This is a genomic window from Methylobacterium sp. UNCCL125 (assembly GCF_900116795.1).
Taxonomy (GTDB): domain Bacteria; phylum Pseudomonadota; class Alphaproteobacteria; order Rhizobiales; family Beijerinckiaceae; genus Methylobacterium; species Methylobacterium fujisawaense.
Genome location: NZ_FPBW01000024.1, coordinates 56493 through 114163, shown reverse-complemented (window position 1 = coordinate 114163; position 57671 = coordinate 56493). Strand labels below are relative to the sequence as shown.

General features: G+C 70.3%; 51 protein-coding genes and 1 pseudogene (1 of these 52 only partly in view). 30 read left to right on the top strand and 22 right to left on the bottom strand.

Annotation, left to right across the window (positions count from 1 at the left end):
• The 13 genes from BM396_RS23135 to dxr form a co-directional block, all read left to right on the top strand.
• Positions 1-487, top strand: partial view of a pyridoxine 5'-phosphate synthase gene (locus tag BM396_RS23135; RefSeq protein WP_043382776.1) — the 3' portion only. The gene continues 263 nt to the left of window position 1, outside the view; the window shows 487 of its 750 coding nt (coding positions 264-750); its start codon lies beyond the left edge, outside the window; the stop codon is at positions 485-487.
• Complete coding sequence (gene acpS / locus BM396_RS23130; RefSeq protein ID WP_043382779.1) at positions 484-894, top strand: holo-ACP synthase; 411 nt, start codon at positions 484-486, stop codon at positions 892-894. The genes BM396_RS23135 and acpS overlap by 4 nt, the downstream gene beginning before the upstream one ends.
• Before the next feature lie 191 nt (positions 895-1085).
• Positions 1086-1871, top strand: coding sequence for a signal peptidase I (gene lepB, locus BM396_RS23125; protein ID WP_091955302.1), 786 nt, complete (start codon positions 1086-1088; stop codon positions 1869-1871).
• A complete protein-coding gene (rnc, locus tag BM396_RS23120) occupies positions 1868-2647 on the top strand; it encodes a ribonuclease III (RefSeq protein WP_081948668.1) in 780 nt (259 codons plus the stop codon). Before lepB ends, rnc begins: the two co-directional genes overlap by 4 nt.
• Before the next feature lie 47 nt (positions 2648-2694).
• Positions 2695-3642 carry a GTPase Era gene (gene era / locus BM396_RS23115; RefSeq protein ID WP_085987654.1) on the top strand — a complete coding sequence of 316 codons (948 nt, stop codon included), beginning with the start codon at positions 2695-2697 and terminating at the stop codon, positions 3640-3642.
• Positions 3643-3791: 149 nt separating this feature from the next.
• Positions 3792-4697 carry a class I SAM-dependent methyltransferase gene (locus BM396_RS23110; protein WP_043351191.1) on the top strand — a complete coding sequence of 302 codons (906 nt, stop codon included), beginning with the start codon at positions 3792-3794 and terminating at the stop codon, positions 4695-4697.
• A complete protein-coding gene (locus BM396_RS23105; protein WP_043382785.1) occupies positions 4694-5434 on the top strand; it encodes a pseudouridine synthase in 741 nt (246 codons plus the stop codon). Before BM396_RS23110 ends, BM396_RS23105 begins: the two co-directional genes overlap by 4 nt.
• A 265-nt stretch (positions 5435-5699) precedes the next feature.
• A complete protein-coding gene (locus BM396_RS23100) occupies positions 5700-6767 on the top strand; it encodes a 30S ribosomal protein S2 (protein WP_012320390.1) in 1068 nt (355 codons plus the stop codon).
• Between the two features lie 118 nt (positions 6768-6885).
• A complete protein-coding gene (gene tsf, locus BM396_RS23095) occupies positions 6886-7812 on the top strand; it encodes a translation elongation factor Ts (RefSeq protein ID WP_043382788.1) in 927 nt (308 codons plus the stop codon).
• A gap of 457 nt (positions 7813-8269) precedes the next feature.
• Positions 8270-8992: a UMP kinase gene (gene pyrH / locus BM396_RS23090; protein ID WP_043351203.1), complete on the top strand. Its 723-nt coding sequence runs from the start codon at positions 8270-8272 to the stop codon at positions 8990-8992.
• A gap of 115 nt (positions 8993-9107) precedes the next feature.
• A complete protein-coding gene (frr, locus tag BM396_RS23085; RefSeq protein WP_043351205.1) occupies positions 9108-9671 on the top strand; it encodes a ribosome recycling factor in 564 nt (187 codons plus the stop codon).
• A 20-nt stretch (positions 9672-9691) separates the two neighbouring features.
• Positions 9692-10549 carry a phosphatidate cytidylyltransferase gene (locus BM396_RS23080; protein WP_043382792.1) on the top strand — a complete coding sequence of 286 codons (858 nt, stop codon included), beginning with the start codon at positions 9692-9694 and terminating at the stop codon, positions 10547-10549.
• 19 nt (positions 10550-10568) lie between these two features.
• Complete coding sequence (gene dxr, locus BM396_RS23075; protein ID WP_043351207.1) at positions 10569-11747, top strand: 1-deoxy-D-xylulose-5-phosphate reductoisomerase; 1179 nt, start codon at positions 10569-10571, stop codon at positions 11745-11747.
• A 9-nt stretch (positions 11748-11756) separates the two neighbouring features.
• Here the strand turns inward: dxr and BM396_RS23070 are convergent, their stop codons facing one another.
• Positions 11757-12395, bottom strand: a complete 639-nt coding sequence (locus BM396_RS23070) for a TetR/AcrR family transcriptional regulator (RefSeq protein ID WP_043382795.1) — start codon at positions 12393-12395, stop codon at positions 11757-11759.
• Positions 12396-12533: 138 nt separating this feature from the next.
• On the opposite strand from BM396_RS23070, the gene BM396_RS23065 reads away from it, so the two are divergent.
• The 9 genes from BM396_RS23065 (at position 12534) to lpxB (ending at position 24269) form a co-directional block, all read left to right on the top strand.
• The gene (locus BM396_RS23065; RefSeq protein WP_043382798.1) at positions 12534-13775 is read left to right on the top strand and encodes an HlyD family secretion protein; all 1242 of its coding nucleotides are present in this window, start codon (positions 12534-12536) and stop codon (positions 13773-13775) included.
• Positions 13776-13783: 8 nt separating this feature from the next.
• Positions 13784-15394: a DHA2 family efflux MFS transporter permease subunit gene (locus BM396_RS23060; RefSeq protein WP_043382801.1), complete on the top strand. Its 1611-nt coding sequence runs from the start codon at positions 13784-13786 to the stop codon at positions 15392-15394.
• A 166-nt stretch (positions 15395-15560) separates the two neighbouring features.
• Positions 15561-16715, top strand: a complete 1155-nt coding sequence (locus BM396_RS23055; protein WP_043351211.1) for a M50 family metallopeptidase — start codon at positions 15561-15563, stop codon at positions 16713-16715.
• Between the two features lie 420 nt (positions 16716-17135).
• The gene (gene bamA, locus BM396_RS23050; protein ID WP_043351213.1) at positions 17136-19706 is read left to right on the top strand and encodes an outer membrane protein assembly factor BamA; all 2571 of its coding nucleotides are present in this window, start codon (positions 17136-17138) and stop codon (positions 19704-19706) included.
• A 50-nt stretch (positions 19707-19756) separates the two neighbouring features.
• A complete protein-coding gene (gene lpxD, locus BM396_RS23045) occupies positions 19757-20818 on the top strand; it encodes a UDP-3-O-(3-hydroxymyristoyl)glucosamine N-acyltransferase (protein ID WP_043382804.1) in 1062 nt (353 codons plus the stop codon).
• Between the two features lie 109 nt (positions 20819-20927).
• Entirely contained in the window at positions 20928-21404 is a 477-nt protein-coding gene (fabZ, locus tag BM396_RS23040; protein ID WP_043351216.1) for a 3-hydroxyacyl-ACP dehydratase FabZ, read from the top strand.
• Positions 21401-22219: an acyl-ACP--UDP-N-acetylglucosamine O-acyltransferase gene (lpxA, locus tag BM396_RS23035; RefSeq protein ID WP_043351218.1), complete on the top strand. Its 819-nt coding sequence runs from the start codon at positions 21401-21403 to the stop codon at positions 22217-22219. Before fabZ ends, lpxA begins: the two co-directional genes overlap by 4 nt.
• 11 nt (positions 22220-22230) lie before the next feature.
• Entirely contained in the window at positions 22231-23094 is an 864-nt protein-coding gene (gene lpxI / locus BM396_RS23030) for an LpxI family protein (RefSeq protein ID WP_043382807.1), read from the top strand.
• Positions 23091-24269 carry a lipid-A-disaccharide synthase gene (lpxB, locus tag BM396_RS23025; RefSeq protein WP_043382810.1) on the top strand — a complete coding sequence of 393 codons (1179 nt, stop codon included), beginning with the start codon at positions 23091-23093 and terminating at the stop codon, positions 24267-24269. Before lpxI ends, lpxB begins: the two co-directional genes overlap by 4 nt.
• A gap of 9 nt (positions 24270-24278) precedes the next feature.
• Here the strand turns inward: lpxB and BM396_RS23020 are convergent, their stop codons facing one another.
• Entirely contained in the window at positions 24279-24965 is a 687-nt protein-coding gene (locus BM396_RS23020) for a hypothetical protein (protein ID WP_043382813.1), read from the bottom strand.
• 22 nt (positions 24966-24987) lie between these two features.
• Positions 24988-25620, bottom strand: coding sequence for a 2OG-Fe(II) oxygenase (locus tag BM396_RS23015; RefSeq protein WP_043382815.1), 633 nt, complete (start codon positions 25618-25620; stop codon positions 24988-24990).
• Positions 25621-25910: 290 nt separating this feature from the next.
• Between BM396_RS23015 and BM396_RS23010 the strand changes: the two genes are divergently transcribed.
• Both BM396_RS23010 and BM396_RS23005 read left to right on the top strand, forming a co-directional pair.
• Entirely contained in the window at positions 25911-26228 is a 318-nt protein-coding gene (locus BM396_RS23010) for a hypothetical protein (RefSeq protein WP_043351228.1), read from the top strand.
• A gap of 149 nt (positions 26229-26377) precedes the next feature.
• Positions 26378-28489, top strand: coding sequence for an ABC transporter ATP-binding protein/permease (locus BM396_RS23005; RefSeq protein WP_043382818.1), 2112 nt, complete (start codon positions 26378-26380; stop codon positions 28487-28489).
• Positions 28490-28694: 205 nt separating this feature from the next.
• Here BM396_RS23005 and eda read toward each other — a convergent pair whose 3' ends face one another.
• The 3 genes from eda to BM396_RS22990 form a co-directional block, all read right to left on the bottom strand.
• Positions 28695-29330 (bottom strand): bifunctional 4-hydroxy-2-oxoglutarate aldolase/2-dehydro-3-deoxy-phosphogluconate aldolase, encoded by a 636-nt coding sequence (gene eda, locus BM396_RS23000; protein WP_170867496.1) that lies wholly within the window; start codon positions 29328-29330, stop codon positions 28695-28697.
• A 22-nt stretch (positions 29331-29352) separates the two neighbouring features.
• Positions 29353-31179, bottom strand: a complete 1827-nt coding sequence (edd, locus tag BM396_RS22995) for a phosphogluconate dehydratase (RefSeq protein ID WP_043382820.1) — start codon at positions 31177-31179, stop codon at positions 29353-29355.
• A gap of 339 nt (positions 31180-31518) precedes the next feature.
• The gene (locus BM396_RS22990) at positions 31519-32640 is read right to left on the bottom strand and encodes a type II asparaginase (RefSeq protein ID WP_043382823.1); all 1122 of its coding nucleotides are present in this window, start codon (positions 32638-32640) and stop codon (positions 31519-31521) included.
• A gap of 170 nt (positions 32641-32810) precedes the next feature.
• Between BM396_RS22990 and BM396_RS22985 the strand changes: the two genes are divergently transcribed.
• The gene (locus tag BM396_RS22985) at positions 32811-33029 is read left to right on the top strand and encodes a hypothetical protein (RefSeq protein ID WP_043382826.1); all 219 of its coding nucleotides are present in this window, start codon (positions 32811-32813) and stop codon (positions 33027-33029) included.
• 103 nt (positions 33030-33132) lie between these two features.
• On the opposite strand, the gene BM396_RS22980 is transcribed toward BM396_RS22985, so the two are convergent.
• From BM396_RS22980 to BM396_RS22945, 8 genes and pseudogenes are all read right to left on the bottom strand, one after another.
• Complete coding sequence (locus BM396_RS22980) at positions 33133-34452, bottom strand: MFS transporter (RefSeq protein ID WP_043382829.1); 1320 nt, start codon at positions 34450-34452, stop codon at positions 33133-33135.
• Between the two features lie 147 nt (positions 34453-34599).
• Positions 34600-36000: a sigma-54-dependent transcriptional regulator gene (locus BM396_RS22975; RefSeq protein WP_043382832.1), complete on the bottom strand. Its 1401-nt coding sequence runs from the start codon at positions 35998-36000 to the stop codon at positions 34600-34602.
• Positions 35985-37448, bottom strand: coding sequence for a sensor histidine kinase (locus BM396_RS22970; RefSeq protein WP_043382836.1), 1464 nt, complete (start codon positions 37446-37448; stop codon positions 35985-35987). Before BM396_RS22970 ends, BM396_RS22975 begins: the two co-directional genes overlap by 16 nt.
• A 236-nt stretch (positions 37449-37684) precedes the next feature.
• On the bottom strand, positions 37685-37888 hold the full coding sequence (locus BM396_RS22965; RefSeq protein ID WP_043382839.1) for a hypothetical protein: 204 nt from the start codon (positions 37886-37888) through the stop codon (positions 37685-37687).
• A gap of 137 nt (positions 37889-38025) precedes the next feature.
• A complete protein-coding gene (locus BM396_RS22960) occupies positions 38026-38379 on the bottom strand; it encodes a hypothetical protein (protein ID WP_051976074.1) in 354 nt (117 codons plus the stop codon).
• 72 nt (positions 38380-38451) lie between these two features.
• Complete coding sequence (locus BM396_RS22955; protein ID WP_043382842.1) at positions 38452-39237, bottom strand: YfdX family protein; 786 nt, start codon at positions 39235-39237, stop codon at positions 38452-38454.
• Positions 39238-39435: 198 nt separating this feature from the next.
• Complete coding sequence (locus tag BM396_RS22950; RefSeq protein WP_043382846.1) at positions 39436-39759, bottom strand: low molecular weight protein tyrosine phosphatase family protein; 324 nt, start codon at positions 39757-39759, stop codon at positions 39436-39438.
• Positions 39756-40726, bottom strand: a pseudogene (locus tag BM396_RS22945) (ATP-binding cassette domain-containing protein). The gene BM396_RS22950 and the pseudogene BM396_RS22945 overlap by 4 nt, the downstream one beginning before the upstream one ends.
• Before the next feature lie 508 nt (positions 40727-41234).
• Between BM396_RS22945 and BM396_RS22940 the strand changes: the two are divergent.
• Positions 41235-41576 (top strand): Hpt domain-containing protein, encoded by a 342-nt coding sequence (locus BM396_RS22940; RefSeq protein WP_043354763.1) that lies wholly within the window; start codon positions 41235-41237, stop codon positions 41574-41576.
• Between the two features lie 21 nt (positions 41577-41597).
• Here the strand turns inward: BM396_RS22940 and BM396_RS22935 are convergent, their stop codons facing one another.
• The 5 genes from BM396_RS22935 to BM396_RS22915 all read right to left on the bottom strand — a co-directional run bounded on the left by BM396_RS22935 (position 41598) and on the right by BM396_RS22915 (position 48611).
• Entirely contained in the window at positions 41598-42839 is a 1242-nt protein-coding gene (locus tag BM396_RS22935; protein ID WP_043382849.1) for a sensor histidine kinase, read from the bottom strand.
• Between the two features lie 265 nt (positions 42840-43104).
• Positions 43105-44736: an ABC1 kinase family protein gene (locus BM396_RS22930; protein ID WP_043382852.1), complete on the bottom strand. Its 1632-nt coding sequence runs from the start codon at positions 44734-44736 to the stop codon at positions 43105-43107.
• A 545-nt stretch (positions 44737-45281) separates the two neighbouring features.
• Complete coding sequence (locus BM396_RS22925) at positions 45282-45983, bottom strand: substrate-binding domain-containing protein (RefSeq protein WP_043354784.1); 702 nt, start codon at positions 45981-45983, stop codon at positions 45282-45284.
• A gap of 134 nt (positions 45984-46117) precedes the next feature.
• Positions 46118-46948, bottom strand: a complete 831-nt coding sequence (locus BM396_RS22920) for an NAD-dependent epimerase/dehydratase family protein (protein ID WP_043382854.1) — start codon at positions 46946-46948, stop codon at positions 46118-46120.
• Positions 46949-47303: 355 nt separating this feature from the next.
• Complete coding sequence (locus BM396_RS22915) at positions 47304-48611, bottom strand: alpha-hydroxy acid oxidase (RefSeq protein ID WP_043382857.1); 1308 nt, start codon at positions 48609-48611, stop codon at positions 47304-47306.
• Between the two features lie 223 nt (positions 48612-48834).
• Here BM396_RS22915 and BM396_RS22910 point away from each other — a divergent pair, with 223 nt between their 5' ends.
• The 3 genes from BM396_RS22910 (at position 48835) to BM396_RS22900 (ending at position 51434) form a co-directional block, all read left to right on the top strand.
• Positions 48835-49875: a LacI family DNA-binding transcriptional regulator gene (locus BM396_RS22910; RefSeq protein ID WP_043382860.1), complete on the top strand. Its 1041-nt coding sequence runs from the start codon at positions 48835-48837 to the stop codon at positions 49873-49875.
• Between the two features lie 86 nt (positions 49876-49961).
• Entirely contained in the window at positions 49962-50633 is a 672-nt protein-coding gene (locus BM396_RS22905; RefSeq protein ID WP_043354776.1) for an aspartate/glutamate racemase family protein, read from the top strand.
• A 3-nt stretch (positions 50634-50636) separates the two neighbouring features.
• On the top strand, positions 50637-51434 hold the full coding sequence (locus tag BM396_RS22900; RefSeq protein WP_051976075.1) for a hydroxypyruvate isomerase family protein: 798 nt from the start codon (positions 50637-50639) through the stop codon (positions 51432-51434).
• 16 nt (positions 51435-51450) lie between these two features.
• Here the strand turns inward: BM396_RS22900 and BM396_RS22895 are convergent, their stop codons facing one another.
• The 3 genes from BM396_RS22895 to BM396_RS22885 all read right to left on the bottom strand — a co-directional run bounded on the left by BM396_RS22895 (position 51451) and on the right by BM396_RS22885 (position 56319).
• Positions 51451-53454, bottom strand: coding sequence for a TonB-dependent siderophore receptor (locus BM396_RS22895; RefSeq protein WP_081948669.1), 2004 nt, complete (start codon positions 53452-53454; stop codon positions 51451-51453).
• 617 nt (positions 53455-54071) lie between these two features.
• Positions 54072-55109 (bottom strand): hydroxyacid dehydrogenase, encoded by a 1038-nt coding sequence (locus BM396_RS22890; RefSeq protein WP_043382863.1) that lies wholly within the window; start codon positions 55107-55109, stop codon positions 54072-54074.
• A 4-nt stretch (positions 55110-55113) separates the two neighbouring features.
• Complete coding sequence (locus BM396_RS22885) at positions 55114-56319, bottom strand: amino acid aminotransferase (protein ID WP_043382866.1); 1206 nt, start codon at positions 56317-56319, stop codon at positions 55114-55116.
• A 202-nt stretch (positions 56320-56521) separates the two neighbouring features.
• Here BM396_RS22885 and BM396_RS22880 point away from each other — a divergent pair, with 202 nt between their 5' ends.
• Positions 56522-57658: a branched-chain amino acid ABC transporter substrate-binding protein gene (locus BM396_RS22880; RefSeq protein ID WP_043382868.1), complete on the top strand. Its 1137-nt coding sequence runs from the start codon at positions 56522-56524 to the stop codon at positions 57656-57658.
• Positions 57659-57671 lie beyond the last annotated feature (13 nt).

Sequence of the window (57671 nt, the reverse complement as noted above, 5' to 3'; positions counted from 1 at the left end):
GCGGCCCCATGCCGCCTGCCTCGTCCCGGAGAAGCGCGAGGAGCGCACCACCGAGGGCGGGCTCGACATCGTCGGCGGCCGGGAGCACCTCGCGCCGCGCATCCGGACCCTCGCGGAAGCCGGTATCCGCGTCTCGCTGTTCGTCGAGCCGGAGCCCGCGGTGATGGACGCCGCCCATGCCCTGGGGGCGCCGGTGGTCGAGTTGCACACCGGCAGCTACTGCGAGGCCGCCCTTGAGGACGATGACGGCCGCACGGCCCACGAACTCGCCCGCCTCCGGCGCGCAGCCGAGCACGGGGCCGGCCTCGGCTTGGAGATCCATGCGGGTCACGGGCTGACCCTCGGCAGCGTCGGGCCGGTGGCGGCGCTGCCGCAGATCCGGGAGCTCAATATCGGCCATTCGCTGATCGCCGACGCGATCTTCGTGGGGCTCGACCAAGCGGTGCGCGACATGCGGGCCGCCATGGATCGGGCCCGGCTCGCATGATCGTCGGGATTGGGTCGGATCTCTGCGACATCCGTCGGATCGCCCGGACCCTGGAGCGGCACGGCGCGCGCTTCACCCACCGGGTCTTCACCGAGGGCGAGCGGGCCCGCTGCGACCGGCGGGCCGCCCGTGCCGAGGGCTACGCCCGGCGCTTCGCCGCCAAGGAGGCCTGCGCCAAGGCGCTGGGGACGGGTTTCAGCGCCGGCGTGTTCTGGCGCGACATGGAGGTGGTGAACCTGCCCTCCGGACAGCCGACCCTCCGGCTGGCGGGCGGTGCGGCCGCGCGGCTCGCGGACCTTCTGCCGGCCGGACACGCGGCGCGCCTGCATGTGAGCCTCACGGACGATCCACCGATGGCACAAGCCTTCGTGATCATTGAAGCCCTGCCGGTCTCTGTCGCCGGTTGAGGCGGCCATCGCGGATTAGCCGGCCCCGGTCGCGCGTTGCGGGGGGCTCGCGCATGGTCTAGACCGCCGCTCACAGCGGACACGATTGCGGCGCATTCCTCGGGCCAACCGCACATCAGCAAGCCGCGCGCGGCGGGGCTGCGCCCCGCTGGCGGCAGGTGACGAACCTCAACCAAAGACGGAACGCGCGCGTGGATTACGACGGCAAGCCGCTCAGGAAACCCGCCGAGACCGGCACCTGGGCCAGCATCCGCGAGACGCTGAAGGTCGGCATCCAGGCGCTGCTGATCGCCCTGGTGGTGCGGACGCTGCTGTTCCAGCCGTTCAACATCCCCTCAGGGTCGCTGGTGCCGACCCTGCTGATCGGCGATTACCTGTTCGTATCGAAATATTCCTACGGCTACTCCAAGTACTCGCTGCCGCTGTCGGAATACATTCCGATTCAGGCCGAGGGCCGGATCTGGGGCGCCGATCCGAAGCGCGGCGACATCGCGGTGTTCAAGCTGCCCAAGGACAATTCGACCGACTACATCAAGCGCGTGATCGGCCTGCCGGGCGACAAGATCCAGATGATCGACGGCGTGCTCAACATCAACGGCAAGGCGGTCAAGCGCGAGCGGATCGCCGATTACGAGACGACCGATCCCTACGGGCAGCCCACCAAGGTGCCGCAATATATGGAGACCCTGCCCAATGGCGTGGCCCACCGGGTGATCGAGCGCGACGGCGACAATGGTTTCTGGGACAAGACCGAGCTGTACACGGTCCCGCCCGGTCACTTTTTCATGATGGGCGACAACCGCGACAACTCCACCGATTCGCGCGACCTCGCCAATGTCGGCTACGTGCCCTTCGCCAATCTGGTCGGGCGCGCCGAGATGATCTTCTTCTCGATCGACGAGGGGACCCCGGCGTGGCAGGTCTGGAACTGGCCGGCCCACGTGCGCTGGTCGCGCCTGTTCACGACGATCCATTGACCGGTCCGGACTTGGACGACGCCGCGCAGCCCCGGGCCAACGCCCGATCCCGTCGGGCCCACAAGCCGCGGCCGCCCCTGAGCGCGCTCGAGGAGCGGATCGGGCACAGCTTCGCCGATCAGGACCTGCTCACCCGTGCCCTGACCCATACCAGCAAATCCAGCGGTCGGGGCGGCAGCTACCAGCGCCTGGAATTCCTCGGCGACCGGGTGCTCGGGCTCGCGGTCGCCGATCGCCTTTACGGCGCCTTTCCGGAGGCCGACGAGGGCGATCTCTCCCGGCGGCTCGCCGCTCTGGTCCGGCGTGAGACCTGCGCGGTTGTGGCCGCGTCCTGGGAGGTCGGACCGCACCTGATCCTCGGCCAGGGCGAGGTGATGGGTGGCGGCCGGCGCAATCAGACGATCCTCGCCGACGTCTGCGAGGCGATCCTGGGGGCGATCTACCTCGACGCCGGCTTCGACGCCGCCCGGGCGGTGGTCGAGGCGCATTTCCGCCCGGGCGAGCCGACGGCTGCGGCACGGGGCCGTGACGCCAAATCGGCCTTGCAAGAATGGGCCATGGGCCGCAGCCTGCCGATCCCCACCTATGCGGTGGTCGAACGCACGGGTCCCGACCACGCGCCCCGGTTCCGCATCGCCGTCCAGGTCGAGGGCCTCGAGCCCGGTCTCGGCGACGGCACCTCGAAGCGGATCGCCGAGCAGGCCGCCGCCCGGGCGCTGATGGAGCGAGAGGGAATCGGAGCCTCCGCGGATGCGGGGCCGACGGAGACAGCATGAACACGCACGAACCGGACGATCACGACGCGCAGGACGGCCCCGGCGCCATGCCGGGCCAGGAGCCCGCGCGCGATCCGTCCATGCTCCCGGGCACGCCCGCCGACGCCCGGGCCGGCTTCGTCGCGCTGATCGGCGTGCCGAATGCCGGCAAGTCGACCCTGCTCAACAACCTCGTCGGCACCAAGGTCTCGATCGTCTCCCGGAAGGTGCAGACGACCCGGGCGCTGGTGCGGGGCATCCTCATCGAGGGCTCGGCCCAGGTCGTGCTCGTCGACACCCCCGGCATCTTCGCGCCCAAGCGCCGCCTCGACCGGGCGATGGTGCATTCGGCCTGGAGCGGCGCCGCCGATGCCGACGCGGTCTGCCTGCTGGTCGATGCGCGCAAGGGCGTCGATGCGGAGGTGGAGGCCGTGCTCGGGCGGCTCGGCGAGGTGAAGCGCGAGAAGCTGCTGATCCTCAACAAGATCGACCTGATCCCGCGCGAGCGCCTGCTCGACCTCGCCGCCAAGCTCAACGCCGCGGCGCCCTTCGCCGAGACCTTCATGATCTCGGCGCTGAACGGCGACGGCGTGGACGATCTGCGCCGCGCCCTCGCGGCCCGGATGCCGCCGGGCCCCTGGCTCTATCCGGAGGATCAGGTCTCGGACGCGCCGCTGCGCATGCTCGCCGCCGAGATCACCCGCGAGAAGATCTACGACCGGCTTCACGAGGAACTGCCCTATCGCTCGACGGTGGAAACCGACCAGTGGCAGATCCGGCCCGACGGGTCGGTTCGGATCGAGCAGACGATCTTCGTCGAGCGGGAGAGCCAGCGCTCCATCGTGCTCGGCAAGGGCGGCCAGACCATCCGGTCGATCGGGCAGGCGGCCCGCGTCGAGATCGCCGAGGCGGCCGACGCCAAGGTCCACCTGTTCCTGCACGTGAAGGTGCGGGAGAACTGGGCCGACGATCCGGCCCGCTACCGCGAGATGGGCCTCGAATTCCCGCGCGGCTGACGACGGGGCCGCGCCCGGGAGGCTGGGCTTCCCGGCCGGTTCCGGTATAAACGCGGTGTTCCCCCGGATGAACCGAGTCGGGCGCGGGCTTGCCCCGCTCCGCCGCGGATTCGCGTTCCGGCGTTGGCTCTCCAGATCCCGAACCGTTCATGCGCCATGCCGTCTACGGCCTGCCGCCGGCCGACCTCGCTGAGGTTCCCGGCGACGCCGTCCAGCTTTCCCCCATGATCCCCGGCGCCGCACGGCTGGAGGATCTGTCCGAGAACAGCCTCGACGCGGCCACGGTGCTCGCGCCGCCCGGAACGGTCGAGCGGCGCTACGTGCTGGCCCAGGTGCTGCGCGCCCTCGGGCCGGGCGGGCGCATGGTCGCCCTGGCCCCGAAAGACCGGGGCGGCACCCGTCTCGCCAAGGAACTCACGACCTTCGGCTGCGCCGCCGCAGACCAGCCGCGCCGGCATCACCGGATCTGCACGGCGGAGCGCCCGACAGAGCCGGCTGGCCTCGCCGAGGCGATCGACGAGGGCGGTCCGCGCCATGTCGACAACCTCGCCCTGTGCACGCAGCCCGGAATCTTCTCGTGGGACCGGCTGGATGCCGGCACGGCGCTGCTCCTGGCGAATCTGCCGGCCTTCAAGGGCCGCGGCGCCGATTTCGGCTGCGGCCTCGGGATCCTGTCCCGAGCGGTGCTGGGATCGGACGCGGTCACCGCCCTGACGCTGGTGGAGATCGACCGCCGGGCCGTCGAGATGGCCCGGCGCAACGTCGCCGACCCGCGGGCCACGATCCACTGGGCGGATGTCCGGACGCCCGGCGTGGTACCGGACCAGCTCGACTTCATCGTCACCAATCCGCCGTTTCACGAGGCCGGAACCGAGGACCCGTCCCTCGGCCGCGCATTCATCGCCCGGGCATCCGAGGTTCTGCGGCCGGGCGGCACGCTCTGGCTCGTGGCCAACGCGCATCTGCCTTACGAGGCGCCCCTGCGCGCGGCGTTCCGGAGCGTCTCCGTTGCCGTGCAGGCGAACGGCTTCCGCGTCTACGAGGCGCGCCGGTGAGCGCAGCCAAGTCTGTCCGGCTCGACAAGCTCCTCGCCAATCTCGGCTACGGCTCGCGCCGCGAGATCCAGACCCTCGCCCGCGCCGGCGCGATCCGCCTCGATGGCGCGGATCTGGTCGATGCCGGCGACCGGATCGCCCTCGACCCGGATCTGCCGGACCGGCTGACGATCGACGGCGCGCCCGTCGATCCGCTGCCCGGCCTGTGTCTGATGCTGCACAAGCCGCTCGGCGTGACCTGCTCGCACAAGGAGGCCGGTCCGCTGGTCTACGGGCTTCTGCCGGAGCGCTGGCGCCGCCGTGACCCGCCGCTCTCGACCGTCGGGCGGCTCGACAAGGAGACTTCGGGCCTCCTGCTGCTGACCGACGATGGCGCTCTGCTGCACCGGATCATCAGCCCGAAGGCGCAGGTGGCCAAGCGCTACCGCGTCACCCTCGACCGGCCGCTGACCGGCGGGGAGGCGGCGGTCTTCGCCGCCGGCACGCTGATGCTCGAGGGTGAGGACCGCCCGCTGCTGCCGGTGCACCTCGACGTCGCCGATGCCAAGCATTGCGCGGTGACGCTGACGGAGGGCCGCTACCATCAGGTCCGCCGGATGTTCGCCGCCATCGGCAACCACGTCACGGCCCTGCACCGGGATCGGGTCGGCGGCCTCGACCTGCCGGCGGATCTGGCGGCGGGGGATTACCGGGTGATGACCGCCGGGGACGTGGCGGCGGTGTTTGCGGCTGCGTGAGCCGTCCCGTGTTCGAGGGCGACCAGCGCGGCGACCGGGCAAGATTGACGCAAGATTGACGATTGCGCCGACGACGGCCGGGGCCTGGATGCCGATCGCGCGGGCGCCGTTCCGCGCCTTGCCTTCGCACCCGGCCTCTGCTAAGCGCCGGCCCATCCCACACGCGGAGCCGGCCTCATGCCTGAATGAGGCGTTTCCGGTGGTCGTCCGAGATCTCGGCCGGCCGCATCCCTCCGCGGCGGATATAACCGGAGAGTACACAGACATGGCCGTCGATTTCTCTATGCGTCAGCTCCTCGAGGCGGGGGCGCATTTCGGTCACCAGGCGCACCGCTGGAACCCGAAGATGCAGCCCTACATCTTCGGAACGCGCAACAACATCCACATCATCGATCTGGCCCAGACCGTGCCGGCGATGCACCAGGCGCTGCAGGCGGTGAGCGACACCGTCGCCAAGGGCGGCCGCGTGCTGTTCGTCGGCACCAAGCGCCAGGCGGCCGACACGATCGCCGAGGCGGCCAAGCGCTCGGCCCAGTACTATGTCAACTCCCGCTGGCTGGGCGGCATGCTCACCAACTGGAAGACGATCTCGGGTTCGATCTCGCGCCTGCGCAAGGTCACCGAGACGCTGGAGACCGGCGGCCCGGGCCTGACCAAGAAGGAGCGCCTGATGCTCTCCCGTGAGAAGGAGAAGCTCGAGAAGGCGCTCGGCGGCATCAAGGACATGGGCGGCGTCCCCGACCTGCTGTTCGTGATCGACACCAACAAGGAGCAGCTTGCGATCAAGGAGGCGAACCGCCTCGGCATCCCGGTGGCCGCCATCGTCGACACGAACTGCAACCCGGACGGCATCAGCTACATCGTCCCGGCCAACGACGATGCGGGCCGCGCCATCGCGCTCTACTGCGACCTGATCGCCAAGGCCGCCATCGACGGCATCTCGCGCGCCCAGGGCTCGTCGGGCATGGATCTCGGCGCCTCCGAGGAGCCGATGGCCGAGGAGCTGCCCGCCAACGACGACGCGGCCGTCACGGTGGAGTCCGACGCCCTCGACCCGGCCGACGTGGCGATGCTCGCCGAGTCGACCGAGCATTTCGAGCTGCTCGCCGCCCCGCGCGGCGCGCCGGACGACCTGACCAAGCTCAACGGCGCCGGACCGCAGATCGTCCAGAAGCTGAACGACGCCGGCATCTACCACTACTGGCAGCTCGCCGCGATGACCCCCGAGGACGTTGCCAAGGTCGACGCCGACCTGAAGCTCAACGGCCGCATCGACCGCGATTCGTGGGTCTCGCAGGCCCGTGGCTTCGTCGAGGCCGCCGCCGCAGCCTGATCCATCGGGACTCCGCGGCGGCACCGTCATCGGGCCGTCGCGGTTCCAGGCATACCGGGCCCGGCCGCTCACCCGCGCGCCGGGCCTCTCGCATCCAGACCACACGAAAGGGACCGCCATGGCCAACATCACCGCCGCGATGGTGAAGGAGCTCCGGGAGAAGACCGGCGCCGGCATGATGGACTGCAAGGGCGCGCTCAACGAGACGCAGGGCGACATCGAGGCCGCCGTCGACTGGCTGCGCAAGAAGGGTCTCGCCAAGGCCGCCAAGAAGGCCGGCCGCGTCGCCGCCGAGGGCCTCGTGGCCGTCGAGTCCGCCGGCCACCACGCCGCCGTGGTCGAGGTGAACTCCGAGACCGACTTCGTCGCCCGCAACGACGCCTTCCAGGCCTTCGTCCGCGAGGCTGCCAAGATCGCGCTCAACACCGACGGCACGCTGGAAGGCCTCCAGGCCGCCCATTTCCCGGGCGCCACCGAGACCGTCTCCGAGAAGCTGCAGAACCTGATCGCCACGATCGGCGAGAACATGAACCTGCGGCGCGTGGCCAAGCTCGAGGTCAAGAAGGGCGTGATCGCCTCCTACGTGCACAACCAGATCTCCGAGGGGCTCGGCAAGATCGGCGTGCTCGTGGCTCTCGAGTCCGAGGGCGACGTCGAGGCGCTCTCGGCCCTCGGCCGCCAGATCGCCATGCATGTCGCGGCGACCAACCCGGTGGCGCTCGACGCCTCGGGCGTCGACACCGCCACGGTGGAGCGCGAGTCGAACATCCTGCGCGAGAAGAACGCCGGCAAGCCGGACCACGTCCTCGCCAAGATCATCGAGAGCGGCCTGAAGAGCTACTACAAGGAGGTCACCCTCCTGGAGCAGCCCTTCGTGCACGACGGCTCGAAGACGGTGAGCCAGGTTCTCAAGGAGGCCGGCTCGAAGGTCGGCGGTCCGGTCACCCTGACGGGCTTCGTGCGCTACGCCCTCGGCGAGGGCATCGAGAAGGAAGAGGGGCCGGACTTCGCCACCGAGGTCGCCCAGCAGGCCGGCCGCGCCTGATCATCGTCCGCGATCGCCCGGCGCGCCGGGCCGCAGAGAGACGAGCCCCGTCCGGCGCGAGCCGGGCGGGGCTTCGCATTTTCGGGCGCGCCAAAGCGTTCCACGCCGGACCGTGTTGCGGCGCACACGTCGTTTCGCGGCGCTGCGCTATGTCGTGCCCATGCCTTTGAAACCCTTCTCCTACCTGATGATCGGCGTGTTCGCCTCAGGTCTCGTTATGACCGTTCTCGGCGCCGTCGGCGTCCTGACCGGCAGCTGAAAATCGGGCGCCGGCCTGATCCACGATCAGGCCGGCGCCTCGCCCGTTGACGGATGGTCCTCCCGGGATTGGGCCATCTCTCCCGTATGATTCGACCGATGTGCCCCGCCGGATCGGCCCGAACCCCTCGACGGAACTCCCGCGCCTGACGTAGAAGCCTCCCGGTTTGCGCGACGCGGGATGGAGCCGGGAAACCCGATGCCGGATACGACGCCGTTTCGCCGGATATTGCTGAAGCTATCGGGCGAGGCTCTTGCAGCCCCTGACGGGTACTGGTTGCATCCGCCGACCCTGGCCGGGCTCGCCGAGGACATCGCCCGCACCATCGAGGCCGGTGCCGAGATCGCCATCGTGGTCGGCGGCGGCAACATGATCCGCGGAGCGCGGATCTCGGCGGCCGGCTGGATCGACCGGGCCACCGGGGATTCGCTGGGGATGATGGCCACCGTCATGAATTCCCTGGCTATCGAGACCGCCCTGAACGCCGCGGGCGTCCAGGCCCGCACCATGTCGGCGGTGTCGATGCCGACCATCTGCGAGACCTACGCCCGCCAGCCGGCCTTGCACCACCTCGACAAGGGGCAGGTGGTCGTCCTCGCGGGCGGCACCGGGAACCCGTTCTTCACCACCGACACCGCCGCCGTCCTGCGCGCCGCCGAATTGCGCTGCGACGCGGTTCTGAAGGCGACGCAGGTCGACGGCGTTTACACGGCCGATCCCAAGAAGGATCCGAGCGCGACCCGCTACGACCGCATCACCCATGACGAGGCCATCGCCCGCGATCTCAAGGTGATGGACACGGCGGCCTTCGCGCTGGCCCGGGAGAGCCGGCTGTCGATCCTCGTCGGATCGCTCCATCCGCCGAGCTCGATTGCCGGCATCCTGTCGGGCGAGGCCCCCTCGACCCTCGTGGCGCCCTGACGACGCGGCGGTGATGCCGCCGCGACCGTTTGCGGCCCTGAAAAAATTCGTCCATTGAGGCCGCGATTGCCCGCGCCGGGCTCAAGATACCGTCAGACGTCTCGGGACGACCACCATGGCCACACCGGAATTCGATCTCAACGACCTCAAGCGCCGGATGCAGGGCGCCGTGTCCTCGCTCTCGAAGGATCTCGGCTCGCTGCGCACCGGGCGCGCCACGCCGTCGCTCCTGGATCCGATCCAGGTGGATGCCTACGGATCGATGATGCCGATGGCGCAGGTCGCCACCGTCAGCGTGCCGGAGCCCCGGCTCCTGTCGATCTCGGTCTGGGACCGCAGCATGGTCACCGCCGTCGAGAAGGCGATCCGCGAATCCGATCTCGGACTCAACCCGCAGACCGAGGGGCAGACCATCCGGCTCCGCATCCCCGAGATGAACGAGCAGCGCCGCAAGGAGATGGTCAAGGTCGCCCACAAGTACACCGAGGAGGCCCGCGTCGCCGTGCGCCACGTCCGCCGGGACGGCCTCGATCATCTGAAGAAGCTCCTGAAGGACAGCGCCATCTCGGAGGACGACGAGAAGCGCCAGGCCGCCGACGTGCAGAAGGCGACCGACCAGTTCATCGCTGAGATCGACGGCGTGCTGGCCTCCAAGGAGAAGGAAATCATGCAGGTCTGAGGCGAAGGGACGGGTCGCGCGTGACCGCCGCCGCCGCACCGGCCGCGCGTCCCTCGGGACGGCGCGAGCTGTGGCTGCGCGTCGCCTCGGGCCTCGTGCTCGGAGCCGGCGTGCTGGCCGCACTCGTCTATGGGGGCTGGCCCTTCGCGGGGATCTGGCTCGCCGCCGGCTTCATCGGATTCGGCGAGTGGATGGTGATGAGCCGCACCGAGCCCCGCGAGGTTCTGATCGCACTGGGCGCTGCGACGCTGGGCGCCCTGCTGCTCTGCCAGCGCGGCGGTGCCCCGACACCGGCCTGCATCGCAGTCCTTGTACTCGGCGCCGCGGCCTGCGCCACGGTGGCGCGGACGCCCGGGGGCCGGTTCCGCGCGTTCGCCGGTGTGCTCGGCGCGGCGGCGATCGCGGCGGTGCCCGTGGCCCTGCGCGACGATCCCGCCATCGGTCTCGTCGGTCCGGCCTGGATGTTCGCGGTGGTCTGGTCCACCGACATCGCCGCCTATTTCGCCGGCCGGAAGATCGGCGGCCCGAAGCTGATGCCCCGGGTCTCGCCCAACAAGACGTGGTCGGGGGCCCTCGGCGGCCTCGTCGGCGCGGTCGCGGCCGGGACGCTGGTCCCGGTGGTCGCCGACCTTGCCGGGATGCCTCTGCCCAGTGCCGCCTCCCTGCCGGTTGTGGCAGGCGTCAGCGCGCTCGCCTCCGTCCTGAGTCAGGCGGGGGACCTGATCGAATCCGGTCTCAAGCGCCATTACGGCGTGAAGGATTCCGGAAAGATCATCCCGGGCCATGGCGGCGTCATGGACCGGCTCGACGGATTCTTCGCGGTCGCCGTGCTGGCGGCCCTCTATCTCGCCCTGCGCGGGGGCGGTCTGATCGCGTGACGATGAGGGAGTTGAACCCGTGACCCAGGTCGTCACCGTCTTCGGCGCCACCGGCTCGATCGGCCGTTCCACCGCCGACCTCCTCGCCCAGCATGCCGACCGGTTCCGGGCCGGCGCCCTGGTGGGGGGCAAGGATCCCGTCGCCCTGGCCAAGGTCGCGCGGGAGCTGAATGCGTCCTTCGCGGCACTGGCCGATGAATCCGCCGGCCCGGCCCTCGCCGAGGCCCTGTCGGGCTCCGGCATCCCGAGCGGGGCGGGGGAGGCGGCCGTCATGGAGGCGGCTGCCCGCGACGCCGACATCGTCGTGGCGGCGGTGAGCGGGGCGGCGGGGCTGAAATCGACCCACGCCGCCCTTCGGCTGGGCCGCAAGGTCGCGCTCGCCAACAAGGAAAGCCTCGTCTGCGCCGGCGACGCCTTCATGCGCGACGCTGCCCGCTACGGCGCCACGATCCTGCCGATGGATTCCGAGCACGACGCCCTGAGCCAGGCGCTGGCCGGCCGGCCGCTCGCCGACGTCCGCACCATGATGATCACGGCCTCGGGCGGCCCGTTCCGGACCTGGACCCGCGAGCGCATCGCCGCCGCCTCCGCGGCCGAGGCGGCCGCTCATCCGACCTGGTCGATGGGCATGAAGATCAACATCGATTCGGCGAGCCTGATGAACAAGGGCCTCGAACTGATCGAGGCGCACCATCTGTTCGGGATCGAGCCCGAGCGCCTGGACGTCGTGGTGCATCCGCAATCGGTGATCCACGGCCTGGTCTACTGGCTCGACGGGGCGGTGACCGCCGAGCTGGCGCTGCCCGACATGCGCGTGCCGATCTCGCACTGCCTCGGGCTCGGGGACCGGCTCACCATCGAGCGCGGTCGGCCCCTCGACCTCGTGACGCTGGGTTCGCTCACCTTCGAGGCGGCGGACGAGGCGCGTTTCCCCTGCCTGCGGATCGCCCGGGCGGCGCTGGCCGCCGGCGGCGCGGCGCCGACCGTGATGAACGCGGCCAACGAGATCGCGGTGGCGGCCTTCATTGCCGGCCGGATCGGCTTCTACGGGATCAGCGATCTGGTCGAGCGCGCCTGCACGCACTTCGCCGGCTCGTACCGCACCGCACCGGCCGACGTGGACGAGGCGCTCGCCATCGACGCCCACGTCCGGATCTGGAGCGCCGAGGCCCTGCCGGAGCTGCGCGCCGCCGGCTGAACCCCCGCCTCAGCGCGCCGGGCCGTAGCCGGCCAGGAACACCCGCACCGCCTCGTCGATCTGATGGCGCATCTCGGCCTCGCCGGCGATGCCGCCTGCCGCGAACAGCAGGCGCGTCAGCAGACCGGCCTGGCAGAGGTGCAGGAAGTGCCGGGCTGCGAGTTCGGTGTCGGCGATGCTCAGGCGTCCCGCCTGGACCTGCGCGTCGAGATAGCGGGAGAGACGGTCGACGCCGCAGGCCGGACCGGCTTGATAGTAGACCTGCCCGAAGCGGGGAAACTTCTCGCTCGCACCGATCACCATGCGGACCAGCGAGACATGTTCCGGCCGACACATCTCGGTCAGGAAGCTTACCCCCAGCCGCGTGAGCACGCCCGGCACGTCGGGATCATCCGCATCGAGTGTGAACAGGGCTTCGGCGAGGCTGGCCTTCTCCTGCGTCGTCAGCGCCTCGAACAGCGCCTCCTTGCTCTCGAAATAGACGTAGAGCGTGCCCTTCGAGACGCCGGCCGCGCGGGCGATCTCGCCCATGCTGGCACCGTCGAATCCCGCCGACAGGAAAACAATCCGCGCACCCTCGAGGATCTGCTGCCGCTTGTCGCCCTCGTGCTGGGCCTGACCTCGCTCCAGAACCGCACCCTGAGCCATCGTCCCGCTCCGCGCCCGTGGCGCCGCCACGCTTGACCGAACCGTTCGGTCAACATAATCTGCGGCTTCTGCGGAGGCACGTCAAGCCGTGCCTCGTGATTGACCGAACCGTTCGGTCATTGAGGTCGAGGCGCTGATATGTCCCTTCGCGAGGACGCGGATCGGCTCAATTCCGGTGTCGAGGCCGGAATCGAGGCCAGAGACGAGGAGCGCGCGGAGCATCCTGCGCAGGCCTCAGTCACGGCACCTCTGCCGAAGCCCGTGCCGGACGAGGCGGTCCCGGCGCGCAAGCGTCCCGTCAGGCGGCTCCTCCTGCTCGGCCTCCTGACGGCCGCCCTTGGCGGCGGCGCCTATGAAGGGTGGCAGTGGTGGACCGTCGGGCGGTTCTTCGTCTCGACCGACGATGCCTACGTCCAGGCCGACATCTCCGTCCTCGCGGCCAAGATCCCGGGCTACCTCCAGTCGGTCCCGGTGGTGAACGGCCTCGCGGTGAAGAAGGGCGACGTCATCGCCCAGCTCGACGACGGCGATTATCGCCTCGCGCTCCAGGCCGCGCAGGACAAGCTCGCCACGCAGGAGAGCACCATCGCGCGGATCGCCCGGCAAGCCGAGGCGGCCCAGGCGCAGGTCGCCCAAGCCGCCGCGCAGCTCGACGCGAGCCGCGCCGACGCCGTTCGCGCCCAGGCCGATTTCACCCGGTCGATGCAGATGCAGGCGGATTACGTCGCCAAGTCGCGCATCGACCAGACGCGCGCCGACCGCGACCGCACCGAGGCCTCCGTCAAGGCCATGGAGGCCGGCCTCGTCGCGGCCCGCGCCAATGTCGACGTCCTCCAGGCGCAGAAGCGCGAGGCGGAGAGCCTCGCGGCGGAACTCCGCACCGCCGTCGACCGGGCCCGCCGCGACCTCGACTTCACGGTGATCCGCGCGCCCTTCGACGGGGTCGTCGGCAACAAGGCCGTGGAGGCCGGCGCCTATGTCGGGCCCGGCACGCGGATCGCCGCGCTCGTCCCGCTCCAGAGCGTCCGGATCGACGCGAACTTCAAGGAGACCCAGGTCGAGCGCATGCGTCCCGGCCAGCCCGTGACCGTCACGGTCGACGCCTATCCGGACCGCGAGATCCACGCCGTGGTGGAATCGTTCTCGCCGGCCTCCGGCTCGGTGTTCAGCCTGCTGCCGCCCGACAACGCCACGGGCAACTTCACCAAGATCGTTCAGCGCCTGCCCGTCCGGGTGCGCGTGCCCGAGGAGGTCGCCCGCGAGGGCCTGCTGCGGCCGGGCCTGTCGGCGGTGGTGCGGGTCGATACCCGCATCGGCGCGGATCGCTCCGTCCTCGACCGCGCCTCCGCGCCGCGGCCGGTCAACACCGCGAGCCGCTGAGACCCGCGATGGCCGCCAGTGCCGCCACCTCCGCGGGCGATGCCGCCGCCCCGACGCGCGGCGTGACGGCCCGCGCCGCCGAGCCGCCCCTCGACCGCCGCCGCATGGTGGCGTTCGTCTGCATGGTCTTCGGGATGTTCATGGCGATCCTGGACATCCAGATCGTCTCGGCCTCCCTGAACGAGATCCAGGCCGGCCTCTCGGCCTCCGGCGACGAGATCCCCTGGGTCCAGACCAGCTACCTGATCGCCGAGGTCATCTCGATCCCGCTCTCCGGCACCCTGTCGCGGGTGCTCTCGACGCGCTGGATGTTCGCCATCTCGGCGGGCGGCTTCACCCTGATGAGCCTGATGTGCGCCACCTCCTCGTCGATCGGCGAGATGATCGTCTGGCGGGCGCTCCAGGGCTTCATCGGCGGCGGCATGATCCCCACCGTGTTCGCGGCGGCCTTCACGATCTTCCCGCCCTCGAAGCGGACCATCGTGTCGCCGATGATCGGGCTCGTGGCGACGCTGGCGCCGACGATCGGCCCGACGGTGGGCGGCTATCTCACCGATCTCATGTCGTGGCACTGGCTGTTCCTGATCAACGTCGTGCCGGGCATCTTCGTGACCGTCTCGACCTGGATCCTGGTCGATTTCGACGAGCCCAATTACGGCCTGATCAAATCGTTCGACTGGGCCGGTCTCGCCTTCATGGCCGGCTTCCTCGGCTGCCTGGAATACGTGCTGGAGGAGGGGCCGAACCACGATTGGTTGCAGGACGAGGCGGTGTTCGCCTGCGCGGTCATCTGCGGGACGTCGGCGTTGCTGTTCTTCTGGCGGGTCTTCACGGCGAAGCAGCCGATCGTCGATCTGAGGGCCTTCTCGGACCGGAACTTCGCCAGCGGGTGCGTGGCGAGCTTCGTGCTGGGCATCGGGCTCTACGGGCTGACCTACATCTATCCGGTCTATCTGGCCCGGGTGCGCGGCTACTCGGCGCTGATGATCGGCGAGACGATGTTCGTCTCAGGCCTATGCATGTTCGCCACCGCCCCCATCGCCGGCCGGCTTTCGGGCAAGGTCGATCCCCGCATCATGATGGGCATCGGCTTCGTCGGCTTCGCCTGCGGCACGTGGATCGTCACCGGCCTGACCAAGGACTGGGACTTCTACGAGCTGCTCCTGCCCCAGATCCTGCGTGGCTGCTCACTGATGCTGTGCATGATCCCGATCAACAACATCGCGCTCGGAACGCTGCCGCCGGCGCGGATGAAGAACGCGTCGGGGCTGTTCAACCTGACCCGTAACCTCGGTGGCGCGGTCGGCCTCGCGCTAATCAACACGATCCTCAACGACCGATGGGACCTCCATCTCGCACGGCTGCACGAGCGCTTCACCTGGGCGAACACGGCTGCCCTGGAGCGCCTCGACACGATGCAGCGCGGCTTCGAGGCCTATGGAAGCGCCGCGTCGGGCATGGCGCTGAAGGCGATGACCAACACCGTGCGGATCCAGGGCCTGGTCATGGCCTTCGAGGATGTATTCCTGGCGCTGACGGTCCTGTTCCTGGTGATGGCCTGCGCCGTTCCCATGATCCGGCGGCCCCAGGCCGGTGCGGGCGGCGGGGCCGGCCACTGACGGGCTGCCCCGATCCCGGGCGGTCGGCGGGTGCGGAATCGGACCGCGCGTGCGACCTTCCGCAGCCGCCCCGCAGGATTGCGTTGGCGGTCGGCCCCGCCGATCTGCTAGACAGGGCGGATGGCCGGCCCGAGAAGCCGGCGCCGAGACGGCCAGGATACGGCGTATGGACTTCCTCAACGCGATGGGCGGAACCGCCGGCGGCTTCTTCGGCGCAGTGATTCCGTTCCTATTCGTGCTCACCGTCGTGGTGTTCGTGCACGAGATGGGCCACTTCCTGGTCGGGCGCTGGTGCGGGGTCGGGGTTCACGCCTTCTCGCTCGGCTTCGGCCCCGAGCTGTTCGGCTTCAACGACCGCCGCGGCACCCGCTGGAAGCTCTGCGCCATCCCCCTCGGCGGCTACGTGAAGTTCCACGGCGACGTGAACGGCGCCAGCATGCCCGATCCCGAGGCCGTCGCCCGGATGAGCCCGCAGGAGCGGGCGATCAGCTTCCCGACCCAGCCCGTGTCCAAGCGCGCGGCGATCGTCGCCGCCGGCCCTGTGGCGAACTTCATCCTGGCGATCCTGCTCTTCGCCGGCGCGATCTGGCTGGGCGGCCGCTACGAGTTGCCCGCCCGGGTCTCGTCGGTGGAGCCGAACAGCGTCGCCGCCCAGGCCGGCTTCCAGCCCGGCGACGTGATCACCGCCATCGACGGCGAGAAGATCGGCGACTTCAACGCCATGTACCGCACGGTGACCGGCAGCGCCGGGACGCCGCTGACCTTCACGGTGGAGCGCAACGACCAGCCCATCACGATCCAGGCGACGCCCGCCACCTTCGAGGAGAAGACGCCGTTCGGCCGCCACCGGATCGGCCGGCTCGGCATCCGGTCGCCCGCGGGCTCGGAGGCCCGCCTCGTGACTTACGGGGCGCTCGATTCGCTCAATCTCGGCGTGAAGGAGACCTACTTCGTCGTCGAGCGCACCTTCTCGTATCTCGGCAAGCTCGTCACCGGCCGGGAATCCGCCGACCAGCTCTCGGGTCCGATCGGCATCGCCCGCGTCTCCGGCGAGGTCGCCAAGACCGGCGGCGTCGGCGGTCTGGTCGGGCTCATCGCGCTGCTCTCCGTCTCGATCGGCCTGCTCAACCTGTTCCCCGTGCCGTTGCTCGATGGCGGACACCTGCTGTTCTACGCCTTCGAGGTGGTGCGCGGCCGTCCGCTCAGCGAGCGGGCCCAGGAGATCGGATTCCGTATCGGTCTCGCCCTGGTGCTGATGCTGATGCTGTTCGCCGCCTGGAACGACATCCTCAATCTCGGCGCCTCCTGGCGGAACACCTGATTGGGGGCCGGCGGGATCCTGTGATTCCGCCGGATCTCCACCGGAAAGGCTGCCCCAATCCCGCCGCGGTCTCGCCCGGACGCCGCCCGGATGGCACCGCTCCGACGGGGTGAAACCGGGTTAAGATCCTGTTCACGGGATCGCGATCGGGTCTGAAAACCTCCGACAGTCCAGACATTTACGTGGCGTTCACCACGATCTGCGGTTTGTCTTCATGCTGACCGCACCGTTAAGTGGCGCGAAGGCCACGACCCCCCAAAATCCCCTGACGATGGCCTCCCGCGCGTTTGCTTGGCTGGGGAATCCCGGTAAGAGCTACGCTTGGACCGAAGCCACGCTTGGACCAGGTGACGGGACGGCCGATCAACGGTCGCCTGTGACGGGCTAACCCCCGCGACCAGAACAGAAACGGGCGATTGCATGATGTCGTTGACGGGGAAGCCCCGACGTAAGTCGGTGCGGAAAACCATCGTCCTAGTCACTGCGGGTCTTGGCGTTGTCCTGAGCGGGGCCGCCCAGGCGCAGCAGATCGTCGTCCAGGGCAACCAGCGCGTCGATGCCGACACGATCCGGTCCTACGTGACCGGGACGGCGTCCGGCTCCGCCGAGGAGGCCCGCCGCAACCTGCTCGCGAGCGGGATGTTCTCCGACGTGAAGGTCGCCCAGTCGGGTGGCCGCACGGTGGTGACGGTCCGCGAGAACAACCTGATCAACCGCGTTGTCTTCGAGGGCAACAAGAAGGTCGAGAAGGCGACCCTTGAGGGGATCGTCGAGGCCAAGGCCCGCGGCCCGTACAGCGAGGCGATCATTAACGCCGACCTCGCCCGCATCCGCGACGTCTACAAGCGCTTCGGGCGCGGCACCGCCAAGGTGACCTACCGGACGGTCGACCTGCCCAACGGCCGCGTCGACGTGATCTACCAGATCGACGAGGGCGATAAGACCGGCATCCTCTCGATCAACTTCGTCGGCAACAACGCCTACTCGGAGCGGACGCTGAAGGGGCTGATGAGCTCCTCGGAGATGAACTTCCTGTCGTTCATCAAGACCTCCGACGTCTACGATCCCGACCGCATCACCAACGACCTCGACCAAGTCCGCCGCTACTACCTGAAGAACGGCTACGCCGACTTCCAGGTGGTCAGCGCCGACGCGCGCTACGTCGAGGGCGACAAGTCCGGCTACGTCATCACCATCACGGTGAACGAGGGCGAGCAGTACAAGGTCGGCGCGGTCCAGGTGGATTCGCGCCTGCCGGGCCTCGACACCACGAAGCTCGACACCGACATCGCCACCTCCGTGGGCGACATCTACAACGCCGACGACGTCGAGAAGACGCTCAACAACGTCACCCGCGAGGTCAACCGCGCCGGCTACCCCTTCGCGCAGGTCCGCCCGACCGGGCAGCGCGATCCGGCCAGCCATCAGGTCTCCCTGGGCTTCGTGGTCGAGGACGGCCCGCACGTCTACGTCGAGCGCATCAACATCCGCGGCAACACCCGGACCCGCGACTACGTCATCCGTCGCGAGCTCGATATCGCCGAGGGCGACGCCTACAACCGCGTGCTGACCGACCGCGCCGAGCGGCGCCTGAACGGTCTCGGCTTCTTCAAGAAGGTCCGCTTCTCCAACGAGCCGGGCTCGGCCCCGGACCGCGTGGTCATCAACATCGACGTTGAGGATCAGCCCACGGGTTCGTTCTCGGTGGCGGGCGGCTACTCCACCCAGGACGGCATCATCGGCGAGGTCTCGGTCTCCGAGTCGAACTTCCTCGGCCGCGGCCAGTACGTCCGCTTGGCCGGTACGGGTGGCCAGTACTCGCGCGGCGTCGACTTCTCGTTTACCGAGCCGTACTTCCTCGGCTACCGGCTGGCAGCGGGCTTCGACGCCTTCTACAAGTACTCCGACCTGACCCGATACTCGCGCTACGAGACCACGGTGTATGGCGGCCAGCTCCGCCTCGGCCTGCCGATCACCGAGGAGTTCGGCATCACGCTGCGCTACTCGCTGTACAATACCGAGCTGAAGGTCCCGAACACCCTCAAGCGGCCGTACAACGACTGCTCGATCCCGATCCCGGGCTACACCGCCACCTACGCGGCGGGCACGATCGACCCGAATACGGGCCGGAACATCGGCGGCCAGGCGATCTACCCGAACTGCGCGTATGACGGCGAAGCCTCGATCGCCATCAAGGGTTCGCAGGGCAACACGCTGACCTCGCTGGCCGGCCTGACGCTCGCCTACTCGACCCTCGACGTGATCGGCGCGCCCCGCAACGGCCTCTACGCCGAGCTGAAGCCCGACGTCGCCGGCCTGGGTGGCGACTCCAAGTTCTTCCGCGTGACGGCCGATGCGCGGTACTACAAGGAGATCTTCGAGGACGTCGTCGGCTTCATCCGCTTCCAGGGCGGCCACATCTCGTCGCTCAACAACGACCCGCTGCGGGTGACCGACCAGTTCTTCCTCGGCCCGTCGCTGGTCCGCGGCTTCGCACCGAACGGCATCGGTCCGCGCGACGTCGGCATCGCCGATGCCCGCTCGAACGCGATCGGCGGTTCGACCTACGTCGGCGGTACCCTCGAAGTTCAGTTCCCGCTGCCCCTCATTCCGCGGGATCTGGGCCTGAAGGGCGCGCTCTTCGCCGATGCCGGCACGCTGTTCGGTTATCACGGCCAGCGGAACTTCAACGTGAACGGCGACGCCTTCATCAACGGCATCTCGCCGACGACCGGGAAGTGCAACTTCAACGCCTTCACGATCGGCGTGGAGCCGGAATGCGTGAACGTTCGCGACACGGCGGCGATCCGTTCCTCGATCGGCGCGTCCATCCTGTGGAACTCGCCGCTCGGCCCGATCCGGTTCGACTACGCCTACGCTCTGTCGAAGGATGAGGGTCAGAAGGTGTTCGTCCCGATCCTCGGCAAGTTCGGCCATATCGGCGCGGATCAGGTCCAGGCGTTCCGCTTCTCCGGCGGCTCGCGCTTCTGATAAAAATTGCGCGCGCCGGCCGGATTGTCCCGGCCGGCGCGTTATCGAGCATGTCAGATCCCATCTTCTTCACCGCCGCCGCCGATGGCCTCACCCTGGCCGAGATCGCGGCAGCCGCCGGCGCCAGCCTTCCCGACGGAGCGGATCCGGAACGCCGGTTCAGCGGCGCGGCCTCCCTGGAGAGCGCCGGTCCGGAACACCTCGCCTACATGGACAATGCCCGCTACGGCGACGCGCTCACCGCGACGCGGGCGGGGGTGTGTCTGGTCTCCCCCCGGTTCGCGGCGCGTTGTCCCGCAACCACCGTTGCCCTCGTCAGCCGCGATCCCTACCGCGCCTATGCGGCCTTGCTCGGCCGTCTGCATCCGGATGCCCTGCGTCCCGGCTCCCAGTTCGCCGTCCGCGGCGTCGCGTCCGGCGCCCATGTCCATCCGGAAGCCCGGCTCGAGGACGGCGTCACGGTCGATCCCGGCGCGGTTGTCGGGCCGGGTGCCGAGATCGGCGCAGGAACGGTGATCGGACCGAATGCCGTGATCGGTCCTGGCGTCCGCATCGGGCGGGACTGTGCGATCGGCGCCGGCACCACGCTCAGCCACGCTCTCCTCGGGAACCGGGTGATCATCCACCCGGGTGCGCGCCTCGGGCAGGACGGGTTCGGCTTCGCCATGGGCGCCAGCCACCTCAAGGTCCCGCAGGTCGGGCGGGTGATCGTTCAGGACGATGTCGAGATCGGCGCCAACACCACGATCGACCGGGGCGCCTCGCGCGACACGGTGATCGGGGAGGGGACCAAGATCGATAATCTCGTGCAGATCGCCCACAACGTCGTGATCGGGCGGCACTGCGTCATCGTGTCGGGCGTCGGCATCTCGGGCTCGACCACCCTGGAGGATTACGTCGTCCTCGGCGGGCAGGTCGGCGTCGTCGGCCACCTGCGCATCGGCCGCGGTGCGCAGATCGCCGGCTCGTCCAACGTCAACCGCGACGTGCCGCCGGGCAGCCGCTGGGGCGGAACGCCCGCCAAGCCGGTCCGGGCCTGGTTCCGGGAGTTGACGACGCTGGCCCGCCTCGCCGAGCGCGGCGGCAAGGACCTGAGCGGCGAGGACACCTGACCGGGAAGGCCTTGCGCTTCCGGCGATTTCTTCCGAAGAGGGCGTTCGGCCTGCCAAGGGCGGCCGGTTTGCAAGCCGCCCCGGGCGGCAAGTCGAGGTGCGGATTTCGATGAGTGAGGCGGCGCGCGAGACCGGCACCGAGCTGGGCATAGCCGATATCCAGACGTTGCTGGAATTGCTGCCACACCGTTACCCGTTCCTGATGGTGGATCGCATCGTCGAGATCGACCGGGACGAGTCCTGTGTCGGGATCAAGAACGTCACGGCGAACGAGCCGCAGTTCATGGGACACTTCCCGGACATGCCGGTCTTCCCGGGCGTGCTCCTGATCGAGGGCATGGCGCAGACGGCGGGCGCGATCTGCTGCCGCCACATCCGGGCGGACGGACGGAACACCAAGCAGGTGTTCTTCATGACCATCGACAAGTGCAAGTTCCGCAAGCCCGTCACCCCCGGCGACCAGGTGCGCTTCCACATGACGAAGCTGAATCAGCGCCGGACCATGTGGTGGTTCCGCGGCGAGGCCCGGGTCGACGGCAACCTCGTCGCCGAGGCCGAGATCAGCGCCATGCTGGTGACGGAGTGACCGCGCCGTTCATCCATGCGAGCGCCGTGATCGAGTCCGGCGCCCGGATCGGCGACGGGGCCCGGATCGGCCCCTTCTGCCATGTCGGCCCCGAGGTCGTGCTCGGGCCGGATTGCGAACTCATCAGTCACGTCGTCCTGGCGGGCCGCACCACGATCGGACCCCGCACCCGGATCTTCCCCTTCGCGTCGATCGGCCACCAGCCGCAGGACCTGAAGTACCGGGGCGAGGCCTCGACCCTGACGATCGGCGCCGATTGCCTGATCCGCGAGGGCGTCACGATGAACCCGGGCACCAGCGGCGGCGGCCTGGAGACCGTGGTCGGCGATCACTGCACCTTCCTGGCGAATTCGCATGTCGGCCACGACTGCCGGGTCGGCGCGCATGTGATCTTCTCCAACAACGTGATGCTGGCGGGCCATTGCAGCGTCGGCGACTACGCGATCCTGGGTGGCGGCGCCGCCGTGATCCAGTTCGCGCGCGTCGGTGCGCACGCCTTCGTGGGCGGCCTGTCGGGCCTGGAGAACGACTGCATCCCGTACGGTATGGTGCTCGGCAACCGGGCCTACCTGTCGGGGCTCAACATCATCGGGCTGCAGCGCCGCGGCTTCGCCCGCGACGACATCCACGCCCTGCGGCGCGCCTACCGCCTGCTCTTCGCGCCCGAGGGCACGCTGATGGAGCGGGTGGAGGACGTGGCCGCGACCTTCGAATCCCACGCGGCGGTCCGCGAGATCCTCGACTTCATCCGCCTCGGCGGCAAGCGCTCGATCTGCACGCCGCGCGAGATCCCGACGCCCATCAGCGCCGCCTGAGCGGCCGGGCCGTGACCCAGGCCGATCCGCACCCCGAGGGGACCCTGGTTCTGATCGCCGGGGCCGGCCGGCTGCCGGAACTCGTCGCCGAGTCGCTGCGCCGGGCGCGCCGGCCCTTCCGCGTAATCGCCCTGCGCGGTTTCACGGGGGCGACCCTGCGAGCCAGTGCCGACGCCACGGTCGACCTGCTCGACCTCGCCGCCACCCTGAAGCTTCTGCGGCGCTGGGGGCCGGCGGTCGTGGTACCGGCCGGCGGCGTCTCACGGCCGAGCCCGGCCGCGATCCTCAATGCCGGAGCCGCCCTGCGCAACCGGGAGGCCCTGCGGGCGATCGCCGGCGGGGGCGACGACCGCCTCCTGCGCGCCGCCGTCACGCTGGTGGAAGAGGACGGCCACAGGGTCGTGGGCGTCCACGAGGCCGCGCCGGACCTGCTCTGTCCGGAGGGGCCCCTCGGGCGCCGGATTCCGGATGCCGAGGCGGCCGCCTCGATCCGCGCCGGGCGCGGGGTCCTCGACGCCCTCTCGCCCTACGATCTGGGACAGGCTGTGGCCCTGGCCGGTGACCGGATCCTGGCCGTGGAGGGGCCGGAGGGCACCGATCGCATGCTGGCCCGGGCGCGGGCCCTGGGGCGCCGTCCGTTCGGGTTCGGCCGGGCGATGCCCGCCACCGTGCTGGTGAAGGCTCCCAAGGTCGGCCAGGACCGCCGCATCGATCTCCCGGCCATCGGACCGCGCACCGTGCGCAACGCGGCCCAGGCAGGCTGCGTCGGCCTGGCGCTGGAGGCCGGCGGGACCCTGGTCATCGACCGGGTGGCCACGGCCGCGGAAGCCGACCGCCTCGGTCTCTTCGTCGTCGGCTACGGAGGGACGCCGTGACCGGCCGGCCCCGGACCATCTGGCTCGTGGCCGGCGAGGATTCCGGCGATCAGCTCGGCGCCAAGCTGATGCGGGCCCTGCGCGAGGCGGCGCCCGACGTGGTCTTCGGCGGCGTCGGCGGCGAGGCCATGGCGGAGGCGGGGTTCGCATCCCTGTTCCCCCTCGATGACGTGGCGGTGATGGGCTATCTGCCGGTCCTCGCCCGGGCCCGGACCCTGCTCCGGCGCATCCGCGAAACCGTCTCGGCGGCGGTCGACGCCCGGCCGGACGTGCTGGTGATCATCGACAGTCCGGGTTTCACCCACGCGGTGGCGCGGCGGGTGCGCAAGGTGGCCCCCGGCATCCCGATCATCGATTACGTGTCGCCGAGCGTCTGGGCGTGGCGGCCCTGGCGGGCGAAGGGGATGCGACCGTTCATCGACCACGTCCTGGCCCTGCTGCCCTTCGAGCCGGACGCGCATCTGCGGCTCGGCGGGCCGCCCTGCACCTATGTCGGACACCCGCTGATCGAGCGCCTTCCGGAACTGCGGCCCACCGCATCCGAGCAGCGGCGGCGCGAGTCCGTTCCCTACAGCCTCGTGCTGCTGCCGGGGTCCCGCCGGTCCGAGATCGAGCGGCTGATGCCGGTTTTCGGTGCGGCGCTGGCGCGGGTGGCGGAAGGCCTCGCGGTCGAGGCGGTGCTGCCCGCCGTGACGCGTCACAGGGCGCTGATCGAGCGGCTTTCCGCGGAGTGGACGGTGCCCGTCCGCATCGTCACCGGCGAGGCGCCGAAATACGCCGCCTTCCGGGAGGCCCGGGCGGCGCTCGCCGCCTCTGGCACGGTCACGCTGGAACTCGCCCTCGCGGGCGTCCCGATGGTCGTCGCCTACAAGGTCTCGCGGGCGGAGGAATTCATCGCCCGCCGGCTGATCCAGGTCCCGAGCATCGTGCTGCCGAACCTGATCCTGGCCGAGAACGCCATGCCGGAATTCGTCCAGGCCGACTGCACGCCGGAGCGCCTGGCAGGCGCCGTGCGGTCGCTCCTGGCAGGCGGTGCGGGCCGCGACGCACAGCTCGCTGCCCTCGCCCGGATCGACGGGCTGATGCGGCTCGCCGCGAATGACACGCCGAGCCGGGCCGCCGCGCGCATCGTCCTGCGCGCCGCAGAGCGCCACGCGTCCGATCCGAGGGCGTGACGGGGCCGCTCAGCCGGCGCGGCGACTGCAGCGGGTGTAGGTCGATGTCCCGCGATTACTCGACCACGTCAGGTGCTCGCCATCCACCAGCAGGCGGACCTGCGACGACCAGCGCCGGCCACGGACGCTGCACTCGGCGGCGGCGACCCAGGCGCTGCCGACCCGTCGCATGTCGTGGAAGAGGCAGATCGTGCGGCCGGCGCGGGCGCGATCCTGCGTGATCGTGGCCGGGATGTAGCCCCGGCGCCGGGATCGGGTCCCGCAGGCTTCGGGGGTCGGCCCCCAGACGCCGACATACTCGGCCGCCACGGGGGTCGGGGCGGGGGCCGGGGCGGGGTGCGGCGCCGGACGGGCATTCGCCGCGGCGCCCGGCATCGCGGTGGCCGCCTGGGGCGGCGGCGGCGCCGTGGGCGCCGCCATGGCGGTCTGGCCGGGCGGATCTTCCGCAGGGGCACCCGGGTCGGGCGCGTCGAGCATCACGACCCGCCGCGCCGTGGCGCGCGGACCGGCGGCGCCCCCCGCGGAGGGGCTGGCCTCCGGCGCCGTCGGGCGAAACGGCAGGTCCTCGGTCAGGTAGGCCGCGCTGTAGGCGAACAGGCCGACCCAGCCGAGGACGAGGAGCGCCGGCAGGGCGAAGCGACGCCAGGAGCCGGAACGCGCCCCGCCGCCCGGATCCGCCAGCACGACCGCACCCATGGTCCGCCCCCTTCTCGTTCGATCAGCGGCCGAAGATACCCTTCAGGAACTGCGCCGTACGGTTGCGCTTGCGCTTGCGCTCCAATTCCGATGCGTCCCTGAGCCACGCGACCTGCACGACCCGACGCTCGCCCTCGAAGGGCTCGTGGCCGTGCCAGGAATTCTCCGCCCGCAGGAAGGCGAACATCGTGCCCATGGTGGGCGGCACCTCGACCGCGAAGGGCTCGTAGTTGCGCCCGTCGTAGAGCACCCGCAGGCGCCCCGCGGCCGGGGCGTCCCAGGCGTCGTTCATGTAGACGAGCAGCGTCAGCACCTTCGACGGCCCGTCGGTGTGGATCGAGCCGTATTTGAGCTGGCTGCGCCGCATGATCGTGGTCAGACGCGGGCAGGAGACGAGGTCGATGCCGAACTTCTCCCCGAGGATCTTGGAGAAGGCGTCGCTCTCCAGCTCGTCGATCAGCGCCTTGAACCGGCCCTTCAGGGCGACCTCGTCGACCGTGAGGTAGCCGGGCTTGGCGATCTCGGGGAAGTCGCGGCGGATGTCGTCGATCGCGTCGGGCTTCAGGACGTTGCTGCCGAGCGTGTAGGCGTAGGGCTCGTGGGAAACGGGCGCGGCGCGCACGGCGGAGATGTCGAGGATCGAGAGAGCGGACATCGCTGGGTCCCTTGACTCCGGCGCCGGTCGGCCGGCACGCCGGGCGACGGAGACGCGTGCCGGAGGGCCGGTCGAGCCATCGTGCCCGGGTCGCCGCGCAGGCGTCCACGATCACAAATCTAAAGCGGCTTTCGGCAATCCCGGAATCTCCTAATCCGCCGATTGCGGCGGTCCGACGGCGAAAGCGGCCCGGTGGCGCATTCCGGTGACAGTCTCGGGCGGTCCGCTTGTGCAGGATGGTGCCAGACCCGCGGGCTTTCTTCCCGGGTGCGTACCGGAACCCGTTCCCGATGAGGCCGTGGGCCCTCGCCTTGCTGTTCAGCCACCTCGCCGTCGTTGCGGTCGGGTTGGAGGCCCGTGCGCAGTCGCGGCCGCCCCGCGGCTCGATGACGGCCCGCATGACCTGCTCCGAGGCCATGGCCCTGGTGAGGAACGAGGGCGACGTCGTCATCGCCGCCGGGTCGGCCCCGGAGCGTTTCGTGAGCAATCCCGGCCAATGCAGCGCCTCCGAGATCGCCGAGCTGCGCTTCGCCCCCACGCGCGACAACCCGCAATGCCCGATCGGCTATCATTGCCGCGAGCCGGGCTTCGAGGAATGGAACTGGTAGCCGCGCCGACCGCGTAAATCGCCGCACCGTCGGAACGTGACCAAAGTTTCACGCGACAGCCCGGGGCAAGTGCCACTATCTGGCCATCAGCCGGGGTCAAGGCCGCCGGCGGCGTCCCCAGTGGGCGCGCACGGATGGGGGATCGACGCGTGGCAGCACTCAGGACCGGACTGGGAATCCAGGCCGTGCTCACGGCTCTGGCCGCGCTGATCCTGCTGGCATTTCCCGGTATTCCGAGCCCGCCTCTTTATGTCTCGCTCGCCGGCTTCGCCATGGCGGGCATCCTGATCGCCGCGAACGGCATCTCGGCCTACCTGAAGGTCTTCGTCTCGGTTTACGGCGTCGGCTACCTGCTGCTGGCCGGATCGAAGACGATCGCCGCCATGGGCCTGCTGCCGCCGGTGATCGCGGCGCTTCTGCCGCCCGCCTTCGCCGCCACCGGTGCGGTGGTCTTCGCCGCCATCGTGCTCGGCATCTCGCATCTCGAGCCGATCCGGGCGATCACCAACATCGCCGACCCGTATTTCGCCAACCGCGACAAGCCCACCAAGGAGATCGGCCTGTTCCGGTGGTTCGGCACCACGGAGGGCCGGATCGGCCGCAACCTCGTGGCCCTGTCGATCTTCGTGAACTTCGCCGACGTTGCGCTGACGTTGCGGTTCAACTTCTTCTACCGCGACATCTACAACTCGCTTCAGGAATACGACGCGAACGCCTTCTGGTATCAGCTGCTCTGGGTGTTCGTGCCGCTGGCCACGCTGAACATCGCCATCGGCATGTTCGACCTGTTCGTGGATTCCTCGCTGCTGATCCGCTGGCGCACGTGGCTGACGCACAGCCTGTACGAGCGCTGGCTCGGCAACGGCACCCATTACCGGATCCCGTTCACCGACGAGGAGGCCGACAACCCGGATCAGCGCATCCAGGCCGACGTCAACAGCTTCATCGTGCAGACCACGACGCTGTCGATCCGGTTGCTGAGCCAGGCCGCGCAGCTCGTCTCATTCATCGTGATCCTCTGGACCCTGTCGCGGGACTTCGTGGTGCCGTTCACCGACACGGTGATCCCGGGCTTCCTGGTCTGGCTGGTGATCGCCTACGCGGTGGTCGGCACGTGGCTCACCCACCTCATCGGCCGGCCGCTCATCGGGCTCGACTTCCGGCAGGAGCGGGTCGAGGCCGATTTCCGCTTCGCGCTGGCCCGCAACCGCATCTACTCCGAGCAGATCGCCCTGCTGCGCGGCGAGCGGGCGGAGGCCTCGCGGCTCTCGACGCTGTTCCACAGCGTCATCGACAACTACGTCGGGATCATCTTCCGCCGCATCAAGCTGATCGCCTTCACGTTCAGCTACCGGCAGGCGAGCGTGATCTTCCCGATGGTGCTGGCGGCCCCGTCCTTCTTCGCCAAGAAGATCACGCTGGGTGCCCTCCAGCAGACCTCGCAGGCCTTCAGCCAGGTGCAGAGTTCGCTGTCGTTCTTCGTGGATTCCTACACGACGCTGGCGGCCTACAAGGCCAACACCAACCGTCTCGGATCCTTCCGCCGGGCCATGACCAAGGCCGAGGCCCTCGAGGCCGCAGGCTACGGCTTGATCCAGGGCAACGAGAGCACGGGCGACGTCACCGCGCGCGGACTCGTCCTCGCCCTGCCGGACGGGCGCCCGATCGTGACCGCCGACACGCTGACCCTGCCGCGGGGCGGCGCGACCCTGGTCACGGGTCCCTCCGGCTCGGGCAAGTCGACCCTGTTCCGCGCGATCGCGGGGATCTGGCCGTTCGGCAAGGGCCGGGTCGACGTGCCCGCCGGGCAGTCGGCGCTGGTGCTGCCGCAGCGGCCTTACATCCCCCAGGGGACACTGCGTGGCGCCGTGGTCTACCCGAACACGACCGATCAGTTCTCGGACGCGGCGATCAAGGATGCGCTGACGGCCGCCCAGCTGCCGCACTTGGTCGACCACCTCGACCAGACCGACACCTGGGAGCGGCGGCTGTCGGGGGGCGAGCAGCAGCGGCTGGCCATCGCCCGTGCGCTTCTGTCCAAGCCGGAATGGCTGTTCCTCGACGAGGCGACGGCCTCGCTCGACGAACCCTCCGAGGCGGCCCTCTACCGGATGCTGCGCGAGCGCCTGCCCGGGACGACGATCGTGTCGATCGGCCACCGCTCGACGCTGGACGCGTTCCACGAGCGGCGCATCACGCTGGAGCCGGAGGGCGGTGTGTTCGTGCCGCGGGCGCGGCGGGAGGCGTTGCCGGCGGAGTAGCGGGCGGCGCCGCAGCGCGCCTTCGGCGGCAGAGGGCTGCGAGCCTAAACGTCGCCGCCGGACGCCAGCGTCTCCGGGACACGCACGATCTTCATCCGCCGCACCGGCTGGCGGCGACATCTATCGGGATCGGCAGGAGACGCCGGAGACGCCGCGGCTCTCCCTCCCCCGCGAGGGAGGAGGGTCGCCCTTCGGATGCGGCGATTTAGCGGTGAGCTCCTGTCCGCAGCCCCGCAGCGGCCCGGGCTGCCTGCTCGATCGCCGCCGGATCGGGCGTGCCGGGCTTCACCACCCAGCTGCCGCCGACGCAGAGCACGGACGGGAGCGCCAGCCAGTCGGGGGCGGTCGCCTCGGTGATCCCACCCGTCGGGCAGAACCGCACCGCGCCGAACACCGCCGCGTGCGCCTTCAGCGCCTTGATCCCGCCCGCGGCCTCGGCCGGGAAGAACTTGAACCGGTCGAGCCCGTGATCGAGCCCGCGCATGATGTCGGCCGCCGTGGCGACGCCCGGCAGATAGGGGACGCCGTTGGCCTTGGCGGCGTCGGTCAGCGGGTCGGTGAGCCCCGGCGAGACGATGAACTCCGCCCCCGCCCCCAGGGCGTTCTCCAGGTCGCGGGGGTTGAGCACCGTCCCGGCGCCCACAACTGCGCCCTCGACCCGGGTCATCTCCCGGATGATATCGAGGGCGGCCGGAGTGCGCAGGGTGACCTCCAGGGCGGTCAGGCCGCCCTTCACCAGGGCTTCGGCGATGGGCCGGGCCTGAGCCACGTCGTCGATCACCAGGACCGGAATGACGGGCACGGAGCGCATCAGCGCGTCGATGCTGGTCAGATCATTCATGGTCGGCACCTCCTCTATGAACTCAGAGACCGGCGGCGGCGAGCATCGCCGAGGCGCCCCGCTCCGCCGTATCGGCCCCCTGGCGCATGAACGCGAACAATTCCCGACCGGTGCCCTGCGCCGGCTCCGGAGCCTCGGCTTCCGGCCGGGCGGCGAGCTCCGCGTCATCGACCAGCACCTCCAGCAGCCCGTCCGCCGCGCTCAGGCGGACGATGTCGCCGTCGCGGATCCGCCCGATCGGACCGCCGCCCAGCGCCTCGGGGCTCAGGTGGATCGCGGCCGGAACCTTGCCCGACGCCCCCGACATGCGCCCGTCGGTCACCAGCGCGACCTTGTGGCCGCGGTCCTGCAGCACGCCCAGCGGCGGGGTGAGCTTGTGCAGCTCCGGCATGCCGTTGGCCTTCGGGCCCTGGAAGCGGACCACCACCACGACGTCCCGCTCCAGCTCGCCGGCCTTGAAGGCTTTGAGCACATCGTCCTGATCCGAAAAGACCCGGGCCGGTGCCTCGATGGTCCGGCGGTGCTTCTCCACGGCGCTGGTCTTGAACGTCGCCCGGCCGAGATTGCCCTTCACCAGCCGCATGCCGCCATCCGGCTGGAACGGGTTCGCGGGCCGGCGGAGCATCGCGTCGTCGAGGCTCTCCGGCACGGCGTCCTCGAAGACCAACTCCTCGCCGGCGAGCTTCGGATCGCGGGCGTGGTCGCGCAGCGACTGGCCCGCCACGGTGAGGATGTCGTCGTGCAGCAGGCCGGCATCCAGCAGCGCGGCCATGACGAAGCTCATGCCGCCGGCCGCGTGGAAGTGGTTCACGTCGCCGGAGCCGTTCGGATAGACGCGGGCGATCAGCGGAACCGCGCTGGAGAGGCGATCGATATCCGCCCAGTCGATCACGATGCCGGCGGCGCGGGCGATGGCCGGCAGATGGATCGCGTGGTTGGTCGAGCCGCCGGTGGCGAGCAGGCCGACCGCGGCGTTCACGATCGCCTTCTCGTCGACGCACAGGCCGAGCGGCCGGTAATCGTTGCCGGCTGCGCCGATCTCGGTGAGCCGGTGGATCGCCGCCCGGGTCACGGCCTGGCGCAGCTTGGTGCCGGGATTGATGAAGGACGCGCCGGGCATGTGCAGGCCCATCATGTCCATCATCATCTGGTTCGAGTTGGCTGTGCCGTAGAACGTGCAGGTCCCGGCGCCGTGGTAGGAGGCCGACTCGGATTCGAGCAGTTCCGCGCGGCCGACCTTGCCCTCGGCGTAGAGCTGGCGGATCCGCTGCTTCTCCTTGTTGGCGAGGCCGGAGGGCATGGGCCCGGCCGGGATCAGGATCGTCGGCAGGTGGCCGAAGCGCAACGCGCCGATCAGCAGGCCCGGCACGATCTTGTCGCAGATGCCGAGGAGCGCCGCGCCGTCGAACATGCCGTGGCTCAGGGCCACCGCGGTGGACAGGGCGATCGTGTCCCGGGAGAACAGCGACAGCTCCATGCCGGTCTGCCCCTGGGTGACGCCATCGCACATGGCCGGCGTCCCGCCCGCCACCTGCGCGGTGGCCCCGCGCTCCCGGGCGAACAGCTTGATCTGGTCCGGATAGCGCCCGTAGGGCTGATGAGCCGAGAGCATGTCGTTATAGGCGGTGACGATGCCGATGTTCATCACCGTCCGCTCGTCGCGGATCGCCGCCTTGTCCTCACCGGAGGCCGCGAAGCCGTGGGCGAGGTTGCCGCAGGCGAGCTTGCCGCGCCGGACCCCCGACTCGCGCTCACGGGCGATCAGATCGAGATAGGCGCGCCGGGTCTCGCGGGAGCGCGCCACGACGCGCTCGGTGACCGCCGCGACCTCGGGATGAAGCTCGGTCATTCTCGTTCCTCCAGGCTCGGTGCCGATGGGCGCGGGGCTGAGGCCGTGATTCGGGCTCGGTCCGGCGGCCGCGTCGGTGGCTGGTATCTAAGGAGTGCACCGCGGGATGTAACCCGGGCGGCGCGCGGGAGCGCCCGGCCATTTCGGGAGCCGGCGTCCAATTCACGGCCTCATCCTGAGGCGCCGGGGCGCTCCAGGCATCGGGCGGCTCGCCTGAGCGCTCCTGCGAGACGACGTCGCCGCACCTCAGAATGAGGCGCAGCTGATGGGACCGCCCGGGTTGCAGCGGCGCCGGAATCCGCGCCTGCGACCCGGGCGGCACGCGTCCGTCGCCGACCCTCAATACTCCCAGAAGATGCGCTGCAACTCCTTGGTGTCGGTCGTCTTGGTAAGCGCCACGGCCGCCAGGACCTTGGCCTTGGCGGGGTTCAGATCGTGGGCGACCACCCAGTCGTACTTGTCGTCGGGCTGCTCGGCGTTGCGCAGAACGAATCCGTCCGGCACCCGTGAGGAACGGATCACGAGCGTCCCCTTGGAGCGGATGTCCTTGAGCTTGTCGACAAGGTAGCCGGGGACCGAGCCGTTGCCGGTGCCGGCGTTGACGATCGCCTTGGCGCCCGCCTGGACCTCGGCATCGTAAACGCCCGGGATCATGTTGCCCGAGCCGTAGACGATGCCGACCAGCGGCAGGCTGTCGATCTGGTCGATGTCGAATTCGGAGCTCATGTTGTGCCGCTTCGTGAGCGAGCGGAAGAAGTAGGTCTTGCCCTCGACGACCATGCCGAGCGGCCCCCATTGGCTGTAGAAGGCGCTGGGCACGATGTTGGTCCGCTTGTTCACGTCGCGGCCGGACTGGATGTAGTCGTTCATCGTCACGGTGACGCCCTGGCCGACCGCCCCCTTGCTGGCGGCGACCGTGACGGCGTCGAGCAGGTTGAGGGCACCGTCCGCCGAGATCGCCGTGCCCGGCCGCATCGAGCCGACTACCACGATCGGCTTGTCGCTCTTCACCACGAGATCGAGGAAGAACGCGGTCTCCTCCAGGGTGTCGGTCCCGTGGGTGATGACGACGCCGTCGACGTCATCCTGCTTCAGAAGCTGGGACACGCGCTTGCCGAGCTGGACGAGCTGGGCGTCGGTGAAGCTCTCGGAGGCGATCTGGAAGACCTGCTCGCCGCGGACATTGGCGATGGTGTTCACCTGCGGCACGGCCGCGATCAGCTTGTCGACTGGCACCTTCGCGGCCGTGTACGTGGCGCTGTTGGCGGCATCGGCGCCGGCGCCGGCGATCGTGCCGCCGGTGGCGAGGATCACGACGTTCGGCTTCTTCACCGCTGCGGCGGTGCCGGACTCGGGCATCTCGCGGGCGCCGAGGGGAGCCGCCCCGAATCCGCCGGCCAGGGCCAGGGCGAAGATCGCTCCGCGCAGGGGTAGGGCCGCACCGCTTCGGCAGGAGAACATCGGAAATCCTCGATGGTGGACGGGAGGACGAGTCGGACTCGACGCGGGGATGGTAGCCGCGCCTCGGTCCGAGGCAAGGATCATGCAGGGCTCGGACATGCAGGGCGCGGCGGATCGTTACGCCCGCTCGGGCGTTAGTTGGGGTTGTTGTCCGCTCGGAGGTAAGCCCCATGCTGAATCTCGCCGGCCTGCTCGAGGAACTCGAGCGGAGCGAGCCCGCACGGGCCGCGATGTCGATCCTTGAGGCGTCCCTCGCCCGCCGCTCGGTGGAGGAGCAGGGGGCTTTCTGGCGCGCCGTCGACATCTACTACGTCTCGCGGAAAACCCCGCCGGAGGCGACCGACCCGGCTACGGCGACGGCTGCGCCGGAGCTGGCCGCGGTGTCGTAAGGCCCGGCCGACAGGAACGGCGCCGCTTTCGGCTTCGCCTGCGGCGCCAGGCATCGACACGGACGGCAGAAGCCGTCGTGGCTTCGGGGTCGAAGCGCCGCGTTCAGGCGCGCACCGGCACAGCCGGGGTCCTGCCCCCGCCGCTCTCGGGCTCGCTGCCCGCGCGCACCGCGCCACGGGTCTCGGGCATCAGTGCGAAGTACAGGACGAAGCCGAGCGCCGCGATGGCCGCCAGCGCCAGGAAGGCGGTGGAATAGCCGGCGGACACGATGATGACGCCGGCGAGCGTGGCGCTCAACGAGGCGCCAATTCCCTGAGCCGTGGCCACGGCGCCCTGGGCCGCGTTGAACCGGCCGCCACCGCGGGTCAGGTCGGCCACCACGATCGGAAACAGCGCGCCGTAGACGCCGGCGCCGATCCCGTCGAGGAGCTGCACGCCCACCAGCCAGAACGGGTTGTCCGACAGGGTGTAGAGCACGCCGCGCAGCGCCAGGATCCCGAAAGCGGTCAGGAAGATCGGCTTGCGGCCTATCACGTCGGCCTTGGCGCCCACGAAGATCGCCACCGGCACCATCACGCATTGCGCCGCCACGATGCAGACCGCGATCAGCGACGTCGCGTGGTCTTTGCCCGACAGGTGCGTCAGGAGCTGGCCCACCGAGGTCAGCATCGCCGCGTTGGCGAGGTGGAAGATCGCGCAGAGCACGGCGAACAGGAGCAGCGCCCGGTTCTGCAGCAGGGTGGCGAGGCCCGAGGGCTTCTCCTGCGCCTGCTCCTCCTCCTCGGTCATGCCCCGGGCGAGGTCGTTGTCGATGGCGTCAGCCGGCACCATCAGCATGGCGCCGATCGAGAGCGCCGCCAGGATGCCCATCAGCCAGAACACGACCACGGGCCCGAAGAAATAGGCCAGACCGCCCGCCAGCGCGGCGGAGACCGCGTTGCCGGCATGGTTGAAGCCTTCGTTGCGGCCGATCCGCTTGGCGAACATTTTCGGGCCGACGAGGCCGAGGGTGATCGCGGCGAGCGCCGGAGGGAAGATCGTGCCGGCGACGTGGGCGATCGATTGGGTGGCGGTGACGAGGTAGAAGTTGGTGATGAACGGCAGGACGAGGCAGCTCGCCGTCACCGCGATGGCACCACCGATCACCACCGCGCGCTTGTGGTTGGTGGCGTCGATCAGCGCCCCGGCCGGCGTCTGCGCTACGAGGCCGAGGATCCCCGCAATGGTCATCACGAGGCCGGTGGTGGCCTCGTTCCAGCCCTCGTCGGGACCGCGCACGGCGATCAGGTAGATGGCGAGGTAGGGGCCGAGGCCGTCACGCACGTCCGCGAGGAAAAAGTTGAGCGCGTCGAGGCCGCGCAAAGCCTTCGCGGAGGTAGTCCGGGCGCTGCGCGCGCCCGCGCCTGTCTCGATCCTGTCCATCCCGCCGCGATCCCCCGATCGACGAATGGCCCGGTCCCGATCCGGGCCGCGCCGTCGCATGCGGGGCTCGACGCCCGCGCGTGCCAACGGTTCCCGGCCGCGGCAGTCCTCACGCCGGATGTGAACGCTTCTCCGGTCCCAGAGGCGTCAGCTCGGGTCGATGTCCCGCGCAGCGTCCGGATTCCCGACAGCTTCTGTCGTCTCTTCCGACAGATCGGCCCCTGGCGCAGCGAGGCCATAGCGCTCGATCTTGGCGTAGAGGAGCTGCCGCTGGATGCCGAGGCGGCGGGCGGCGCGGGCGCGGTTGCCGTCGGCTTCGCGGAGCGCGGCGGCGATCATGGTCCGCTCCAGGCGGGCGACGGCGCCGGGCAGATCCCCGGCCAGCCAGCTGTCCGCCGTATCGCCGCCACGCCGGTCGGTCCGCGCCGCCGGCAGGTCGATCGCTTCGGCCGCGATGGCGCCACCGCGCACCAGCATGGCCGCCCGCTCCACGACGTTGCGCAACTCCCGGACGTTGCCGGGCCATTCGTAGGCCAGCAGGCGCGAGGCGGCTCCGCCGCTGAGGCGCTTGCCCGAGGGCACGAGGAAATGCTCGGCCAGGGGCACGATGTCGGCGAGGCGCTCACGCAGGGGCGGCAGGGTGATCGGTACGACGTTCAGCCGGTAGAACAGATCGGCCCGGAACCGACCCTCGGCGACCAGCTGCGGCAGGTCGCGATGCGTCGCCGCCACGAGGCGGACATCGACCCGGGTGGACCGCCCCCCCAGCGGGGTCACGACGCAATCCTGGATCACCCGCAGGATCTTGGCCTGCATCGCCGCCGGCATGTCGCCGATCTCGTCCAGGAACAGGGTGCCGCCCTCGGCCTCGTGGAAGGCGCCGGCGCGGTCCGCGATCGCGCCCGCGAAGGCCCCCCGGACATGGCCGAACAGCGCGCTCTCCAGGGCATCGGCCGGGATCGCCGCGCAGTTCACCGGGATGAACGGCCGCGCGCGGCGCCGCGAGAAGGCGTGCAGGGCCCGGGCGACCTCTTCCTTGCCGGTGCCGGTCTCGCCCTGGATCAGGATCGTCGACGCGCTGTCGGCGACGAGGCCGATGGTCTTCTGGATCTTCCGCATGCCCGCGCTCGATCCGATCAGAACCGGATGCTCCGGCGGCGGGGCGGCGCTGCCCGGATCGACCCGGGCCTCGCGCAGCATCGCGTCGAGCACCGCGGCGAGGTCCGCGCGGCCGATCGGCTTGGTGAGGTGGTCGTGCGCGCCGAGGCGCATCGCCTCGATGGTGTTGGCCGGGCTCGCGAAGGCGGTCAGCACCGTCACGGGCGGGGGCTCCGGCAGGGCACGGATCCGCTCCAGCGTGGCCATGCCGTCGAGGTCGCCGGGCATGCGCAGGTCGAGGAGCACCGCCGCCACCGGCCCCTCGTGCAGCCGCGCCAGCGCCTCCGAGCCGGACGCGACCGGGACCGGTGTATGTCCGAGATCGGTCACCGTCTCGGCGAGCCCGTCGCGCAGGGCTATGTCGTCGTCGACGATCAGGATGGTTGCCATGGCAGATCCAGGACAAAGGTGGTCTCGGGGGCGTCCGCGACCAGCCTGGCCTCGCCGCGATGCGCCAGGGCGATCTCGCGGACGATCGCGAGGCCGAGGCCGGTGCCGTCGGGCCGGCTGGTGACGAAGGGCTCGAACAGGCTGGCGCGAATCGTCGGATCGATGCCGGCGCCGGTATCGGTGACGCTGAGGCGCAGCCGCAAGGCGCCGTCGGCCGTGAGCCGTTCGGCCCCGAGGCGGATCCGGCCGCCCGGCGGCGCGTGCTGCAGGGCGTTCAGCAGCAGGTTGTCGAGGGCCCGGGTGATCTGCGCCCGGTCGAGATGCGGATGGTCCGTGGCGGGCAGTCCGTCGGCGGCGATCGCGACCCGAACGGAGCGCGCGTGCGCCAGATCCTCGTGCAGATGCGCGCATTCCGCCAGGAGGGGCGCCACCGGCGTGGGAGTCCGGTTGAGCGCCCGCGCCTGCGTCAGGTTGAGGAGATCGCGCAGCAAAGTGTCGACCCGGGCGATCTGGCCGAGCACCGTCTCGAGGGCGGAGGCGGCGCGGTGCGGATCGCCGCTGACCAGGGCGTTCTCGGCCTTCAGCCGCATCGCCGCGATGGGATTGCGGATCTCATGGGCGATGCTCGCCGCCAGCCGGCCGACCGCGGCCAAGCGCTCGGTCGCCACGATGCGGGACTGCGCCTCCCGCAGCCGACCGCCTGCGGCGTTGAGGGCGTCCACCAGCCGGTCGAGCTCCCGCTCGCCGGTGCGGTCGAGATGCGGCAGATCCTCGCCGTCCGGGCGCGGCGCTGCGAGTGCCGCTTCCAGGCGGGCGATCCGCCCGGAGAAGCCGTACAGGAACCAGCCCAGGAAGGCCGCCGATCCGAGCACGGTCGCGGCCAGGAAGCCGAGCCCGGCGAGGAAGCGCGTGTAGGTCGGGCCGTCGTTGACATGCGCCCGCGCCATCGCCCACGCGGTGAGGCCGGCCTCCGGCCCGTGCAGGGGGCAGGCCTGAAGCATCAGCACCTGGGTCCGGCTCGGCCGGCGGTCTGAGACCGCGTGGTCGACGCGCAGGGCCTGGGCGTTCAATGCCGCGATGGCGTCGTGCTCGGCCGCCGGAAGGTCGGTCTTCGGTCCGGTCCCCTCGTAGGTCGGATAGGCGTAGGCCACGGACTTGCCCGAGGCGCTCCAGATCCCGCCCTCGATGCCGGGGAAGCGCGCCAGCGCGGCGGACACGGTGCCGACGCGGTCGCCCTCTGTGATTCCGCGGCCGCGGGCGCGGACCAGGGCGGCGTAGCGGTCGATGATCTCGCGGCAGGCGCGCCCGACCGCGAGATCGGCCTGCGCCACCTGGACGCCGGTCGATTGATTGTACACGCCGAACATCAGGTAGGCGGTCGCAGCCGCGGAGGCGAGCAGCAGGACCCAGAGCGCGAGCAGCCGGGCGCGCAGGCTGTAGGCCGTCACGACGAAGTCCGACCGGGCATGGCGCTGGCTCCTGCGGCGGCGCCGTGCGCGCCCGGACCCATCCCTAAGCCAAGGCCCGGCCCGGTGACCACTCGAAGACCGCACGCGGGCCGCGATGCCGAGTGCCCCGCGCGCGAGCCGTCCCGAGCCAGCCCCGGTACCGCCGGGAGAGGAGCACCGCGTCCGGTGTTCCTCTCGGTAGCAAGACAGTCAGTCGTCTACGGGAACGCGACCGCTCACTTGCGGTTCGTGATCAGGCTGTCGACGTTCTTGTTGGCTTCCTTATTCTCCTTCCGCTGCATCGCCACCTCGTGCTTGGTGTCCTTCATCGACATCTCATCACGCTTGCCCTGGGGCATCTCCTTCGGGGCCGCCAGAGCGGGCGTGATAGACCAGACGCAAGCCAGGCAAAGAGCAGCGCGTGCCGTAGTCTTGAACATGATGCCTCCTCCATTCAATCGATAGTGCAGGACGTCTTGGAGATGTCGCTGGTTCCTCATGCGTGGATCACGGACGTGCGATCCGTCGCGGCGTCGACATGGCGCGTGCAGGCGGGCGTCGCGCGGATGCCGTCGTCTCAGGGCGGACCCGACGGGTTGACCGGCAGCGCGTCGCTCCCGAGCTGCAGGCAGGTCAGCATCGCCACGTAGGATGGGGCGCCGCCGATCTGGCTCTCCGCCGCACAGATCCGGCGCTCCGCCACGTCGAACGTGGCCCAGCGCCTGATCAGGGTGCGCCGCGCGGCAGCCTCGTCGGACAGGCAACCCCGGTAGCTCGCCCGATCGACGGCGCTGGATCCCACCCGGTGCTCCGGCGCGCAGATCGCCCGGATATTGAAGTCCGGAACCCCCGACGCCCGCGCGGACGCCGTCAGGGTTCCGCCGAGGAGCAGTTCGAGTCCCAGGACGGTCGAGATCCAGAATCGCCGCACGCGACCCTCCCGTGTTCGTGCCGACCGGGCCGCGCCTGAGATCCATCGGGCGCGGCCATCATCAGCGGTCGTTCACTGGCCGGTCTTGGCACCCGCGGTCGTGCCCGTGGCCTGCGGCGCGCCCTTGTCGGCCGCGGCGGCGGTCGCCTTCTGGGGCACCGCGACCGCATTGATGACGTCGAAGCGCATGTTGTCCTGGGCTGTCTTCAGAGCCGCATTCGCTTCGTAATACTTGCCCTGTCCGATCAGCGCCGCCGCCTGGTCGACATTTGCGATGGTCGTGTTCAGCGGCAGGACTGCCATCGTGAAGTTGACGTCGACATGGGCGAGCTTGAGCTTCTCCAAGGCGCCTTTCTGGTCACCCTGTGCGAGGTTCTTGTTCGCCTCGGTCACCGCCGAGGCCTTGGTGGGCGTGGCCACGAAATCGTCGCCCAAGGTCAGCTGCGCGTCGACAGGCACCCAGGCGACCTGCTCCCTGGAAGCCGGCTTGGCTCCGGCCTTGTCCCCCGGCGCGGTCGCCTTGTGAGCGGCCATGTCGGCCGGCGACTTGAGCTCGGCCTCGGCCTTGGTGAACACCGCGTCGTCGGACTTGGCCTTCGCGAAGGCCGCCTGAGCCTTGGCGATCATGTCCTTGGCCTGGCCGGGATTGGCCTCGAAGATCGCGAGGCGGGTAAGCTGGAGATCCCTGAAGCCCTGCGCGCCGTCCTTCGAGAGCTTGCCGACATCCTTGTCGATCGCGGTCTGGCTCGCGCTGACCTGCGTGCCGTTGTGCTGGGCCGCCTGCTCCGCCGCGTAGGCCGTTCCGCCGACGATTGTGGTGAGCACGAGGGCCGCAACCATGGATTTATGGTAGGACATAATGAAATATCCCTCTATTACCGGAGACAAGGCCTTCATCTGCATTGGCCTTATTCATTCCGTGTTCAGATAATAGACCGGCGATGATTTGGTGGCATGTCCGCAAGATTAAAAAACGGCAATGCGGCTGCCGGCATCGGACATCGGACGGCGATGGCGATCCCTCGGCGGCGTCGCGGGTTCCTCCGCGGCGCGCGCTCAGCGCGGCAGGAAGCGGCCCGCGCGCGCTTCCAGCAGGCGGACCAACGCGGGCGCCATGAACGCGTAGGCGTCGGGGATATCGAGGCAGACGAGGCGGACCCCGCGCAGATGTGCCCCGAAGCGCCGCATCAGCTTGCGCCGGTGCGCGGGCTCCATGACGACGACAATCTCGGCCCAGGCAAGATGGTCGACGTCCACCGGCTCGTCGGCGTCGGGCGACACGCCGGCGCTGGCCGTCTCGATCCCAGGGACGCGCGCGAAGATCTGCTCTGCGGTCGGGCTGCGGGCGCGCGCCCGGCCGCAGACGAACAGGATCCTCACACGCCCTCCGCCAGTACGGATTGCCGCTCGAACAGGGCCCGATACGCCCCGTTCGGGCGACGCTTCAGGGTGGCGTGGGGGCCGTCCTCGACGATGCGGCCGCAGTCGAAGACGAGGATGCGGTCGAGGGCCCGCACCGTCGACAGCCGATGGGCGATGACGATGGCGGTGCGCCCGCGCATCAGTCGGATCATGGCCTCCTGCACCAGCGCCTCGGATACCGAATCCAAACTCGAGGTCGCCTCGTCGAGGATCAGGATATCCGCCAGGAAGGCGCGGGCGAGCGCCACGCGCTGGCGCTCGCCGCCCGAGAGCTTGACCCCGCGCTCGCCTGCCAGCGTGGCGTAGCCCTTGGGCAGCCGCCCGATGAAGGCGTGCGCGTTCGCGAGATGCGCCGCCCGCTCGATCTCCTGCGCCGAGGCGCCGGGGCGGGCATAGGCGATGTTCTCGGCCAGGGAGCGGTGGAACAGCACCGGTTCCTGGGGCACGATGGCGACCTGAGCCCGCAGGCGCGCTTGGCTCGCCGACGCCATGTCCTGTCCGTCGATCGCACACATGCCGCGGGAGATCTTCCGGACCGTGGAGCCCGAGAAGGTGTTGGCGTGCCACTCCGGGGAGAAGCGCTGGACCCGGCCGAAGCCGTTGCGGACGATGTCGCTCATGGTGTGCAGTGAGAGCGGCACCACCAGGCTCCACGCGACGTGCCGCAGCACCGCGGTGGCGAGGCCGAGCCCGGTCATCGCCAGGAAGGCGGGCCACGCCGCCTCCAGTGCTGCGCGGCGCTCGCTCCCGAAAGGGCGTCGACCAAGCGGCCCGCGTAGAGCGGCAGCAACACTTCCGCCAGGGTGGCGGGCGTGATCGCGCCGGTAAGACCGGCGACGAGGGGCCAGCGCCTGTGCCAGCTGCGGACGACGAAGGCCAGGACGCGACGGACCGCGTCCGCCTGCCGGGGCGAGGACAGAGACATGCATGTGCCCGACGCGGGCAGGCGTCGGCTCCGAGAGACGCGGGCGCACCATTGCGAAGGATGCGCGCCGGCGAAATGAGACGGGCGTGTATTCAGGAGCGCCGGGCAGCGGGGCCGGGCGAAAGCGGGAAGCGTTTAGCCGACCCGCACGGGGGCGCGGTCAAGTCCTGCGGGGAGGACGGCAAACAGAGCACTCATGCAGCTCCCTCCCGATGCCAGCGCGACAGTTCCCGAGGCTAGGAGAGCCCGAACTGATTCGCAACGCGCGGCGCACGGTCGTGCCAATGTGGGTTGCGCCGCGCCCGGAGCGCTTCTCAGTCGACTGGGCGGCCGCCTCGCGCCGACCGGCGCGCCGGGACCCGTCCCGATGAGGGCGCCAACCGGTCACGCTTTGTTGAAAAGCTGACGCAGGCCGGTGTAAACATGTCTGTGCAAGTCTGGCCTCTGGCCAACGACCTGGTTGCGCGCTTCTTGATTGCTGCGACGCATCCGCAATTGGAGACGGACGGTGTCGCACTCCCTGGTGGACCGGGACGCGCTCGATGAACTCACGGCCGTCATCGGCGCGGAGAAGCTCGTCGGCCTCCTCGACCGGTTCGTCGTCAGTCTCACCACCGCCTTCGAGGGGCCGGATCGCGCCAATGACGATTACGGCCGCGAGGCGCATACGCTGGTCTCGATGTCGGGCATGCTCGGCTGCGCCGAGCTGTCCCGGGCCTGCCGCGGCCTCGAGGAATCCGCCAAGGCCGGCGACGATCTGACTGGATCGCTGATCGACCTCAGAACCCTGCGCGACCGGACGATCGCGGCCCTCCGGGACCTGCGGGCGCAGACCCGGCTCAGCGCCTAGCGCCGGGCACCAAAGTCCGGATCAGGCCGCCATCACGGCGTCGAGGGGCGCCTCGAAGGTCAGCACCGCGCCCTCGCGGGGATAGCTCAGGTGGGCGGTCCCGCCGAAGCTGTGGGCGAGGCTGCGGGCGATGAGACGGGTGCCGAAGCCCGTCCGGGTCGGAGGCGTGACGGGCGGTCCGCCGCTCTCCTCCCACCGGAACCGGAGCGTCTGCCCGCCCGCCGCCTCCGCGACGTTCCAGGTGATGCGGACCCAGCCTGCGGCCACCGACAGCGCGCCGTACTTGGCCGCGTTGGTCCCGAGCTCGTGCAGCATCAGCGCCAGGGTCATGCCGTGCCGCGGGCCGAGCGTCAGATCGGGGCCGGCGATGCGGAAGCGGCCCGCCACGCCGTCCCCGTGGAGGGACACGGCCCCCTCGACCAGGCCCGTCAGTGAAGCCCGGGCGAAGGAGCCCTGCAGCAGGACGTCGTGGGCCTTGGCCAGGGCCAGAAGCCGCGCGGCCAAGGCCTCGCCGGCCGCCTCCAGCGAGGGCGCGTTGCGCATCGTCTGCGTGGCGACGGCCTGGACCATGGCCATCGTGTTCTTCATCCGATGGGCGAGTTCCTGCATCAGCAGCGTCTGGTTCGCCTCGGTCAGCTTCAACTCGGTGATATCGCGTGACACGGCCAGGATGCGCTCGGGCCGGTCCGGTGCCGCGCCGATCGGCGTGACGGCCACGTCCCACCACCGGATCGTGCCGCCGGTCTCCGACTGGGCCTGAAACCGGCTCGGGCGTCCGATCCGCGCCCGGTCCAGGGCCGCGGCCACGGCCTCCCGATCCTCGGCGCGCGTCCAGGCCTCGATCCAGGGCCGGCCGATCGCCTCCGCCTCGTCCGCGGCGGCGGACAGGGCCGGGCCGTCCTCGCTGGCGGTGATCAGGCACCCGTCACGGTCCAGCAGTTCCAGGAAATCGTTTGTGGCTTGCTGTGACCCCGACGGGAGCAGCCGGTCGGTGGCGCGTGGTGCCATCGCCGAGCCGAGCCCGGAAGTTCCCCGGAATGTCGGCCTGTGCGGCGTCGCAATCCATTCGGCCGCCAGGCGCCCGGCTTCGACACGGCTCGCCGCTTCGACGATCCGACCGAGCCGCCGGCTCCGCTGCCGTTCCCGGTCCGCCTGCGTTGTGGCCTGGGAGAGCAAGTGGCGCAGGCGGATGTTCTCCGCTTCGAGCGTCTCGACGTGGCACTCCACCCCGTCGATCCGCGGCCGTACGATGTCCGCATCCATCGCCCGCCTTCCCCCCTCGTCGTCGCGACGGGGCGCCCGTGCAAGGCGCACCGCCGGAGGTCTCCCGATCACGCGGCGCGGCGACGCGAAGTCGGAGCCCGAGCGGCACTGGCGGTCTGAACCGCTTCTGGTGCCGTCTGGCCACTCGCAGCCAAGCGAATCGCTGGACGTGTCACGCTAGCATGGCGCGCGGGATAATCAAACGAGTACGGTATTCGGTCGCAGGTGAGACGGTTTTAATCGCCGAGTGCAGGCGCGAAGACGGTTACTTATTTCGCATCAGCAGCACGAGCCAGCCGATCCCCAGAATGAAAATAATTAATCCGATCGAGACGAAGACGGGGGTGCCGAGGTCGATCAGCCGGGGCGCGAGCTGGGTGGCGAAGGCCGCAACCACCAGGGCCACGGCGACCCGCGCGGCGGCGCGCTCGATGCCGCGGGTGACCTTGTCGAGGCCCTTCACCTCGATCTCGACGGTGACGCGCCCCTGCTTGAGGCGCACCAGCATCAGGTGGATCAGGGTCGGCAGCTCCGAGGCGGCGCCATACAGACCCACGCCCAGAGCCTCGGCCTTCTGCTTGAGGGCCGAGAGCGAGAACTGCGTCTGCATGCTGGCGCGCACCGTGGGACCGGCGGCGGCGAACAGGTCGAAGTTCGGGTCGAGGTGGCGCATCACGCCGTCGGCGGTCACCAGCCCCTTGAACAGGATGGCGAGGTCGGTGGGCATGGCGAGGTCGTTCTCGCGGGCCATGTTCATGAAGTCGGTGAGCACCAGTCCGAGATTCAGCGGAATCGACGAGTGGCTCTCCACGAAGGACTGGGCCGAGACCTGGAGGCGGGTCAGGTCCGGGTTGCTGGTGCCGGTCCAGTCGAGGAGCACGGCCATGAGGCCGTCGGCATCCTGCTTGAGCATGGCGCCGATCAGCACGAGCAGCTGCGAGCGCCGCCGCTGCGACAGCCGGCCGATGATGCCGAAATCGATGAAGCCGATCTTGTTGCCGGGCAGGGCCAGCATATTGCCGGGGTGCGGATCGGCGTGGAACACGCCCTCGATCAGCGCCATCTGCAGGAACGCGTCGGTGCCCTTCTGGGCGAGCAGCTTCTTGTCGATGCCCGCCGCGCGCAGGGCCGCCTCGTCGTTGGGCGGGATGCCGTGGATGAAGTCCTGCACCAGCACGCGCTCGGAGCAGTATTCCCAGTGGATCTTCGGGAAGACGATGTCGTCGCGGTCCTCGAAGATCTGGGCCAGCAGCTCGCAGTTGCGGGCCTCGTTCAAGAGGTCGAGCTCGCCGTTCAGCCCGTCGGCCAGATGGCGCATCTGCTCCCGCGGCTGGTAGCGGGCCATGTCGGGCCACTCGTTCTCGACGATGCGGGCGCCGTGCGCCATCAGACGCAGGTCCGCCTCGATGATCTTGCGCAGGTTCGGTCGCAGCACCTTGACGATCACGTCCTCGCCGGAGTGCAGCCGTGCCCGGTAGACCTGGGCGATCGAGGCTGAGGCGATGGGGTTGGTGTCGAACTCGGCGAAGACCTCGAAGGGCGAGCCGCCGAGATCGAGTTCGAGCTGCGGGCCGATCTGCTCCCACGTCACCGGGACGACCTGGCTGTGGAGCTTCTGCAGTTCCTCGGTCCAGGCCGGCGACAGGAGATCCGGCCGGCTGGCCAGGACCTGCCCGAACTTGATGAAGGTCGGCCCGAGCGCCTCGATCGCCCGGCGCAGCCGCTCGGGCTCGGACAGGCGGGTGACGTCGACCCGGGGCTGACGGCGCGGCACCAGCGGCAGGTAGCGCAGGCCGAGCCGGTCCACGACGCGGGTGACGCCGAAGCCGATCAGGATCGTGGCGATCTCGGACAGCCGCTGACGGTCGCGGGCGGCAACGAAGGCTGTCTTCAGCATGAGTGGGGCGATCCGGTCGGACGGGATTGGGCGTCCGGACAGCACGAGCATAAGGACTTTTTTGCGGTCGCGAACCCCAGGAAGCCCGTCGCGGCCGAGAGAGCCGTCGCCGCAGGCGTCAGGCGGGGGCGCGTTCCCGATCCCGCCGCCCGTGCCGGATGCGGACGATCAGGAGAGCCGCGCCGTCCGCGACAGAGTCGATCCCGTGCGCGTGCGAGTGGGGGCGCACGGGCGGTCCGACGTCCCACTGTCCAGGCGCCGTTCGGGGATGGGATGCCGGCATCCGGAACGCGTCGAACAGGCCGTCGCGGTGGCGCCCGCCGCGCAGGCCTCGGCGACGCTGTCCTGATCGCGTCGGACCGGGTCGCGCGCACAGTCACTCGCATGCCTTTCGCGGCCCGTATCGGCTGCGCTTCGGTTCCAGGCTCCATGGCCTCGGGATGGCCCCGGGCAGCGAGACGTTCATCCGGCCCCCCCCTGCGCTCCGGGGCAAGGTGTGCCAACGATAATCAAGAGCTTGACTGGATCCGGCCGCGTCGTGCGTTTCAGAAGGCGGGCTCCAGCCCGCTCGCCCGGTACGCCGCAGCCGCCGCCGGCGTCGTCAGGCCGGCCAGGAACCGGGCGGCGCCGGCCCGATCGGTCGCATCGCGCAGGATCGCGGCCGCGAAGGTCGTCACCTCCTGCACCGGCTCGGGGAAGGGGCCGACCACCGCGATCCCCGGCACCACCATCAGCTCGCTGATCTGCTGGACCGCGATGTCCGCCTCACCGGAGACGAGCTTCTCGGCGGTGAACCCCTGCGGGATGATGGTCGCCCGAGCGTTGACCGCGTCGGCGAGGCCGAGCCGCGGCAGCAGGCCGGCGAAGTAGATCCCGCTGGCCCCCGCCCGGGAATAAGCCACGGACCGCGCCTCCACGAGGGTGCGTTTCAGCGCCTCGACGCTCGTGATGTCCGGATGAGGAGCGCCCGCCTTGACGGCGATGCCGTAACGCGAGCGGACGACATCGACCCGGCTCTCCGGCTCCACGCGGCCTTCCGCGATCAGCCGGTCCATGGCGTCCGACAGAACCACCACCGCGTCGGCCGCCTCACCCTCGGCGAGCGCCTTCATGATCACGGTGGTCGGCGCCCAGTGGATCGCCGTCCGGCCACCCGCGGCCTCGCAGGCCGGGATGACATGCGCGTCGAAGGCGCCGCGCACCACCAGGGCGCATTTCAGCCGTGTCACCGTTTGCGCGTCTGCCATGTCGTGTTCCATCGGGTTGCGTGGGCGACTGTCGATCCACCGATCGGATGGCCGCTCCCGGACGCTCCGCGCCCGGACTTCATCAGGATGCGGCGTCCGGATGGGCGTGCCGTCGCCCGGAAGCCTGGGCGCCGTCACCGCGGTGGCGCCGCCCGTGAATAATCGATCCCCGCGAACCCGCCGCCCTGGTAGCGCTCGACCACCGGGTCGCCGCTGGTCTTGCCTTCCAGGGCCGCGGCGTAGGAATCCGCGCTGTCTTGCGGGGTCCAGCCGATCACGGCGCGCCCGTCCCGCCGCCACCATGTCATGCGGCTGTTGTTGGATGCGGCCCAGATCACCACCGAACCGGCCGGTCCGAGGCTCGGCGCCAGGGTGGCGCGGGCGATCAGCCGGGTCAGGTCGGCGTAGGACAGCCAGGTCGCCAGCATCCTGGCGTCGGCGGGCTCCGGGAAGCACGAGCCGATCCGCAGGAAGACGCTCTCCACCCCGTGCTTGTCGCGGTAGAGGCCGCCCATAAGCTCGCCGTAGGCCTTGGACAGGCCGTAGAAGCCGTCCGGCGCGAGGCTGCAATCGTCGTCCAGCACCGCGGAGCGCGGGTGGAACCCGATGGCGTGGTTCGAGGAGGCGAAGATCATCCGCGCGCCCTCGCGGCGGGCCGCCTCGTAGACGTGGTAGAGGCCGCGGATATTGGGGCCGATCACCGTCTCGAACGGATGCTCCACCGAGATCCCCCCAAAGTGGAGGATCGTGCCGCAGCCCTCGGCCAGCCGCAGGATCGCCGGCCCGTCTTCCAGGTCGGCAAGCTGGAAGCGCGCCCCCGCGGGCAGGGGGTCGGGGAAGGGGGCGCGGTCGGTAAGCCGGAGGGCCCACCCCTGTTCGCCGAGGGCGCGGGTCAGCACGCGCCCGAGCGCGCCCGAGGCTCCGGTCAAGAGGACGGGTTTCTGCGGGACGGTCTCGGTGGTCATGGGATGCGGCTCCGGAGAGCGCTCTCGGCCGACGGTGTCCCCGGTGCGGCGTGGGAGAACGCGCGATCGATAGGGATAGACAGCTGCGCGCGGTGGCGGGGCCACGATACACGGCAGCGATCCTGTTCTCACCTCGCGACGCGCAGGGCCCCTCTCCCGTGCGGGAAAGCAGATCCGCGCGCCGCTCGGAGCCCGTCCGGTCACGCGGCCCGTTCGGAACGGACCGCGTCCCGGATGTCGGGTTATTTCCCGCACGCCGTGACGGTCGGCTGCAATCGGGTACGGCGATGCGAGCGGCGAGGGTGGCGGTGAGCCCCGCGGCTGCACGACGCTCATGGCCAACGGCGCCCCTGCCTCAGCCCCGCCGCGGGACGCGGCGGAGGAAATCGGGGTTCAGCTCCGACAGGCGGTTCACGCCGATCAGCGCCATGTCGCGGTCGAGCTCCTCCTTGAGGATCTGCATGGCGAGTTCGACGCCCGCTACCCCGCCCAGCGCCGCGGCGAACATGAAGGGCCGGCCGAGCAGGACGAAGTCGGCGCCGAGCGCCAGGGCCTTCATCACGTCGGTGCCCCGGCGGATGCCGCTGTCGACGATGATCTTCAGGCCGCCTTTCCGGGCGGCGATCTCCGGCAGCACGTGGAGGGGGGCGACGGCGTAGTCGAGCTGGCGGCCGCCATGGGTCGAGAGGATCACGCCGTCGACGCCGCACGACCGGGCGATCTCGACATCCTCCGGCGCCAGGAGCCCCTTCACCAGCAGGTTGCCGGACCAGCGCTTGCGGATCGCCTCCAGGTTCTTCCACGAGAGCTGGTCGCGGGCGATGGTGTTGCGCACCGCCCCCTGCGACATCATCGGCGGTCCGCGCGTCGCCTCGGTGTTCTCGAAATGCGGCGCCCCGTGCTGGAGGAAGGTCCGGGCGACGGTGCCCAGGAGCCAGCGCGGGTGCGTCGCGCTCTGCCACGCCACCTTGGGCGTCACCTTGATCGGCATGGAGAAGCCGCTGCGGGTATTGTGCTCCCGGTTGCCCAGCGTCGGCGTATCGGCGGTGACCACGAAGGTCCGGTAGCCCGTGACCTCGACCCGGTCGAGCAGACGGTCGATCCGGTGCTGATCCCCCGGCAGGTAGCCCTGGAACCAAGCCTGCGGGTTCTGGGCGTACACGTCCTCCAGCTTGATCAGCGAGGATGCGCTCAGACACATCGGCAGGTTCATCCGCCGCGCCGCCTCGGCCAGGACGAGGTCGCCCCGGTAGGCGATGAAGGCGGCGCCACCCAGCGGACCGATGCCGAAGGGCGCCGCGTAGGTCTGGTCGAACAGCGTCGTGGCGGTGTCGCGCCCTGAGGTGTCCCGCATCAGCCGGGGCAGAAGGGCGTAATCGGCATAGGCACCGCGGCTCTGCGCCAGGGCCGATCCGGTCTCGACCCCGCCGGCCACGTATTGAAAGATCATCGGCGGTAGGCGTTTGCGTGCGTGCCGCTCGAAATCGTCGAGCGCCAGCAGGTCGCGGAACCGGTAGGGCGTGACCGCGTCGCTGCGCTTCAGGCTGGTGACGATCGCCTGCGGGGCGGCGATGCCCGCCGCCGTCGCGTCGGCGCCGCCGATGGTTGGCGCCGCGCGCTCGGGCGTTCTCAACTCGGACGCTGGCCGGTCGAGCGTCGCCATCGGATCCTCCTCCGGGCCGCCCCGATACACGGCTGTCTTGAAAGCGCTTTCAGATAGTCAGGAGGCGAGAGGGGTGTCAATATACTGCCGGTTCGCAGGTCCGGCCGCGTCTGGCATCGACGTGCTGCGGATATGCCGTCGATCCGGGATGATGCGCATCGCGCCGACCGTCTAAGCTGGCTGAGGGAAGCAGACGATTTCGACGCGGGAGCAGACCGGGGCTTTGCCTGGAGACATTCTCGACCCGCCATCCCGGGGCCCGGTGGCGCGGGATGTCGCCCGCCGCGCCGGTGTTTCCACCGCCACCGTCTCCCGGGTGCTCAACGGCTTCGCCGGGGTCCGGGCCGACAAGCGGGAGGCCGTGATGCGCGCCGCGCAGGACCTCGGCTTCGTCGCCAACGGGGCGGCCCGGGCGCTCTCGACGCGCCGGTTCATGGCGGTCGGCGCCGTCGTGCCCAACATCGAGAACGAAGCCTTCGTGCGTGTCCTGTCGAGCTTCCAGGACCGGCTGCGGCAGGCAGGCTACACCCTGGTCGCCGCCAATGCCGGCTACGATCTGGAGGACGAGCTGCGGGAGGCGACCTTCCTGCTGGAGCGCGGCGTCGACGGGCTGATGCTGGTCGGCGACATCCACCATCCGGACCTCCATGCCCGGATCGCCCGCGCCGGTATCCCGATGGTGCAGACCTTCAGCCTGTCCCGCGAGCGCCCCTGCGTGGGCTTCGACAACGCCGCCTCGGCGGCCCGGGCGGCCAACTATCTGATGGATCTCGGGCATCGCCGGATCGGGGTGATCTCGGGCCTGCGCAAGGACAACGATCGCGGCGGCGCCCGGGTGACGGGCATCGCGGCGGCGCTCGCTGCCCGCGGCCTCGGTCTCGCTCCGGAGCACGACATCGAGATCTCCTACGGGATCGGCGGCGGCCGCGACGGATTCCGCCAGATGCTGGCCGGCGGAGAGCCGCCGACCGCGATCATCTGCGGCACCGACCAGATCGCCTTCGGGGCGATGATCGAGGCCCGGGCGCGGGGGCTCTCCATCCCCGGAGACCTGTCGGTGATCGGCCACAACGATTCCGACTTCGCGCCCTTCCTGGACCCGCCGCTCACGACGATCCGCATCCACTCCGCCGAGATCGGGCACGCCGCCGGCGACCACCTGATCGCTCGGATCCAGGGCAAGCCGGTGGTGCGCCTCACCGAGATCGACGCCGCGTTGATTCTGCGCGCCAGCACCGCTCCGCCCGGGCGTCGCGGAACCTGACCTGCGCTATCTTGCTACCCATTTGAAATCGCTTACAACACCACGACCGGCCGCGGGCCGGCGCTTCGACCAGCCCGGGACACGGCATGGCTCCCCGCATCGTCCTCCTTCACGCGACACCGGTCGCCATGGCACCGATCCAGACCGCCTTCGCGGAGAACTGGCCGGAGGCCGAGACGGTCAACCTGCTCGACGATGGTCTCTCGCTGGACCGGGCGAAGGAGCCGGCCGCGATCTCGGAGGCCATGATCGAGCGCTTCGTGCGGTTCGGCCGCTACGGCCACGACATGGGCGCCGATGGCATCCTGATCACCTGCTCGGCTTTCGGGCCGGCCATCGACCGGCTGATCGAGACCGTGCCGGTGCCGGTGCTCAAGCCGAACGAGGCGATGTTCCGTGCCGCCATCGCCCGCGGCGAGCGCATCGGCATGCTGGCGACCTTCGGCCCCTCGGTCGGCACGATGACGGACGAGTTCGAGGAATTCGTCGCCGAGACCGGACGTCCGGCGAGCCTGCGGACGATCCTGGTGGACGACGCGATGGCGCGTCTGCGCGCCGGCGACGCCGACACCCACAACCGTCTGGTCGCCGAGCGGGCACCGGAGCTTGCCGATTGCGACGCGCTCATGCTGGCGCATTTCTCCACCTCCCGGGCGGCCGAGGCGGTGCGCAAGGCCGTGGACGTCCCGGTCCTGACCGCGCCCCATGCCGCGGTGGACCGGATGCGGGCGATGGTCGAGACCGGCGGGAGCGCCTGAACCATGAAGCTCGGTGCCTTCCAGGACCGTCTCAGCGGCCATTGCGGTTTCCTGTTCACGGAGCTGCCGCTCTCCGAACGCTTCGCGGCGGCAGCCCGGGCGGGGTTCCGTGCCGTCGAGCATCCCAACCTGTTCGCGACGCCGGCCCGGGAGGTCGCGGGCTGGCTGGGACGGGCGGGCGTGCCGCTGGTCCAGACCGGCTTCCCGGCAGGGGACGCCGCCAAGGGCGAGAAGGGCTTCGCGGCGCTGCCCGACCGGGTCGCGTACTATCGCTCCACCATCGAGCCGACCCTCGACTACGTCGCGCAGCTCGGCTGCCGGATGGTCCACCCGATGGCGGGCGTCCGTCCCGCGGGGGTTGAGCGGGCGCGGCTCTGGGACACCTACCTCGACAACCTCGCCTTCGCGGCCGATGCCGCCGGGGCACGCGGCATGACGGTGATCGTGGAGCCGATCGGCCCCGGCTCGATCGCCGACTACGTGATCGACGACCCGCTGGTGGCGGTCGAGGCGATCCGGGCGATCGGCCGCGACAACGTCAAGCTGCTGTTCGACGCCTATCACTGCGTCTGCCTGGGCCACGATCCGGCGGCGCTGATCCGGGCGCACGCGCCGCTCATCGCCCATGTCCAGATCGCCGACGATCCCGGACGGCACGAGCCCGGGACCGGCACGATCGCCTTCGACCCGATCTTCGCCGCCCTGGAGGCGGTCGGCTATTCCGGCTTCGTCGGCTGCGAGTACCACCCCGCCGCCGGCACCGAGGCGGGGCTCGGCTGGATGCGGGCGGCGGCGGTCTAGGGTTCGGGCCGGATCCTTAGAACCGGGCGGCGACGCCGCCGATGATCGTGCGGGGCTGCCCCGGCGTCGCGTAGCGGTTCTGGAACGCGCGGTCGTAGAACGTCGCGTCGAACACGTTGTTGACGTTCAGGTAGATCCGCACGCCCGGTGCGATCTGATAGTACGAGATCAAGTTGACCAGCGTGTATTGCGGCAGGTTGAAGGTCGAAAGCGCCGTTCCCGCGGCGCGCTGGCCGACGAAGTCGAGGCCGCCGCCGAGCCCGAGCCCCTTCAGGTCGCCGCTCTGGAACTCGTAGACGGTCTGGAACGCGAGGCTGTTGGCGGGCACGTTGGCGATGCGCGTGCCGACCGGCAGGGTGTTGTCGCGGGCGACGGTGGCGTCGACCCGCGTGTAGGTCCCGATCACGCGCCAGCCCGGGGCCAGGTAGCCGGCGGCGGTCAGGTCGAAGCCGCGGCTGCGGACCGTGCCGGTGGCCACGCTGAAATTCGGGTCGACCGGATCGGTGCTCAGGATGTTGGAGCGTCGGATCTCGAACAGGGCGGCGGTGGCATCGAGACGGCCGTCGAGGAGGCTGACCTTCGCGCCGGCCTCGTAGCCCTCGCCAGCCTCGAACGCGAAGGGCCGGCCGCTGCGATCCGTGCCGATATTGGGCCGGAAGGAGCGCGCGTAGTTGCCGTAGACCGCCACCGTGTCGGTGAGGTCGTAGAGCAGGCCGAAGCGCGGCGTCGCCACCAGGCCCTGCAGGCCGGTGGTGGCCTTGGTCAGGTTGTTCGTCGAGACCAGCCCGAGGTCCTCGACCCTGACGCCCACCAGGGCGTGGAGACGGGGCGTGAGGTCGATCTGGTCCTGCACGAAGCCGGCATAGCTCTCCGTCTTCTGCAGGAAATTCGTGACCCGCGCGGTGATCGGCGGCAGCGGCTGTCCGTAACGGGGCGCGAGCAGATCGAGGAGGAACGGGTTCGTCGCCACATTCGAGCGGTTGAACACCTCCCGGTAGCGGTAGCTGTCGTATTCCAGCCCGAGCAGGAGCGTGTGGCGGAACGGGCCGGTGTCGAACTTGCCCGCGAGATTCGCCTGCAGGTCGAGGTCGGACCACGTCAGGTCCCGCCATTCCAGGGTCCGCCGCTGGGTCCGGCCATCCGGTAGCAGGCCGATGGCGCCGACGCCATAGCCCGACAGGTTCCCGCCGAGCACCTGGGCGCCGACGTTCAGCACCCAGTCCTGGTCGAACCGGTGCTCGACCCGCAGCTGGCCGAGGGCGTTGTCGACATGGGCCGGGGGCAGGCCCGGCTCGCCGATGAAGCGGCTGCGCGGCAGGGCGCGCAGGTTGCCCCCCAACGGGACGACGCCGCGGTCGAAAGTCTGCGCCGTGCTGATGAAGTCACCCTCCAGGGTGATGGTCGTGTCCGCGTTCGGCCTCCAGGCGATGACCGGGGCGAGGGCGTAGCGGTCGCTGGTGACGAAGTCCCGGAAGCTGCCGTTGTCCTCGACGGCGCCGGTGACGCGCGCCAGAACCTGCCCGCTCTCGTCGAGGGCGCCGGTGGCGTCGAAGGTGCTCCGCTTGGCGCCGAAGCTGCCGTACTGCGTGCCGACCGTGAGGGAGCGCGCCGCGAGGGGTTGCTTGGTCACGATGTTGAAGGTGCCGCCGGGGTCGCCACGGCCGTACAGGAAGGCCGACGGTCCTTTCAGCACCTCGATGCGCTCGATGGAGACGATGTCGGGGCTGTTCGGGTAGCCGCGGTTGATCGGGAACCCGTTGCGGTAATACTCGCCGGTGGCCAGACCGCGGATCGTGAATTCGGTCAGGCCGAGGCCGCCGAAATTGTTGCCGCGGCCGACGCCCGCGAGGTCGAGGGCCGTGTCGATCCGCGTGGCCGCCGCGTCCTCCAGCACCTCCTGCGGCACCGCCACGATGGTCTGGGGCACCTCGCGCACGGGCGTGTCGGTCCGCGTGGCGCTCACCGCCCGCGTGGCCCGGTAGCCGTCGATGCGGGACGGCCCGTCGCCGGTCCCGGCCACCGAGAGTTCCTCGAGCTGGACCTCCTGGGAGTTGTCAACGATAGGTTGTGCCCAGCCGGAAGTCGGAAGAAATACTGGAGCGAGGAGGAGAGAGATTCGGGCCGCGCGCCTGGAAACGCCGCGCGATGCCTGCGTGCAAGGTCTTGCACAGTTTCGCCGTACCACGATGTCGACCGATCTGTTTCGATTGGCGTCAGATACGGTGCAGAAACATTCACGGTCAAGCTTGATTGCGGAACGTTTTGCGAGGCTAGATTTCGAATAATTACAATCTGAGCGGGATCGACAGTTCGGCCGGGCTGGCGGAGCGCACGGCGTACGGTTGAGCAGCTCCGTTGTTGCCTCGAACTTCCGGTGCTCGTGTGTGGACGAGCGAGCGGTGGATGTATCGGAGCCGTTCGGCCCCATCATCTCGGGCCGCTTCGCCGAGCCCGGGATCCAGACCCACCGAGGCGAGAAGATCTCGCACGGACCCCGGATCCGGATCGCCCGCCTCCCGCATGCCCCTGCGGCGCCGGGATCGCCTTCGACCCGGGATGACGGCGCGACGCCGCGGCTGAGCCGGCGTCCAACATCGACGCGGAGGCGAAGCCCTTCAGCCCCGCACCGGCTCGCGGTCAGGCGCCGCCGAGCAGCCGAGCCCGACGCTCCAGCACGGCGGGCCAGACCTCCGGGTTGACGAGCCGCGGCGGCGTCTCGCCCCGGAGCAGGCCGATGATCTGCTCCGCGCCCCAGGCCGCTACGGTGCGCCGCGCCTCGTGGGTGACGCCGGCGGTGTGGTAGGTCGCCACCACGGTGTCGAGCTGCAGCAGGACCGAATCGAGGGGCGGCGGCTCCGGCGTCCAGACATCGAGGCCCGCCCCCGCGAGGTGTCCGGCGGTGAGCGCTGCGGCGAGCGCCGTCTCGTCATGGATGCCGCCCCGGGCCGTGGTGATGAACAGCGCCCCCGGCTTCATCGCCGCGAAGGCCCGGGCGTCGAAGCTGCCCCGGGTCGTGTCGTCGAGGGGGCAGTGCAGGGAGACGATGTCGGACTCGGCGAGCAGCCGCGCCCGGTCCACCGGCTCTGCGCCGCGGGACCGGATCTCGGCGTCCGGGAGCAGGGGATCGTGGGCGAGGACCCGCATGTCGAAGCCGCGGGCCAGCTTGGCGACCGCCCGGCCGGTATGCCCGATCCCGATCAGGCCCAGGGTCGCGCCGCCGATCTCGTGGCCCATGAGCGATTCGCGGGTGAAGCCGCGCGCGGTCCGGAGCAGGCGGTTCGAGACGCAGATCTTGCGCGAGACGGCGAGCATCAGGCCGATCGCCAGCTCCGCCACCGAGCGGGCATTGCCGCCCACTTGGTTGACCACCGCGACGCCGGCCCGGGTGCAGGCAGCGGCGTCCACCGTGTCGAAGCCCGCCCCGCCCGACGAGACCGCCAGAAGGTTCGGGCATTCGGCCAGCAGGGCGTCGCTCACGTGCCAGCGGAGCGGCAGCTCGTTCCGCGCCGGAGAGACGTGGAAGACGTGGGCCTGCGCCAGAAGAGCCCGGAGCTTGTCCTCCGGGCTCTGCAGGTCGCCCACCTGCAGGTCGATATCGGGCTCGGCCCTCAGGCGTTCGTCGAAGGCCGGATCGATCCAGACGTTGAACCGGCAAACGCGCTTGAGAGCCGCCACATGTTCAGCCCTTCACCACCGCGTCGATCGCATCGATGACGTGGTCGATGTTGTGGGTGTTGACCGCGGCCACGCAGATCCGGCCCGTCTCCAGGGCGTAGACCTCGTGCTCCTCGCGCAGGCGGGTGGCCTCCGCGGGGCTGAGACCCGTGTAGGAGAACATGCCCTTCTGCGTCTTGATGGCGTCGAAGCCGCGCTCGGGGTGGCGCTGCTGCAGGCTGTCGGCCATCCGCACACGCATGGCGCGGATCCGGTCCCGCATCTCGCCGAGCTCCCGCTCCCAGTCGGCGCGCAGCTCCGGATCGGTGAGCACGATCTCGACGATCGCGGCGCCGTGGGTGTGCGGGTTCGAGTAGCTCGCCCGGACGAGGCGCTTGGCGAAGGACTCGACCTTGGCCTTCGCGGCCGGATTCTCGGCCACGATGGTGAGCGCACCGACGCGCTCGCCGTAGAGCGAGAACGACTTCGAGAACGAGGAGGCGACGAGGAACTCCTGGCCCGACTCGGCGAAGAGGCGCACCGGCTCGGCATCGGCATCGAGGCCGTTGCCGAAGCCCTGATAGGCGATGTCGAGGAACGGGATCAGGCCGCGCTCCGCCATCAGGGGCACGAGGTCGCGCCACTCGTCGAGGCTGAGATCGGCGCCGGTCGGGTTGTGGCAGCAGGCGTGCAGCACCACGATCGACCCCTTCGGCAGATCCTGGAGATAGGCCTTCATGGCCGGATAGTCGGCGCCGCCGGTCTCGGCCGAGAAGTAGGGATAGTCGACCACGGTGAAGCCGGCCTGGGTGAACAGGGCCTTGTGGTTCTCCCAGCTCGGGTTGCTCACCGCCACGGTGGCGTTCGGGAAGAGCTTGGCCAGCACGTCCGCGCCGGTCTTCAGGGCGCCGGTGCCGCCGATGCTCTGGAGCGTCGCCGCCCGGTTCTGGGACAGGATCGGCGCGCCCTTCCCGAATAGCAGCTCCTGGACCGCGTCGCGGAACGGCTTGGTGCCCTCGATCGGACGATAGGTCTTCGGCAGGCCCTTCTCGATCCAGCGCTTCTCGGCGGTCTGCACGGCGCGCAGGCGCGGCACCTTGCCGTCCGCATCCGTGTACACGCCGACGACGAGGTTGAGCTTCTTCGGGCTCGGGTCGGCGTTGAAGGCCTCGAACAGGCGCATGATCGGGTCGAGCGGCGCGTCCTGGATGCCGGCGAACAGCGAGGTCATGATCGTCAATCGTCCCAGAGGGTCTCGGCCGGCGACGCTTGGAGGGGCGCCGGCACGCCCGGCGACGGGCCGGGCCGACGCCCTTATTCCGCACATCGCGCCCGCCCGCCAGCGCTTCTGCGCGCATCAGCGTCCCGATCCGTTCAACGATCCGGTGACGCTGCTCTTCCGGATGGGGCTCCGACGGCCCTAGAGTGCCGCCATGATGCGTCGCCTCATCCCGATCCTCGCCGGTCTCCTCGCGGCTAGCCCGGCCGTCGCGCAGGCTCCGGTCCGGATCGGGCTTTCGGCCCCGCTGACCGGGCCGGACGCCGCCTTCGGCCAGGGACTGCGGCAGGGGGCCGAGCAGGCAGTGGCCGATCTCAATCGCGCCGCCGGCGGACGCCCGCGCTGGGTCCTGGTCCCCGCCGACGACGGCGGCGAGGCCCGGCAGGCCGCCGCGAACGCCAGGAAGTTCGCCGCCGACGGCGTGCGCCTCGTGGTCGGGCCGCTCGAATCCGGGGCGGTCGCGGCCGCGGCGCCCGTCTACGAGGAGGCCGGGGCCGTCATGGTGGCGCCCGCGGCGGCCTACGGGCCGCTCACCGGCCGGGGCCTGTGGAACCTGTTCCGCCTGGGCCCGAGCGACGCCCAGCAGGGCCGGGCGGCCGGAGCCTACCTGGCGAAGGCCTTCGCGGGGCGCCGGGTCGGGATCCTCAGCGACCGCTCCACCTTCGGCCGGGGCCTCGCCGACGCGGTCGCGGCGCGTCTGAAGGAGGCCGGCACGCCGGAGGTGCTGTTCGACGGCTTCGCCCGGGGCAGCCGCGATCTCTCGGACCTCGTCGCCCGGCTGAGGGCGGCGCGGCTCGATGCGGTGTATTTCGGCGGGCTCGCGCCCGATGCCGCCACCCTGCTCCGCGCTTTGCGCGCGGCCGGCCTCGGCACGACCCTGGTGGCGAGCGATGGCATCCTCGACCCGAGCTTCGCCGCGGCGGCCGGCGCAGACGGGGACGGGACCGTGATGACCCTGGCGCCCGATCCACCGCGCCTGCCCGAACCGCGCGGCGCCCGCCCGGCGCCGCGGAGTCCCGAGGCCGAGAGCGTCGCGGCCGGGGCCTACGCGGCCGTGGAGCTCCTGACCCAGGCGACCGAGCGCGCCCGGGCGGCCGATCCGAAGACCGGCCGCATCGCCGACGGCCGCAAGGTGGCCGAGGCCCTACGGGCGGGGCCGTCGCGGACGCTGCTCGGATCGGTGGCCTTCGATGCCCGGGGCGACCGCTCCGCAGCGCCGATCGCCCTCCGGATCTGGCGCCGGACCGCGGATGGGCGCCTCGACTATGCCGGCAACGACGCGGAGCCCTGAAAGCCGGCGATGA

What these genes read in the sequence shown, in the direction of transcription:
- BM396_RS22925 (WP_043354784.1), bottom strand. Translation starts at nt 45,983, where the DNA reads ATGGCAGACGCGCAAACGGTGACACGGCTGAAATGCGCCCTGGTGGTG.
- BM396_RS22985 (WP_043382826.1), top strand. Translation starts at nt 32,811, where the DNA reads ATGCTGAATCTCGCCGGCCTGCTCGAGGAACTCGAGCGGAGCGAGCCC.
- BM396_RS23110 (WP_043351191.1), top strand. Translation starts at nt 3,792, where the DNA reads ATGCGCCATGCCGTCTACGGCCTGCCGCCGGCCGACCTCGCTGAGGTT.
- BM396_RS23015 (WP_043382815.1), bottom strand. Translation starts at nt 25,620, where the DNA reads ATGTCCGCTCTCTCGATCCTCGACATCTCCGCCGTGCGCGCCGCGCCC.
- BM396_RS23060 (WP_043382801.1), top strand. Translation starts at nt 13,784, where the DNA reads ATGGCCGCCAGTGCCGCCACCTCCGCGGGCGATGCCGCCGCCCCGACG.
- bamA (WP_043351213.1), top strand. Translation starts at nt 17,136, where the DNA reads ATGATGTCGTTGACGGGGAAGCCCCGACGTAAGTCGGTGCGGAAAACC.
- BM396_RS22880 (WP_043382868.1), top strand. Translation starts at nt 56,522, where the DNA reads ATGATGCGTCGCCTCATCCCGATCCTCGCCGGTCTCCTCGCGGCTAGC.
- eda (WP_170867496.1), bottom strand. Translation starts at nt 29,330, where the DNA reads ATGAATGATCTGACCAGCATCGACGCGCTGATGCGCTCCGTGCCCGTC.
- BM396_RS23065 (WP_043382798.1), top strand. Translation starts at nt 12,534, where the DNA reads ATGTCCCTTCGCGAGGACGCGGATCGGCTCAATTCCGGTGTCGAGGCC.
- BM396_RS23020 (WP_043382813.1), bottom strand. Translation starts at nt 24,965, where the DNA reads ATGGGTGCGGTCGTGCTGGCGGATCCGGGCGGCGGGGCGCGTTCCGGC.
- BM396_RS22935 (WP_043382849.1), bottom strand. Translation starts at nt 42,839, where the DNA reads ATGGATGCGGACATCGTACGGCCGCGGATCGACGGGGTGGAGTGCCAC.
- edd (WP_043382820.1), bottom strand. Translation starts at nt 31,179, where the DNA reads ATGACCGAGCTTCATCCCGAGGTCGCGGCGGTCACCGAGCGCGTCGTG.
- BM396_RS23070 (WP_043382795.1), bottom strand. Translation starts at nt 12,395, where the DNA reads ATGGCTCAGGGTGCGGTTCTGGAGCGAGGTCAGGCCCAGCACGAGGGC.
- BM396_RS23010 (WP_043351228.1), top strand. Translation starts at nt 25,911, where the DNA reads ATGAGGCCGTGGGCCCTCGCCTTGCTGTTCAGCCACCTCGCCGTCGTT.
- acpS (WP_043382779.1), top strand. Translation starts at nt 484, where the DNA reads ATGATCGTCGGGATTGGGTCGGATCTCTGCGACATCCGTCGGATCGCC.
- BM396_RS22980 (WP_043382829.1), bottom strand. Translation starts at nt 34,452, where the DNA reads ATGGACAGGATCGAGACAGGCGCGGGCGCGCGCAGCGCCCGGACTACC.
- BM396_RS22990 (WP_043382823.1), bottom strand. Translation starts at nt 32,640, where the DNA reads ATGTTCTCCTGCCGAAGCGGTGCGGCCCTACCCCTGCGCGGAGCGATC.
- BM396_RS22905 (WP_043354776.1), top strand. Translation starts at nt 49,962, where the DNA reads ATGGCTCCCCGCATCGTCCTCCTTCACGCGACACCGGTCGCCATGGCA.
- BM396_RS23055 (WP_043351211.1), top strand. Translation starts at nt 15,561, where the DNA reads ATGGACTTCCTCAACGCGATGGGCGGAACCGCCGGCGGCTTCTTCGGC.
- BM396_RS22915 (WP_043382857.1), bottom strand. Translation starts at nt 48,611, where the DNA reads ATGGCGACGCTCGACCGGCCAGCGTCCGAGTTGAGAACGCCCGAGCGC.
- fabZ (WP_043351216.1), top strand. Translation starts at nt 20,928, where the DNA reads ATGAGTGAGGCGGCGCGCGAGACCGGCACCGAGCTGGGCATAGCCGAT.
- BM396_RS22965 (WP_043382839.1), bottom strand. Translation starts at nt 37,888, where the DNA reads ATGTTCAAGACTACGGCACGCGCTGCTCTTTGCCTGGCTTGCGTCTGG.
- BM396_RS22955 (WP_043382842.1), bottom strand. Translation starts at nt 39,237, where the DNA reads ATGTCCTACCATAAATCCATGGTTGCGGCCCTCGTGCTCACCACAATC.
- frr (WP_043351205.1), top strand. Translation starts at nt 9,108, where the DNA reads ATGGCCACACCGGAATTCGATCTCAACGACCTCAAGCGCCGGATGCAG.
- lpxD (WP_043382804.1), top strand. Translation starts at nt 19,757, where the DNA reads ATGTCAGATCCCATCTTCTTCACCGCCGCCGCCGATGGCCTCACCCTG.
- BM396_RS22885 (WP_043382866.1), bottom strand. Translation starts at nt 56,319, where the DNA reads ATGACCTCGCTGTTCGCCGGCATCCAGGACGCGCCGCTCGACCCGATC.
- pyrH (WP_043351203.1), top strand. Translation starts at nt 8,270, where the DNA reads ATGCCGGATACGACGCCGTTTCGCCGGATATTGCTGAAGCTATCGGGC.
- BM396_RS22975 (WP_043382832.1), bottom strand. Translation starts at nt 36,000, where the DNA reads ATGGCAACCATCCTGATCGTCGACGACGACATAGCCCTGCGCGACGGG.
- tsf (WP_043382788.1), top strand. Translation starts at nt 6,886, where the DNA reads ATGGCCAACATCACCGCCGCGATGGTGAAGGAGCTCCGGGAGAAGACC.
- BM396_RS23100 (WP_012320390.1), top strand. Translation starts at nt 5,700, where the DNA reads ATGGCCGTCGATTTCTCTATGCGTCAGCTCCTCGAGGCGGGGGCGCAT.
- BM396_RS22900 (WP_051976075.1), top strand. Translation starts at nt 50,637, where the DNA reads ATGAAGCTCGGTGCCTTCCAGGACCGTCTCAGCGGCCATTGCGGTTTC.
- era (WP_085987654.1), top strand. Translation starts at nt 2,695, where the DNA reads ATGCCGGGCCAGGAGCCCGCGCGCGATCCGTCCATGCTCCCGGGCACG.
- BM396_RS22930 (WP_043382852.1), bottom strand. Translation starts at nt 44,736, where the DNA reads ATGCTGAAGACAGCCTTCGTTGCCGCCCGCGACCGTCAGCGGCTGTCC.
- BM396_RS22920 (WP_043382854.1), bottom strand. Translation starts at nt 46,948, where the DNA reads ATGACCACCGAGACCGTCCCGCAGAAACCCGTCCTCTTGACCGGAGCC.